Raw genomic sequence first — 57,671 nt, 5'->3', positions numbered from 1 at the left:
AGATACAAAAACGTCACCATTAATCACCAGAAAAGGTTCTTGATCGTTACTACCATTTGTCAGCAAAGGTAACGCTTTGATTATGCCGCCCGCGGTTTCCAACGCCCCTGCTGATTCATCACTGTAATGTATAGTTAAACCATAACGGTCTCCATTACCTAAATGCGCAGGAATTTGCTCGCCAAGCCAGGCATGGTTGATCACTACCTCGGTAATTCCAAGCTTGGCTAAACGTTCTAAATGATATTCAATTAGACATTTATCTGCCACTTTCAATAACGGCTTCGGGGTTTGGTCAGTAAGTGGTCGCATACGTTTACCACGACCAGCAGCGAGGATCATAGCCTTCATGGTGTATTCTCTTCTCGCTTTTCTAAGGCTGGCAATACTCTGGTCTTTACAAAGTTAGCAAGGAAATGTAATTCAGGATATGTTGATGCCACATCTACGATATAACTTAAGGTAAGCGGGATATCTTTAATGTAGTTTGGTTTATTATCTCGCAATAATAAACGCGCAAAAATGCCGCTAGCCTTAATATGTCGTTGTAAGCCAGTTAAATCAAACCATCGTTGCCAAACACTCATCGGGTAATCTAGTGCTAAATGGTTTTGCATTTTCTCAACAAATTGTTCAAATAGGGGTGAAACTAGCGCTGTCGGCCATTTAACATAACAATCTTTTAGCAGCGAAACCGCATCGTAAGTCACAGGGCCAATTACTGCATCTTGAAAATCAATCACACCAATCGAGTTATCAGCCAACACCATTAAATTACGACTATGAAAGTCGCGATGCATAAATACCTGCGGTTGTGCCAAACAGTTTTCCACTAATAAATTAAAGCAGTCAGTAAGTTGCTTACTCTCATCATTTGATAGCGTTAGCCCTAAATAATTTGTCACTAACCACTCAGAAAATATCGACAGTTCCATGCGGATAAAATCAGCATCAAATTTGGGTAAATCTAACGCCGAAGTGTTACTAGCAAGATCAGGTAATAACGCGAGTGCTTGGGCATACCAATTAGCCATTGATTGCTCTGTTAGCTGGCTTGATAACAGCGTATCGCCAAAGTCTTCTATGCAAAAGAAACCTTGGTTTAAACAATACGCTTTAATCTTGGGCACTTGAATACCGGCAGCCGATAATGACTGCGCAACCTTAATAAACGCTTGATTATTCGAATACTGCGGCGGTGCATCAACGGCAATTAGCGATTGTGATTGATGACGAAATCGAAAGTAGCGGCGAAAGCTTGCATCACCTGTCATCGGCTGCAAATTAGAGGTGCTAGCCAAGTCATTTTCATTCAACCAATGAACTAATGCACTGGTTCGTTGTTCTAAAGTCAAAAAAAATCCCTGAAAAATATAAAAAAGCCAATATAACCAATTAGCGCACTATTGAAAATTGCGATATTATAGCGGCGTTTGTCGATACAGTAACACTTAGCTACGGACAATGGGTAGCAACTAAAATAATATTCGACGTGGTAAATTTAATCTCGGACGGTAAATGCCTTTTCCCAATTACAAAATAATCTCGGCTTGTGTGTTGTTATTCTCTAGCCAGTTGGCTTTTGCCCAAGTGGAAAATTTAGAGCACGACACTTTGGTTTGTCCGATCCCGTCATTTGATCAAATAGCGACAAACAGCCAAGGCCTTGCACCTGGGATAATTCAAATAACTTCACAAGCCACCAGTATCGAAAAAGATCAGTTCGCGATATTTACTGGCGGCGTAACCTTAGCTAAAGATAATCAAAAAATTTCTGCCGACGAAATAGCGTTTAATCGTTTAAATGCATCATTAAAAGCTAAAGGACAAATTCATTTTCAAAGTGATGGCGTTAATGTTTTTGCCCAACAATTAGAAGCAAAAGAGTCCAACACCTCAACCTCATTATCCGATACCTCATATTATTTGGCGGGGAACCCTGGCCACGGCAGCGCTGGTACACTATTTATATCGGCCAATGGCAATTTATCGCTGATGGATTCTTCATTTACCACCTGTTACGGAGAAGTGCCCGACTGGCAAATTAAAGCGAGTGAAATTTCAATTTCGGTTGAGGAAAACCAAGGACAAGCCTACCATGCGCGATTAGAGTTTTTTGATGTTCCAGTATTGTATGTACCGTACTTTTCTTTCCCCATAACTGACGAACGAAAATCAGGCTTACTAACCCCCAAATTTAAATCATCAAATAAATCTGGGTTGCAAATTGAAACGCCCTATTATTTAAACCTTGCAGAGAATTATGACGCCACTTTAACGCCACGTTATATGTCAAAACGCGGGTTACAACTACTCTCTGAGTTTCGCTATTTAGTCGATGAGCAAAATGGTCAAATTGATTTTGAGTACCTCAATAATGATGACCAAATTAAAACAAATAACGATGCTCGCTATTTATGGCGCGTACAACACATAGGTAACTTCTCTGACAATTTCCGTGCCCATGTCGATTACACTTCAATCAGTGACGATAACTACTTGGTCGACATTGGCAGTTCTCAATATAATTCAAATGATGCTTATTTATATCAAATAGGTGAGCTCGCCTATTTTGGTGAAAATTGGCAAGGCATTATTAAACTGCAAGACTTTGAAGTGTTAGGTAATCATATTCAGAGTTATAAAACGCTCCCTCAAATTGAATTCAGTAATTTTAATGATCTAAATTTTTATAACACTCGCTTTGATATTTATTCAGAATTCTCTCGTTTCGAAACACCCAATGCCGATCTACCTGAAGCTAATCGTCTTCATGTTGAAGCTGGCTTTACGCTGCCGTTTTATCGTCCAAGTTATTTTTTAAATTCAGAAGTAAAATTGCTACAAACCTATTACCAGCAACAAAGAATAAGCGAAAATAGCGAACTTGCGGAAAGTGTCAGCCGTACTATTCCAAAAATACGATTCCATGGTGGTGTTAATTTTGATCGTGACGCGACAATTTTTGGCGATGCCTATACCCAAACGTTAGAGCCGCAAATACAGTACTTATATATTCCAAGCGAAGATCAATCAGAGATTGGTATATACGATACCACTACATTGCAAGACGATTATCAGGGCTTATTCCGCGATAAACGATTTAGCGGATTAGATCGTATTGCCGAAGCCAACCAATATTCTTGGGGTATTACCAGTCGATTTCTCGATCAAACCAATTCAGAGCTGTTTCGCTTAAGTGTTGGACGTATTGTTTACTTAAACGATTCAAATGATAGTAGTGATGAAGATATCGGCATTGTTGCTGGCAAATCAGCATTAGCGGCAGATTTGCTATTTCGTGCAAGTAATCAATGGCAGTTTGGCGGTAATATTCAATACAATACTGATTTAAATACCACCAGCAAAAGCCAACTAAATATTGACTATCGACACAACCGTGACAATATCTTCCAGTTAAACCATCGCTTCTCGCGAAACGTATCAGGCAATACACTAGAGCAACTATCTTTGCTTTCAAGTGTCAAACTGAGCCAAGAGTGGAATTTTGTTGGTCGCTTTACCCAAGATTTAACCCAAAAACGAAGCTTGGAAAGTTATGCTGGTTTGCAGTATGAAAGTTGTTGTTGGGCGCTACGCGTCGCCTATCATCGACATATCAACTCAGATCTTGAAGAAGCTAACTTTGGAAATGAAAACCGCGATGAATTTGATAGTGGATTCGTGGTACAGTTTGTGATCAAAGGATTTGGTAGTTACAAATCTTCGGTTGCAACTGAAGACATGTTTAATACAAGTATATTTGGCTATAAACGCCCTTACTTTCTCAATAATTAAGAAAATAATTTCATGAAGAAAACAATTACTGCATTTACCTTAATGTCAACATTAGTGTTTGGCATGTTCACCACTAATAACGCTAATGCTAAAGAAGTTGCGCTAGACAAAGTAGCCGCAATTGTAAATTCTGGCGTTGTCCTTGAATCAGAGGTGCAAGAGCTATTAACCACCATTAAAAAAGGGGCTGAAAGAAATAATCAAAGCCTCCCATCTGATCGCGCTTTACGTACTCAGGTTATGGATAAATTGATTAACGACAGCTTAATTTTGCAATTGGGCGAGCGTATGGGGGTACAAGTAAGTGATGCACAGCTTGATACGACCATTACTAACCTTGCCAAAGAAAATAACTTAACGCTTGAACAATTCCGTGAAGCACTAGTGACTGATGGTATCGATTATGAAAAATATCGTGAAAGCATCCGCACTGAGCTAATTTCAGGTGAGGTAACTAGAGCAAATGTTCGTCGTCGCATATATATTTCACCGCAAGAAGTGGAAAACTTATTAACTGAAATGAAAGAGCAAACCAATTTAGATGTCGAATACAACTTAGGTCACATCTTAATTGAATTTCCACCTGAGCCAACGCAAGCTGATATGAATGCTGCCAAAGAACGTGCAGAAAAGGTGATTGAGTTGCTCAATAATGGCTCAGACTTTGCGAAAATTGCTATCGCTTCATCGGGCGATTCAAACGCCTTGCAAGGTGGCGAATTAGGCTGGCGAAACATCAATGAGTTGCCAACCTTGTTCTCTGAAATTATTGATGGCAAAGAAAAAGACACAATTTTAGGACCAATTCGTACTGGACTGGGTTTTAGTATTGTTAAAATTCTTGATATCCGAGGCCGTCAAGTCGTTGAAGTAGAAGAAGTGCGTGCCCGCCATATTCTAATAAAACCCTCAATAATTTTAAGTGAAGCCAAAGCCGAAGCTATGCTGCAAGGTTTCCTAGATGATATTGCCGCTGGTAACGCCGACTTTGCCGAGTTAGCCAAAGAGCACTCAGAGGGACCAACTTCAGTTCGTGGTGGTGATTTAGGCTGGGCGGATCCCAACTCATACGACCCTGCATTTAGAGATGCGTTAGCGACACTAGATATTGATGAGTATCATAAACCATTTCGTTCATCATTTGGCTGGCATATTGTTCAGTTAACTGGTCGTCGCATGTTAGATGCGACTAAACAAATGAACGAGAACAAAGCATATCAATTATTGTTTAATCGTAAATTTTCAATGGAAAGTGCGCGCTGGATTAAAGAAATCCGCGATGAAGCTTTTATTGAGATTTTTGAACAAGGTACAAAGTAATGGTAAACCGCATTGCTATCACTCCTGGTGAACCAGCTGGTATTGGCCCAGATTTAATGATTGCCATGGCACAACAAGACTGGCCAGTAGAGCTAATTGTTGTTGCTTGCCCTAAATTAATGCAAGAGCGCGCAAAAGCGTTAGGCTTGTCATTAACATTACAGGAATACAATGCGGAGTTACCTGCCAAGCCTCAAAAAGCTGGCACTTTAACCATTCATCCCATCGCAACAGCAGAGCCGGTAATTCCAGGACAACTAGATCCAGCCAACGGTGCTTATGTTGTTGATACGCTCAGAATTGCCAGTGAATTGAATATGTCTGGCGATGTTGACGCTATTGTTACAGGTCCAGTGCATAAAGGCTTAATAAATAAAGCGGGTATCGCTTTTAGTGGTCATACTGAGTATTTCGCCCATCAGGCCAATTGTTCTGATGTGGTCATGATGTTAGCAACACCGGGGTTACGAGTGGCGTTAGTAACAACTCATATTCCGCTGGCTTATGTATCGAAAGCCATTACTCCGGAACGATTACAAAAAGTCACTCGCATTCTTCATCAAGATTTAAAAACTAAATTTGGTCTTGAATCACCGAAGATTTATGCGTGCGGTATCAATCCACATGCCGGTGAAGACGGTCACTTAGGCCGTGAAGAAATTGAAGTGATGATACCTACCTTTGAGCAACTACGCAGCGAAGGTATTGATATTATTGGCCCATTACCTGCTGATACCATTTTCCAGCAAAAATATTTAGACGATGCTGATGCCATTTTAACCATGTATCACGATCAGGGCTTACCAGTACTGAAATACAAGGGCTTTGGCTCGTCGGTGAATATCACTTTAGGGTTACCGTTTATTCGAACCTCTGTTGATCACGGTACTGCCCTAGAATTAGCTGGAACTGATAAAGCAGATACCGGCAGTATCAAAGAAGCAATAAATACCGCAATTCATTTGGCGCAAAATCAATCATGAGCAAAAACACCCATTTAGGCCATCAGGCGAAAAAGCGCTTTGGCCAAAATTTCCTACATAACGATGCCATTATTAGCCGCATTGTCGATGCCATTAATCCAGAACCGGAAGAAAACCTGATTGAAATTGGCCCAGGCTTAGGCGCACTAACCGAACCAGTTGTCGAAAGAGCGGGTAAGTTATCTGTTGTTGAACTTGATAGAGACTTAGCAGAACGTTTACGCCATCATCCATTTCTAGCGCCACACTTAACCATACATGAAATTGATGCGTTAAAGTTTGATTTTGCCAGTTTAGCGACTGACGATAAGCCATTAAGAATCTTTGGAAATTTACCTTATAACATCTCAACACCGCTTATTTTTCACTTATTGTCATTTAAAGACAAAGTGCAAGATATGCACTTTATGCTGCAAAAAGAGGTGGTTGATCGCATGGCTGCTTCGCCAAATTCGAAAGCCTATGGCCGGTTATCTATTATGGCCCAATACCAATGTCAGGTTATTCCAGTAATGGAAATAGGGCCGGAGGCATTTCAGCCACCACCAAAAGTGGACTCAGCGATTGTTCGGTTAATTCCACATGACACTATTGAAAATCCAGTTAAATGCTTAGCTACATTAAATAACGTGTGTGTCACTGCATTTAACCAGCGCCGTAAAACTATTCGCAACAGCTTTAAAAAATTGCTGTCAGCTGAGCAGTTAACTGAGTTAGGGTTAGATCCAACGCTAAGGCCTGAAAATTTAACCATTGATAATTATATTGCGCTAGCCAATTATATCTACGACAACCCAACAGCAGCTGAATAACATGAGCATCACAGAACAACAAGCACCTGCGATTTCTGTCAAAGTATCTTCGCAATTCTTGGCTGAACAATCAGATATCGACGCCGAGCAATATGTGTTTAGCTATACCATTAATATCACCAATCATGGCTCTCATAGTGCGAAGTTACTTACTCGGCGTTGGGTAATCACCGACGCGAATGGTGATGAGTCTATTGTCGAGGGTGAGGGCGTTATTGGCAAACAGCCAACAATTGCGCCCGGTAAAACCTTTACCTATACGAGTGGCTCGGTATTTAAAACGCCTGTAGGTACTATGCATGGCAACTATCAAATGATTGATGAGCAACAGCAGCGCTTTTGGGTAGATATTCCTGTATTTCGACTGGCGTTACCTAATATTTTAAATTAATTATGGCATTGTATTTAGTCGGTGATATTCAAGGATGTTTTGACGAATTAGATGCTTTGTTATCGAAAGTCGATTTTAATCCTCAATCGGATCAACTATGGCTTGCAGGTGACTTAGTTGCCCGAGGGCCTAAATCGCTGGAAACCTTAGAATTTGTCAAATCATTAGGTAACAGCGCCAAGACAGTACTTGGTAATCACGACCTACATTTGCTTGCCATAGAGGCAGGATTAAAAAAGCCTAAAAAGTCTGATTTACTTTCGCCACTTCTTAGCGCACCGAATCTTCACGATTTAACGAACTGGTTAGCGCAGCAACCTCTGCTCTTAAAGCTACCAAAAACCAAAGCCTATATGTCACACGCAGGCCTTTCGCCACAATGGACGATTGAATTAGCTAAAGAAAACGCTAAATTTGCGCAAAACAAAATAGCTGGTAAAAAGCGCGAAAAGTGGCTCAACATCATGTACGGCGAACGTCCAAACAATTGGCATATGGTAAAAACTAAAATTCACAGATTTCGTTATACCATTAATGCTTTTACACGAATGCGGTATTGTTACAGCGATGGCAGCCTAGACTTTGATTGTAAAGATTCACCAAGTTATGCCCCTAAAACATTATTACCCTGGTTTAAACTAGCTAACTTAGCCAATACTAGCTGGATTTTTGGTCACTGGGCAGCGTTAATGGGGCATTGTAACGTCGCCAATGTTTATGCTTTAGACACAGGATGTGTTTGGGGCAACCACTTAACAATGCTACGTTGGCACGACAAACAAATTTTTACCCAAGAAAAGTTATATTAATGTCACAAATTCATTGTTTAAATGTTAAGCTGCATTTCTTTTGTCTTTTCTTTTGGTGAAAAAGATATTTCACTTGTTATAATGACCAAAGTGTCTAAATTTATATCAGCTCTTGTCGATATTAAAAATAAAGCGTGACAAATATATTAAAGTAATCAATATTTCAGTTTTTTGGTTACCAATTAAACCCTTATTACGTTAACTCCAAATGGTGGTGTCTATGAATTTAACCGTTGCAGTTAAGATTATTGGCGGTTTTACAATCATTGCAATTATGCTTGTAATTACCAGTATATCTTCATTGTTAAATCTCAATAATATTCACAATTCAACAAAGAAAGTAAGCGACTTGGCTATTCCAATGCTTGCCGGTAGTAACGATTTAACCATCGAGCTTACCGAAATGTTTAATAATACATTACGTGCTTACTACCAAACTGAATTGACGCCATTGGCAGAGAATAAAGAAGCTTATAGCCAGAACAAAGTGGTATTTGATCAAGCATATAAGAAACTAAAATTAGTCGCACAATCAGAACAAAAGTTGATCAGCAACTTAAACAAGTTAGACGGCGTTTATGAGCTTATTGGACAAAATATTGAATCGGTAATTGCCAATCGCCAAACCAGTATTGAACAACTTGCCGCATTAAGTGACAATGTTGACACTTTAGAAGAAGTCGCGGATGACTCTGCAACCTTATTACTTGACCTCTATGATCACGACCTAGCTGATACTAAGCTAGCCGATGCATTAAAACAAAGTAGCAGCATTGAAACGTCGTTAAACTCAATTGTAAGCTCGGCATTCGAGTACAGAGATTCGATTAATCCACAAACGGTTGAATTTGTTACTACCGACTTACTTAACCAAGCTGGTCAGTTATCAACAAACATCCAAAATGTTATCGCTGAATTAAACAAGGCGGGTGTTGACGACGAAGCTGAACAACTAACCGAAGCATTGGATACCATTAGCTCGTTAATTGCCGAAAATGGTAGCATTATGCTGGCAAAAGCAGCGCAATTAGACGCAATTGCCAAAGCAACTGCTGCTCTTGATAGTACTAAAAATGAAATTGCTAATGCCAATGTCATTTTAGGTCAACAGCAAAAATTAGCGGATGAGGCTACAGTAGAAGCCAAGCAAATGGTACAAGATTCAGTAAATAGTGGTAATACTCAAACGATTATTATCATGATTATTTCGATCATTGCAGCCATCGTAATCACTCGCATCACATTGATCAGCATTATTCGTCCATTGAATCGCGTCAACGACATGCTAAATATCGTTGCGTCTGGCGATTTATCTCATAAGCTTGATGAAAGTGGTAAAGATGAGTTTGCTACATTAGCTCGCAACTGTAACTTGCTAATTGATAGCCTACGTAACCTTATTCAGAGTATTGTTAGCCGCTCTACGCAGCTAGCTGCTGCCGCAGAAGAAACTTCGGCAGTTACCGCACAAAGTACCACAGCAATTGAAGAACAACGTAATCAGGTTGAACAAGCCGCTTCAGCAACAACTGAAATGAGCAGCACCTCACAAAGTGTTCTTTCAAGTGCTAATGACGCCTTAGGTGAAATTAAGCAAGCCGATGATGAAGCTGAGCGAGTTAAAGCGATTTCAGGCAAAAACCGTGAAACTATTCAACTATTGGCTCAGGAAGTTGAGTCAGCTTCACAAGTTATCAATAAACTTCAACAAGACAGTGCGTCTATCGGTGGCATTCTTGATGTTATCCGTGGCATTGCAGAGCAAACTAACTTACTTGCACTAAACGCGGCAATTGAAGCAGCGCGTGCAGGTGAACAAGGTCGTGGCTTCGCTGTTGTTGCCGATGAAGTTAGAACCTTAGCAAGCCGCACCCAAGAATCAACACAAGAAATTCAAAACATGATTGAAGTGTTGCAAACTGGTGCTTCGAAAGCAGTATCTGTGATGGATACAGGTAAGCAACAAGCAGCAAACTGTGTTGAGCAAAGTGAAAATGCCGATAAAGCTCTTGAAACCATAACACACGCAGTTCATGAAGCATTTGACCGTAGCTCGCAAATTGCCACAGCTGCAGAAGAGCAAAGTGTTGTTGCCCATGAAATTAGCGAAAACTTAGAATCAATTGTAACGATTGCCGAACAAACAACCGCTGGTGCGCAACAAACCGCTGCATCAAGTAGCGAAGTTGCTCGTTTAGCCGAAGAGTTACAGCAGTCTGTACAAGAATTTAAGTTATAAACTTAAATTCTTGATTTAACATTTAAAAGCCGTGCCCATAAAGCACGGCTTTTTTAATGGATAATTGTTGATATCTGTTGATGAATATATTGATTATCACGCTCGTTAATTGTTGCACCAAGACACAATCAGCTAAGCTCAGACTATTCGTTGTCAACAATTGGGCTTAAACGCTACTACTCGCATGACAGATAAAAATTACGACCTATTGCCGGATCTTTGCGATCTTTACCCAGAAGACGTTTCAGTATTAGAACAACAATTTAATCATTACGGTCAGCACATGGTGTTTTATGGGCAAGCGGTAACAGTTAAATGTTTTGAAGATAATTCGGTAGTGAAAAAGTTAGTCGACCTACCTGGTAACGGGAAAGTCATTGTTGTTGATGGCGGCGGCTCAATGCGTCGCGCTTTATTAGGTGATATGCTGGCCGAGAAAGCGGTAACCAATGGTTGGTCAGGTTTAGTAATAAATGGCTGTATCAGAGATGTCACTACGATTAATAGCCTCGCTATTGGAGTAAAAGCCTTAGGTGTTTCGCCAATTAAAACGGACAAACGTGATATAGGTGATCAAGATATCGAAATCCGCTTTGCCGGCACCACCATAGCATCAGGTGATTGGATTTACGCTGATGCTAATGGTGTACTAATTGCTAAAACAGCGCTTAATATTCCCAGTTAACGGCGCTGGTAAACACAAAAATCAAGGTCGTAGCTGTTATTTTCATCTGCAACATAATGCTCACTACTAATTTGCTGCCAATCCTTTTCGAGATCATATGAAGGGAACTGAGTATCCCCCTCAATTTCTGCGTTAATATGAGTAATATACAATTTGTCAGCAGCAGGTAAGCAATGCGCATAAATAGCACCACCGCCAATTACCATAATTTCTTCCACATCTTTAACCAAAGCTAACGCTTGCTCAATTGATGGAACAACATCAACCCCTTCAGCTTTATAATCAGGGTTTCGGGTAATCACGATATTCTTTCGGCCTGGCAACGGTCGTCCTATTGACTCAAAAGTTTTACGTCCCATTACAACCGGCTTACCTAAGGTCGTACGTTTGAAATAAGCCAGATCAGCTGGCAAATGCCAAGGCATGTCATTATCTTTGCCAATAATGCGATTGTTTGCATGAGCGACAATCATCGAAAGGGTCGTCATAATATGTAGTTTTCTCGTGATATTCTGCTATTAGTTGGCGATTATACAAAGAGTCGGTATCAGTGTCTTGGGATAATCTACTAAAAGCAAATTCTGCTAGCTTATTGTTAATTTTTACTGTCTTTCAGTTCTATAAAGGTTTCAAACCTTAGGCAGATAAAATGATTAATACGCCGATTTCCTATTTAATCTGACTGCTCCAAATCGAAGATCAACACGTCATTAGTGTCGATTTTTTTTACAATACTTTAACATTTTAAAAGTGAATTTTTAGCGAACAAATGTAACTTAATGAATTCTCGTTTAAATTAATATGCGGCGCAGTTTATGCTTATTTTACGATACAGAAATAACTGCGGAGTACAGTAAAATGAAGTATCTCGTTAAGTTAATTTTGGTATGCATATTTACGCTATGTATGTTCATTCCACCTAGCCAAGCGGGTGTGATGGTGCCAAATCCAGATTGTGGATTTACAGGCGGCAGTAATTGCCTAGTCTTTGATGACTTCACTGTATTTTCCATGTCATTTCTCCAGTTCAATGAAACTGGTTCTCTTAAACCTGTATCGGGTGACACGTATTATATAGATTCAAGTCCAGGGAAAATTGATGATGATATTGTTATCGCATCGTCTCCTGCTTCGGCAACAAACAATTCAGATATCTCTGCAACAGGTATTGATGATGCTTTTAATACCCCCAATGCTGGTGCTTCAGATTTGTTTGCTATGCTTGCGGTAAATGAGCCATCACCAGTATTAACTAACGACAATATTCAAGGTGGCAACGCGTTAATGCCAAACCCCGATAGCTTAAATATCGACGATGATAATGCCGGTACTGCTGATTTTGATTTGTCTTTGTGGGATATCGAGATTGACGTATTAAAGACATTCTTAAACGGTGAAGATATGATGTTTTTCTTCAACTTGAATGAAACTGGTGCGCAAGATCAATTAGATTCGGGACAAGATATGCTTGGCTGGTTAAGAGTCTACCTAACTGACTCTGCCACTGGTGACTCAATTGAATTTACCTTGTCAGGTAATGGCACCTTACCTTTTGTTCAAAGTCAGCCGCAGACAGCCGCTGGTGGTTCTATTATGCCTGATAATATTCTACCTACCCCAGAAGATGAGTGGGCCTATATTCATGGGGAAATATGTGTTTCATCTATTGATGGTTCGGTATTAGGTTTAGGCTCATGTAATGTCAATGGAAACCCTGCCGATGGCGTTACCGTCGATCAAAACCTTGGCGCTAATTCAGCAGCATTCGGCTTGTGGAATGAAGATCTTAACAGTCTAATCTATAGTGGCAAATACGATATGATGTCAGTAGACCTAAGAATGGCGCATATTGAAAACGGTTATGAGCAATTATTTATCCGTGCTGCTGAAGTTGGTGAGCCGCCACGCGATATACCAGAGCCGAAAACAATTCTATTATTGGCGTTCAGTTTACTTGTATTATCAAAGTTAGTTGCCAATCGAAATCACAAATAAATTAATAAAAGAATTAAAAAAGCGAGCATTAGCTCGCTTTTTACTTTAAATAAACTTTAGATGATTGAACTACTCTTTGGTATAAACGACGTTTTCATCCCAATAATCATCATCGTCATCATCCCAATCATCGTCGTCATCATCATCAATGTCATCCATAGCATCTTGATGATAACTATCCCATTTAAATTCAACCGCTTTCTCTTCAACCGTTTCTTCTTGCTCTGCTGGCAATGTTTCAATGAAGCTCATTAAATCAGCACATAACTGCTCTGTACCCATTTTATTGAAAGCTGAAATTGAATAAGTTTTACCTTGCCAACCTAATGCTTCAATAATTTCTTGTTTAATTTCTTCTGCTTCTTCATCAAGCAATAAATCAAGTTTATTAAGCACTAACCAACGTGGCTTATCAGCTAACTTATCTGAGTGACGCTCAAGCTCAGAAATAATCGTTTTAGCATTTTCAATAGGATCTGAGCCATCTACAGGCATAACATCAATAACATGAAGCAAGACACGACAACGCTCTAAATGCTTCAAAAATGTGGTACCAAGACCTGCGCCTTCTGCAGCTCCTTCAATTAAACCAGGAATATCAGCGATAACGAAACTACGCTGAGCATCTAAACGCACGACCCCTAAATTAGGCACTAAGGTGGTAAATGGATAGTCTGCTACTTTCGGTTTAGCTGCGGATACACTGCGGATTAACGTTGATTTACCTGCATTTGGTAAGCCTAGTAAGCCAACATCAGCAAGCAATAACAATTCAAGTTTTAGGTTACGTATTTCGCCCGGCGTACCATTGGTTTTTTGTCGTGGTGCACGGTTGGTACTGCTTTTAAAACGGTTATTACCTAAACCGTGCCAGCCACCTTTAGCTACCATCAGCTTTTGCTCATGGCGAGTTAAATCTCCAATTTGCTCACCGGTGTCAACATCAACCGCGCGAGTACCTACTGGCACTTTAAGAAATAAATCCTTACCGCCCTTTCCTGTACAGTTACGAGACATACCATTTTGGCCACGTTCTGCACGATGGAAACGCTCAAAGCGATAATCAATTAGCGTATTTAAGTTCTCATCAGCGATTAAAAATACATCACCGCCATCGCCACCATCGCCGCCGTCTGGACCACCAAACTCTACGTATTTCTCGCGTCGAAAACTAACACAACCATTACCGCCATCACCCGCTTCTGCGCGAATTTCGACTTCATCAACGAATTTCATAAGATTTTCGTATTCTCCGAAATGAATTTATTTCTTAACATGCCGCTTAATTGTTAAGCGATTTAACATTATAAGCGATTTTGCCGATAAGCCCAATCAGCTATCGCGCAAAAAAAAGCCCCGCTACCAAGTAGCAGGGCTTTTCGATAGGTTAACCTGTAAATTATTCAGCTACGATGCTAACGAATTTACGGTTCTTAGGACCTTTAACTTCGAACTGAACTTTACCGTCAGCTAAAGCGAATAACGTGTGGTCTTTACCGATACCCATGTTGCTACCAGCGTGGAACTTAGTACCACGTTGACGAACAATGATGTTACCAGCTAAAACTGATTCACCACCGAAACGCTTAACACCTAAACGTTTACTTTCTGAATCACGACCGTTTTTGGTACTACCTGCTGCCTTCTTATGTGCCATCTTTAAATGCTCCTAAAATTAGCCGTTAATACCAGTAATCTTCACTTCAGTGAACCATTGGCGATGGCCCATTTGCTTGCGTGAATGCTTACGACGTTTGAACTTAACGATTTTAACTTTATCGCCACGACCTTGAGAAACAACTTCAGCTGTTACTTTGCCGCCATCTACTAAAGGCGCACCAACTTTGATGTCTTCGCCGTTAGCGATCATTAAAACATTATCGAATTCAACTGTAGCGCCAACTTCTAGCTCAAGCTTTTCTAAGCGAACTGTTTGACCTTCAGTTACACGGTGTTGTTTACCACCGCTTTGGAATACCGCGTACATAGCTACTCCGTACCGCACCGGGTTTATTTTGGTGCTTAAATTTAAAAATATAGGGCGCGAATTCTACTCGAAGCATTAAATGATCGCAAGGTAAAAATCACTTTAATTATAGAATTATTTTAACTTTTTTATCTTCGCTTCATTCTGTTAAAAATTAGTGTAAACTTGTGACCCATAAATATTCGTAAACCCCTTGTATAACAACGTATGAAACTTGATAAAATTCAGTCACTTGCCAGTCAGGACATGACCGAAGTTAATGATTTAATCTACAGCCAACTTAACTCAGATGTCGCACTTATTAATCAATTAGGTATCTATATTGTAAATGCAGGGGGTAAAAGAATGCGCCCTATGCTCAGCGTATTGGCGGCTCGAGCAATCAATTATCAGGGCAAGGATCATATTGCGATCGCGGCGATCGTCGAGTTTATTCACACAGCAACTTTACTGCATGATGACGTAGTCGACGAGTCCAATATGCGCCGAGGTCGAGAAACCGCCAATGCTTTATTTGGCAATAGTGCCAGCGTATTAGTCGGTGATTTTCTTTACACTCGTTCATTCCAAATGATGGTAAAACTACAACAGATGAAGATCATGGAGATCTTATCTGATACCACTAATGTCGTCGCCGAAGGTGAAGTGCTGCAACTAATGAACTGTAATGACCCTAACACTACTGAAGATAGTTACATGCAGGTGATTTACTGTAAAACCGCAAGGCTTTTTGAAGCCGCTACACAACTTGCCGCAGTGATCGCAGGATCCGATCCTCAAATTGAACAAGCATTAGCAACTTACGGTAAACACCTAGGAACAGCATTCCAATTAGTTGACGACATTATGGACTATACCGCCGATGCTAAAGAAATGGGCAAGAATGTTGGTGACGACTTAGCGGAAGGCAAACCGACACTACCGTTACTTTACGCCATGGCTAACGGCAATGAGCAGCAACGCCAATTAATTAGCGATGCCATTGAGCATTGCAACGGCATGGAGCATTTAGATGAGATCCTCGATGCTATGCGTGCAACAGGCTCATTAACTTATACCCAACAAAAAGCCGAGCAGGAAGCAGATAAAGCCATCACCGCGTTAAGCCCGCTGCCTGATAATGAATATAAAGATGCATTAGTTGCATTGGCTCATATTGCAGCCAACCGCAGCGCTTAGACTTTTATATAATTATTATACACAGTTACTGAACCGCTAAAGCTAACATTAATTGGTGAGCTTTAGTTTGGTTTTTTACGTGATACCCTATGTATTGCGGCTCTTCGTGGATCACATCAGGTAGCACTTTAACCTCAAAGCCATATTGTTGAATAATCATTTCAGCCCAAGTTTTATCAATCAGCATGGCGTCAACCCTACGTGAAGTAACAATTTCGAATAACCGTTTAACTTCATCCGCCGTACTAGTACTGTACGAGGCAGTTAAAATATCTAAATTTTTACGCTTAAGTAACTTTCGAACAGGTTCTGGATAAATATAATTTCTACCGATCAATAACTTACTTTTAGCTCGTTGGATAATCTCATTCGTTGATATTGAACTACTTTTAGGGACAACGAAGGTTAATGTCCAGTTAGCAATGGGCCTACCTATCATTTGCAAACCATCACTTTCATCAACATATAAGACAAAATCGACTAGCTGATTATTCACCATTTCAATACAGCGATGGTATGGCCGTTCAATAAAGCGAGCTTTGTAACCTTGCTTGGCTAACGCTTTTTCAATTTGATTTACTGAACTGCCAGTCGCCTTGCCACTTTCATCAGTAAATGCATAAGGCGTCCATTCTTCAAAGCAAAAACTTAACGTGGTGGGTAACTGTTCAGCACGAGCAATGCACAAAGCCAATAACAACCAACTTACTATTATCGCTAGCCAATGTTTCAAGTTTTACTCACTTATTTTTACAAGGGTACATGAGCGTGCCATTACCCTCTAACTATAGCTCAATATCATTTATCACACGTAATTCGCGAACATTCACACTAAAGTACCATTGTGAGCCAGAGGTAATTAATTCAAACTTATTGAACTGTCAGCATTAAGAGATGAGACAATAAGCATGAGACATAATAAGGTTAACTATTGGTTTAAAATTTCAGCACTTCTTACATTATTATTGTCGTTTTCAAGCCTTGCTTCATTTAAAGCACTAGACAAATTTGGTCAGAACCCAGGCGAGCTTACCGCTAGTTATTTTTTACCCAGTTCAAGTTCAACTAGTCTACCTCTAGTTGTCCTATTACATGGTTGTACCCAAAACGGTGAAACTCTCGCTGTAGATTCAGGCTTAATTGGCTTAGCAAAGCAACATGAATTTGCGGTATTAGTTCCTCAACAATCATCCAACAATAATATCACTTCATGTTTTAACTGGTTTTCACAGCAAGATAACCAGCGCGATAGCGGGGAAACTTTATCTATTAAAAATATGGTGTCCCATTTCCAGCAACAAATTAACACCAACAGTGTCTATATCGTCGGTTTGTCAGCCGGCGGAGCAATGTCAGCTTCACTATTAATACACTATCCGAATCTTTTTGATGCAGGTGCCGTGGTTGCAGGTATTCCTTATCCTTGTGCAGATAACTTAATTACCGCTATTTCATGCATGCGCAATGGTCCAAGCCCTGAAAATAAACTCGCGGAAAAAGTTAAAACTATGTATCCAGACGTTGCCAAATGGCCGCGCCTTTCGATCTGGACTGGTGCTAAAGACAACATAGTTCACCCAGAAAATGCTTTAGTTTTAGCAAAGCAATGGCAAAGCCTAAATCAATTATCAATGCAACCTTCAGTCAGCCAGGCACAAGGTTATAGACAAAGTCTATGGGAGGCAGATCAGAAAACGTTTTTGCAACTGGTCACTATTGATAATTTAACTCATGGCATTGCAGTTAACCCTGCACAACTTAATGGCGGAACACCAAGCGACTATTTACTTGAATCACCGATTGCTGCCATGCCCGCAATTATCGACTTTTTCCTATCGAAAAATAGCAAACCTTAGCATTTAACCAATAAAAACAATGTGTTAGCCAATGCTACTATAGTGCTAATTATTTTATCTCAGCATTGGTATACAGTTTAATCACTATAAAAATTTACAATAAAAATATAACAGGCAAGGGGAATTTCATGACAAAGCACATGCGAAATAAAAGTTGCATTGCGCTTGCGATAACGGCAGCACTCGGTTGTCACACCGCAATCGCAGAAGAAGCCGCAAATACCGAAGCAAAAGCAGCCGGCACACTAGAGGTAATCGAAGTTACCGCTCGTAAATCAATTGAAAGTTTACAGCGTGTACCTGTGGCAGTAACGTCAATTGGTAATGCTGAGCTTACTGAAAATGGCATTACCGTACTTACTGAAATCCAACGCTTTTCTCCTAATACCACTTTACAAACCAGTCGTGGTACCAATTCAACCCTTACCGCATTTATTCGTGGTGTTGGTCAGCAAGATCCATTGTGGGGCTATGAACCAGGTGTCGGTATTTATATTGATGATGTCTATATGGCACGTCCACAAGGCGCTGTACTTGATTTGCTTGATGTCTCTCGAGTGGAAATTTTACGTGGCCCACAAGGTACGCTTTACGGTAAAAACACCATAGGTGGTGCGATTAAGTACGTGACTAAACCAATGTCTGGTGATTTGGAGTTTAATATTGAAGGCACTGTTGGCAGTTACAAGCAACGAGACATTAAAGTAACAGGCCAAATTCCAATTGTAGAAGACAAATTATTTCTAGGCTTTGGTCATGCTGACTTAAGCCGTGATGGCTTTGGTGAATTTAAAGTATCGGCATTGTCAGGCCAAGACAAAGAAAACTACAATAAAGACCTTTCCGCTTCTCGCCTTACATTAGAGTATCACGCCACTGATGATTTATTTATGCGTTTAGCATGGGATAGAACCAAAGATGACTCAAACGCCAAAGGCGGTTACCGCTTATTACCGAGTTTGCTAACCAATGCACCTACTCCTAGCAGTGTATTTGATTCCTACACCAGCATGCCAACATGGAACACTGTTGAAATAGAAGGTTTTAGTTTCGTCGCAGATTGGCAAGCAACAGATAACTTAGCATTAAAATATGTCGGTTCTTCTCGTGAAAGTAATTCCGATACTAATATCGACTTTGACAATACACCGCTAGATATTTTCGATGTACCTGCATTTTATGACGATGAAAACACCAGTCATGAATTGCAAGCCAATTTCACTGGCGAAAGCTTCAGCATCGTCGGCGGCCTTTATTACTACGATGGTGAGTCTTGTGGTCATTTTGATGCAGTATTAGGTTTCTTAGGCCGTGCAGCCTTTGGCACACCAGGTTTAACTCGTGAAGTTACCGGTTGTAATAACAGTAATAGTAAGGCAGCTTATGTACAAAGTAGCATTGACCTTACCGAACAATTGTCATTGACTGTTGGCGCTCGCTACACCAAAGAAGAAAAAGAAGCCCATGTAAACAATGGCTTAGCCTTCTTTAATGTCTACCCAGAAGATGGCTGGGTCCCTGGCTTTGAACGCGGTGATGTGACATTCCCACAAGTTTTAGGCACAGATAAAAACGGTGATGGTATTTTAGATAGTCCGAAAACCAAAGATTGGTCACGCTTTACGCCACGTGTCGGTTTGGAATATCAATGGGATGACACAACCATGATTTTCGCCAGCTATGCTCAAGGGTTTAAATCAGGTACTTTTAACCCTAGAGCCACACTCAATGAATCAGCTGCAAACCCTGAAATTGTAGATTCATATGAACTTGGCATGAAAAAAGATTGGAATGAAACGCTGCGAACTAATATTACTTTGTTCTCTCTTGATCATACCGACCGCCAATACATTACCGTGACGCCAGATCCTGACGACTTTACGGTATTAAACCAAAACTTAGGCAATATCAAAGGCTCAACGGTTAAAGGTATTGAAGCAGAAGTTACTTGGGTTGCCAGCGAAAATCTAACCTTTGATTTAGCTTACGGTTATCTTGATGGCAAAATCGAAAAAGACGACTCAGTGGCGGTGCCATTAGTTGGCTTATCCAATACACCAGACAATACATTATCACTTACTGCAAACTATACCTTAGATACCGACATTGGCTATTTTGTTTTTAATACCGGCTACTATTACCGTAGTGATTACTTATTGTTCGAAGACAGTGAAGACTTAAAACAAGATGGCTACGGCGCGTTAAATGCTAGTATCACTTGGGAAGGCATTGATGGTAAATGGTACGCTGGCCTTCATGGCAAAAACCTAACTGATGAAGAGTATATGGTTGGCGGCTATAACTTTGTTGGTCGCGATGAAAATGGCGATTTCACTCCTGGCTTAGGTGGTGATACAACTCTGATTGCTTACTATGGTGACCCTCGTACCGTTCATTTAACGGTCGGTTATAGATTCTAAACAATCTATAATTAACGGAATAAAAGAGCTGGTATCAATCAGCTCTTTTTTTCATAATAACCTTTGTAAAGTCGATGGAGAATAGCTATGTCTGATGCCAAAGTAATTATTGCCGATGATCACCCGTTGTTTAGAGCAGCACTGAAACAGGCCGTGACAGAATGCTTGCCAGATACCAAGATTATTGAAGCAGAAAACTTTGGTGAGCTACTCCAAAATATCAGTACTACGCCCAGCCTAGAAATTGTCTTTCTTGATTTGCATATGCCCGGTAATGATGGCTTTACGGGGTTAGCGCAATTGCAAAATAATCATTCTGATCTAGTCGTTATTATGGTCTCGTCTGATGAACGCCCAGAAGTTATGCGTAAAGCAATCAACTTTGGTGCCGCAGCATTCATTCCAAAATCGGTTGATCTTGATACCATTGCACAAGCGGTAACTTGTGTGCTTAATGGCGATATTTGGTTACCGGAAGATATTGAACACGGCAATGATGAGTCAACTAATGTAAAACACCAACAATTAGCCAAGCAACTCGCTCAGCTTACACCTCAGCAATATAATGTCTTAGCGCTAATTGCCGATGGCCAACTAAACAAGCAAATTGCGGGCATTCTCAATATTAAGGAAAATACCGTTAAAAAACATGTCTCGGCAATATTGCTACAACTCGGTGTTAATAATCGAACTATGGCTGGTTTGGCTTATCAACAACTCTCACTGACTCCACCTCAACATGAAGTTATTTAACAAACGGTTATTAATTAATTAAAATTCGATTATAGTTAACAGATAAACCATGCAATTTATCGATTTATATGGGAAAGCTGCTACTCATCATTTTGGCTTCATGCGCTTTATATTTTTTAGACTTAGCGCAAAGTGTTGCTCAAAGTAAAACGACAATTAACCTATATAGCTACCATCTAAAACCTCCTTTAGTTATTGATCAAGATCAGCAAAGCGGTATTTATTATGATTTAACTCGCTGGCTAAATGACACCAGTGAGCAATATCACTACGAATTAATGTTCCTTCCACGTAAGCGCATCGATAAAATGTTGATAGAGCAGAAGCTTAACGGTGTGCTTATCGGTGTTAATCCGGTATGGTTTGACGACAGAGCAGAAAATAAATACCTGTGGACTGGCAAGATATTTACCGACCAAGATGAAATAGTGTCACTGCAAGCAAACCAAGTGAATTATCTTGGGGCTAATTCACTTATTGGTAAGGTTTTTGGCGGCGTTCGTGGGTTTTACTACTTCGGTATTAATGAGCTAGTTGAGCAAGAACAGATTATTCGCATTAATACTGTTAAAGAAACTGATTTATTTTCAATGTTGTTAAATCAACGCGTTGATTTTGCTGTTATTACTGGTTCAACATTTCACTATATAATTAACCATTCAAACTGGCAGGATAAATTTTTCGTCTCCCCTCGGCCTCATGATGTTTACGATCGACGGCTGTTAGTCCCACCCGCATTAGCTGAAGTTTATACAGAGCTTGCCCCGCAAATTAAGTTACTTAGCAATGATGAACAGTGGCACAAATTATTGCATTCTTATCGCGGTATTATTGACAACTAAGGTGTTTTTGCTTACGACAAAAGTTGCTTTATCGCTTTTTTCAATGCCAACGACTTAATAGGTTTGCGCATAAAGCTAAAATTCGATTGACTGGTGTGCTGTCGAATCGGTTCTGACGGATCAGCCGAGCAGATAATACATGGTGCCTGCCAGTGGAATTGCTGAATAAGTTCATTAACTAAATCAACACCATTTTCACCATCGTCCAAATGATAATCCGCAATAATAATGGCTGGCTGAAAATCACCGTCAGCCATTTGCTCAATAACCGATTGTTGATTGGTCGCAGCTAGTACCTGGCAACCCCATTCAGTTAATTGAGCGCTAAGTGCGGTTAATAATAACGCCTCATTATCTACCACCAACACATTCAATCCAGCAAAATCGCCACTAGCTTTATCTAAGGCCTGCGGAGCTAATACTGATTGTTTATTTGTAACCAAGCGAGTACGAGGGAGCATTAAACTAAACACCGCGCCTTTACCTGCGATTGAGCGCACACCAAGTGTTAAATTTAATAAATTAGCGATGCGCTCTGAAATTGCTAATCCTAAGCCTAAACCAGGCTTATTTTCAGTTTGCTTTAACCGCTCAAATTCTTTAAAAATCAGTTGCTGTTTATCTTGCGGAATACCAATACCGTTATCCCACACTTCAATCACTACGTTATTTCCTTGGTTTCGAACACCAAGTAATACTTTCCCTTGTGGCGCATAGCGAAAAGCATTTGATAAAAAGTTTTGAATAACTCGCCGCACCATGCGTTTATCTGTTTCCACCTGATAGCTGGAGATAAAATAGCGGAAATCTATGTTTTGCTGCGTAGACAGCGCTTTAAATTCATTAATTAGTGGCGCCAGCAACTCACTTAATGGAAATTGGCTAATTTCTACTTTCGGGGCACTGCTTTCTAACTTAGAAATTTCGATAAGATCCGATAACAAACCTTCCACCGCCGACAATGAATGCTGAATATTACCCGCCAATTCTTTTAGCTCTGGCGTCTCTACTCGCTTTTGCAACATGGTGGTAAAGAGTGTCAATGCATTAAATGGCTGCATTAGATCGTGGCTGGCTGCCGCTAGAAATCGAGTTTTACTACTGTTAGCCGCTTCCGCTTCCGCCTTGGCAGAAATTAGCTCCGCCGTGCGCTCTGTCACTCGCTTTTCCAGCGTTTCATTAATTTGTTGTAAGGTTTTTTCGGTTTCAATATAAGCGGTGATATCTGAAAAAGTGCTAACAAAGCCACCGCCTGGCATGGCTTGACCGCGAATTTCAAGCACTACACCATTAGGCATTATGCGCTGAAAGTGGTGACTGGTGCCTTTGCGCATATATTCAATACGACGAGCAATTAACTGTTCAATATCATCACCATCAATAATGCCCCGTTCAGCATTAAACCTCAGTAGCTCTTCTGCGGGCTTACCGGCAACAACAAAGCCTTCTGGATAATCTAGCAACTCAATATAGCGCTTATTCCAAGCAACAATGCGCATATCAGCATCAACCACGCTAATGCCTTGCTCGATATTTTCGACACCCGCTTGTAAAAGCTCGCGATTAAACTGAAATATTTTGCTAGCTTCATCAACAATATTGACGACATCCGCCAACGGCATTTTTTGTTCAATTGCCGCGTTCATGACCATGCGCGTAGATGCAGAACCAAGTACGCCAGATAACTGTAAACGAGTATATTCCAACAAGGTATCTTGAGACTTGTCGTTATTTTTCTCGGCTTGAACCAGCCGATGTAATTCGTCAACGGCCGTATCACCAACGAACCGACGTAACAAATGCGCAAGATCAGGGATAGTTAATTGTGGGTAATGACTGCGCTGCGGCTTGTGAATATAAAGCTCGGCTTGCAGTTTTTCACCTAAGGTTCGTTTACTGGTTAGCGAGACACCAACAAAACAGCCGCAATTGATCAGCAAACTAAACAACAAGCCGTTACTGATATCATCCAAGCCAGTTACACTTGCCAGATAAGTTGGCGCCGTCCAATGCCAGCCAAATAGCCCTTGCGATATCCAGTTAGCATCGGCGAACAATACGGGCAACAATAATAAATACAGCCACACTAAACTGCCAGATAATAAACCGACCATAGCGCCTTTAGTGGTGGCTTGCCGCCAATAGAGCGCTGCAACAACTAAAGGGGCAAGTTGCGAAAGCAATACAAAGGACAGTAACCCTATAGTTGCTAAGTGGTTTTGTGGCCCAATAATACGTTCAAATGCAAAAGCCAATAGCAATAGAATTGCAATGGTAATACGGCGTAAATTCAAAATAAGGCCGGAGAGCTGTGGGCGATCTTTGGTTAATCGACTTTGTCGTTTTAATAACAGCGGGTTAATTATTTCTGTCGACAACATGGTACTTAGTACAATGGTGGCAACAATCACCATACTGGTGGCTGCGGCAAGCCCACCAATATAAACCAGTAACACTAACCAAGATTGTTTGAAAAATAGCGGTAACGTAATAACAAAAGTGTCGGCATCAACACTGCCCCCAGGGAACGTAATTAATCCGGCAATAGCAATCGGTAAAATAAACAAATTGATGGCGATTAAATACAGTGGGTAAAGCCAGCGCGCGGTTTTCAACTCTTGCTCATGATGGTTTTCGATCATGGTCATATGATATTGCTGAGGCAAAACCACAATCGTAATAATACCCAATAATGCCTGAGAAATGGCGAAATAGATGGTGCTGTTCGAAGTGGCTTCGATTGCTGGAGTTACCCGCTCAATGTGATTAAGTAAATCGTTAACGCCGTCAAAAATGAAGAAAGTTGCAAACAGGCCAATACAGGTTAAGGCAAATAACTTCACTATCGAACTAAAGGCAATGGCCAGCACTAAACCACGATTTTGTTGACTCACTGCAAGTTGCCTTGCGCCAAATAAAATGCTGAATACAATCAGCACTAGCGTCACCATAAAGGTCGTGCCGATGCCCGATTGATAAGTCCCAGTAAGCAAGTCGTAACTGGTACTAACTGCCCGTAATTGCAATGCGATATAAGGAATAGTACCAAGCAGTGCAACACAGGTTACTAACGCGGCAATTTTAGGTGAACGATCGTAACGACAGGCAATAAAATCGGCAATTGAGGTAATATTTTGCTGCTTGCTGATCTTTAGCATTCGCAGCAACATTGGCCAAATAAGCACGAAGCAACCAATAGTGCCAATGTAAATAGGCGCCAACCATTGTCCGGTTGTTGCCGCTTGACCAACCGTGCCATAAAACGCCCAAGAGGTACAGCTAACCCCTAGTGAAATACCATAAACCCACGGACGACTACGCCATTTCTCTTGCGCCTGCTTTTCACCGCGATAGGCCACACCAAATAGAACGAAAAAATACGCGATTGAAAGTAAGCTGATAAGCCAAGAATCAAACGACTGCCAAACTAACACATTACAACCATTGATATTTTTTTAATGAATAGCTCAGCATACCATGGCAATTTCGAATTGGCAGTACACTAAGGTAGTACTTATTTTTTAATTAAGATGCGCTAAGGTGAGGAATAACTAGAATAATTTCAAAAAGATTTATGAAAATAACCAACAAATACCTTGTCGAGTTTATCGTTTTTTTTAGCTATGTATTATTTGCGATGGCATGGGTTGGTGGTACCGCCAGCATGAATCAAATCATGCAATCAATGCAGGTTGAATCATTAGCTTCCGCCAGCTTTATTAGTGGTGCGGTGACCTTAGCTAAAATTGTTGGTACCTTTGGCGCCGCTTGGTTATCGATTAAATTTGGCATTAAATATGCGTTTTTTATCGCTGCCTTACTAATTGCCATCGGGGCTTTTACGCCAATTGCGCCAAATTATGAAATCTTGCTGGTCAGCCGATTTTTAATGGGGCTAGGTGGCGCCTTTATGATTGTTTATTTTAATCCCATCGTAATGCACTGGTTCAGTGCTGAACAACGTCCAACGATTAACGGCCTTAATGCGGTAGCTTTTAATGTTGGTACCGCCGTTATTTTATGGTCGATGGTCGGGATCAATCAGATTACCGGCAGTTGGCAAAACAGTTTGTTACTGTTCTCTATCGCCAGCTTATTAATGGCCTTTGCTTGGTTACTAGTGAAGTTTGAAAATTCAGCGCCTAGTTCACGACAAAATTCAGAACAAAGTTCAGGGCAAAGTTCAGGGCAAAGTGCGGAAAAAAGCCCAACACAATCAATCTCAGAAAGCGCCGCGCCAGTTCCCGAGCCAGAGCACTACCACTATCGTGAAGGCTTAAAAGATAAATTCAACTGGGTATATGCCCTAACCTACTCAGGATTATTAGCTTTCTATATTTGTTTATTTACTTTTTATCCCAAAGCCGGCATTAGCCAAAGTAAATGGGTGATTGGTTTTGGGATTATCGGTACGTTAGCGGGTATTATCTACAGCAAGAAGTTCCCCAAACGTGTGCCTGTTATTCGTTGGTCTGGGCTGGTTATGGTGATAACCATTTTGGGCTTATCTTTTAGCCCTAGCTTAGAAATTCAAACATTATCGGCTATGGTGTTGGGTTTTTTCATCTTTTTCCCGATTACCGCCTTAGTTTCAATTCCTCATGAACTTCCCAACATGAGTGGCCAACGAATTACGATTATCTTTAGCTTGTTTTATTCGATCAGTTACTTATTTTCTACCGTGGTTTTGTGGGTCTTTGGCAAACTGGTTGATATCAATCAAGGTGACTATACTGCCTCTTTACTCCTTATCTCATTAATTAGCTGTACATTTTTTATTGGAAGTTTCTATTTACCAGAAACAGCTAAATCACAGGAGCACGTATAATGCGCGGTACCGTTTCAAAACAACTTGATGAGTTTTTAGCTCAAGTCAATTTGGCGCAAGCACAAGCCAAAGCTGATGGCATTCAATATACCCCTGAATTAGTAAGGGCTAACTTAAACAAACTTGCGGCACTATTACCTGACGTTGCCGCTCCTGCTTTTATTGAAGATAGGGCCTTTCAGTTAACTGATCGCACCATTCCTGTTCGGGTTTATAGTCCAGCGCCGGAACAAGCACTGCCGGTAGTCATGCATTTTCATGGCGGCGGCCATATGTGTGGCAGTGTTGATTTGTATGATCCCATCAGCCGAATGGTGGCTAACCTCGGCCAATGCGTTGTAATTTGCGTAGACTATCTCTTGGCGCCAGAACATCCTTACCCTAACGGTATTGACGATTGTCAGCATGCTTTAATTCACTATCAAAGTGTACTTAAGGGGGTTAATTACAATCAGCAGATTTATATTTTAGGCGACAGTGCTGGCGGCGCAATTTGCACGACATTAGCAATGCGTAGCCTAGAAAATCCGGCAATTAAAATAGATAAGCAAATGCTGGTCTACCCCAGTGTTGATTACACCATGCAGATGCCATCGATTGAGGAAAATGGCGAAGGATTCTTATTAGAAAAAGCGCGGGTGAAATGGTATTTCGAGCAATATTTTCAATCGCTTTTTATCGATAATGTGCTAGTGACAGCGGCATCGCCATTACATGGTTCGTTTAGTGATAAATTACCGCCAACCTTAGTACTAACTGCTGGTTGTGATCCATTGCGTGATGAAGGTATCGCTTATGCGCAAAAGCTCGCTGATCATGGTGTTGATGTTGAGCATCATCAATTTGAAGGCATGATTCACGCCTATATGTTGCTGCATAACCTAGTGCCAGAGGCGTGCCAACAAAGTTATCACTATATTGCTGATTTTATTAAACGCTGATTGCGAAATGATTATAAGTACATTTTTGAGCTAAACCATAAGCTAAAAAACGGCGATATTTCGCCGTTTTTTTTATAGTTATTTATAGGCTAGCGTATTAACAAACCAGAACACTTATTGCGCCGTCCAGGCACCATCAATGGGTAATGCCGCCCCCGTTATCGTGCGAGCGGTATCGCTACATAAAAATAAGACAAATTCACCAATTTGTCTTGGATCCATCATTTCCGGTAAGGATTGCTTTTGCATTACGGTATTACGTTTAGCAGTAGCGAAATCAAGACCTTCGCGCTCCGCAGTTTGCTGAATTTGCTCAACAATTAATGGAGTATCAACAAAGCCCGGACAAATCGCATTCGAGGTAATGCCAAATTCGGCATTTTCCATCGCTACCACTTTCGTCAAACCTACAATGCCATGTTTGGCGGCACAATAGGCCGATTTATTAAGTGAGGCAACTAAACCATGCACCGAGGCAATATTAATAATGCGTCCCCACCCGTTTGTCTTCATGCCAGCTAATACTTTTTGCGTGGTGTGAAAAGCCGAGGTTAAATTTATTGCGATAATGGCATCCCATTTATTCGCTGGAAAAGTTTCAACCCGTTCAGTGTGTTGAATACCGGCATTATTAACCAAAATATCAATCGTTCCCATGGTCGCTAGTGCGTTATCCATCATTTGTGTAATTGCTGCGGCATCCATTAAATTAGCGCTATCAAACAACGCCTCAATACCATATTGCTTGGCAAATTCAGCTGCAAGCGCCTGCCCTTCTTGATCGGACATTAGGCCATGAAGCACTAAATTAATACCTTGCTCTGCTAAGACATGTGCTGTTGCTAAACCAATGCCACTGGTTGAACCGGTAATTAATGCGGTTTTTCCTGCTAACATTTCTATTTCTCTTATCCGTTATAATCTAACGATTAAGAGTAGCGAAAAGCAGCCACCAAATAACTAGTACCTTAGTACCATAATTCATAATTAGTGCCATGATTAGTGCCATGGCTATTGGCATAATTAATAGCTCGGCAAGCAGAATACCGCGATTAATTTGCCAATTAATCGGCTAAAACAACAACTACTAAACTGCAAACACTAAACAACAAATGACGTAGATAGCAGTTTTAAATCATTGGCTAATACCGATTGGCTTTGGCTGGTTTGGGCAATTTGATCAGCGGCTATGGCTGACTCATCCGCAGCTGCGCTAATAAGATTAACGTTTTGACTTATTTCATTAGCCACGGCAACTTGCTCTTCAGTAGCGGCCGCAATTTGCGTAACCATCTGAGTAATGTTGCTGATATTGTCTCGAATATCATGAATGGAGGTAATAACATTTTCAGCTTTCACAACACTGCTATCTGCCGTTTGTTGACAACTGCCAATGACTGAAAATGCTTGATTAGTAGCATCAGTGAATTGATTAATAATTCGTTCTATTTGTTGAGTTGACTCTTGGGTGCGTTGTGCCAAGGTACGAACTTCATCAGCAACAACTGCGAAACCACGCCCTTGTTCACCGGCACGAGCAGCTTCAATCGCAGCGTTTAACGCCAATAAATTCGTTTGCTCTGCAACCGACTTAATTACATCAACAACATTAGTAATTTGCGCACTACTTTCATTTAGCTTAGCAACAATTTCATGTACCTGATTAACATTGGTCGCCACCTCCTGAATTTGTCCAACCGACTAGTTAACCACGGCTTCACTTTGAGCAATTAACTGCTCGGCCTGAGCCGCTGCTTGCGCTGTTTCTTGGGTATTATTTGAGACCTCATTAATCGTTTGGCTCATTTCTTCAATTGCTGTGGCAACTAAATAAGTTTGTTCTTTTTGATCATTAAGTGCCGCGCTGGTTTGGGCAACCGTCACAGTGTTTTGCTCAGATGAAGATGCCAAGGTTTCACTTGAACTGGTAATATTTTGAATAGCTGCCTTAAATGTTTCAAATACTTGATTAAGTGCTCCAGAAATATGGCTAAATTCATCTTTGCCTTTCACCACTAAAGACTTATCAAGCGCATTATTCGCTGAGCAATACTGTAAGGTATCGACTAACTCCCTAACCTGCCAATTAATACCGCGCATAATTAGAAAACCTAAAGCGATACATATCCCACAGAGAACAACTGCTGTCGAGATATACAATGTATTAGCAAACATTGCCGATTTTTTTTGTTCTGCGGCTAGATCAATTACATAAGTGGCAATGTTATCTTCTACTTGCTTGAGCATATTAATGCGTTCAGTAGCGCTATTAAACCATTTGGCCGCATCAACATTAAACTGACCTAAGATTGTTAGTGGTGACCTGATTTCGGTATTGCTCTACTTGTTTTACCGCGTCGATATTCGATTTATTTTGATAATCACGTTTTAATGCTGGATCCGCTAAACTTTCAAATTCATTGAAATAAGTTTCCTGCAATAAAACCAGCTGATTAATTTTAAATAGGCCGCTAAATCCATAGTATTTTTAGCAAAAGTATTACTTAAAATCGCCCGTTCAATACCTGCGCGCTCTTTGCCTTGTTCAAAATTATAATAAGCCAAGCCTTGTTGTTTCACTTCTGGACTTTTAGCAAGAGACGCTATATTAGCAACCACACTTAGCAGTGAAGCATTAGTTTGAGTATAAAATTCTATGGCTTGTTGGGCAGAAATTGACTGCGCATCAACTTGGCGACGAATTTGTTCAAGCTGAGTAAGCAACTGCTGGTTTTTATTGATAATTTCAACAAGGTTAAGTTGCTCCATTGTTGCCATTAATGCTTTATTAACACTGAGCTTATCAGCTCTTTTACCGTTGCTTAGTTTGCGTTGCTGCTCAAGTTTCGAACGAAACGAAGGGCTAGCATTTGAACCATAAAATGCCGCAGTCAAACCTCGCTCTTTTTGTAATTCATGTACTATTTGAGAAATAGCAACGGCGAGCATCATCACCTCACTAACAGTATTGGCATCATTAACTTCTTTACTCGCCTGCCAAATAAGTACCATGGCAAAGATAAAAGCCGCTAACAACGGAATCCCAGTAAGAATAAGAAGTTTCTGTTTGAGTGTCAGATGATTAAGCATAGTAACAGTCCTATGCTTGTTGAAAGTATAATAAAACCGAAATGAGTATAATTCACAACGACTAATTTTTCACTATTACGAGATAGTTATTCAAAAGCAAAAATAATCATTTAAATTTCAGTCAGGTAACTGTACATACAATGCAAACAACAGCGAATAGTTATTCCTTTAAAATCAACATATCTGTTAACGTTTATCGATACCTTATTTAGGACGGGTAACGGCCAATAAAAAAGCCGCTTTAATAGCGGCTTTTTTGAGTTAATTTTTAGCGTTAATTCAAAAAATTAACCATTCATGAAATCAACACCTTCTTGGATGTCTTTGTTAAGCGTTTCAAGCATATCTTCTTTTGCTTTTTGCTCGAATGCACTTAATTCGCCGTAAGATAAAATTTCTTCAACACCGTTTTTACCTAAACGTACTGGGTGTGCAAAGTACTCTGCATCACCATTTTCAACAGCAACGTAAGCGTAATCGACAACTTCTTCACCTTGTAAACCTTTCACTAAAGACATACAAAAACGTGCTGCCGCAGCGCCCATTGATAAAGTTGCAGAACCGCCACCTGCTTTAGCATTAACAACTTCTGTACCTGCGTTTTGGATACGTGGCGTTAATGAAGCTACTTCTTCATCAGTAAATGTTACACCTTCAACTTGTGAAAGAAGTGGTAAAATTGTTGTACCTGAGTGACCACCAATTACTGGCACTTTCACAGAAGCAACATCAACACCTTTTAATTCAGCAATGAAAGCTTCAGAGCGAATTACGTCTAGCGTTGTTACACCGAATACGCGGTTTGCTTCATAAGTACCCGCTTTTTTGAATACTTCAGCAACAATTGGCACTGTACCGTTTACTGGGTTAGTAATAATACCTACTAACGCTTTAGGGCAGTTAGCAACAATACCTTCTGCTAATGTTTTGATAATGCCAGCGTTTACTGCAAATAAATCCGCACGGTCCATACCTGGCTTACGAGGCATACCAGCTGGAATAATAACGATGTCTGCACCTGATAATGCTGGCGCTAAATCATCTGCACCGTAACCTTTAACATTAACAGCCGTCGGGATGTGGCTTAAGTCAACTGCAACACCAGGAACTACTGGCGCTACATCATATAATGCTAAGTCAGAACCTGCTGGTAATTGTGTTTTTAATAATAAAGATAATGCTTGGCCGATACCGCCAGCTGCGCCTAAAACAGCTACTTTCATTGGAATTCTCCAGAATTGAGTAATTACTTAAATTTTTGTCGCCCAAAAGATATAGTATTAGTGCACAAAAAACAAATGATTAATCGGAACATTACTGTTGTTCAATCAGATAAAAAGCAACTTTCCTTTACAGGTTTGTCAGCGTGACACCACAAAAATACCGATTAATACTAGCCAACAACGTTGTTTAGTGACACTTGCTATTTAAATTCAGCATATTTACCCATATCTTGGTATAGTAGAGGATAGACTAAAAACGCTTTTATGGAATCCGACTTAAGTCGTAATTCAAATAAAACCAATAAAAATTTAACGAGTTAACTTAATTAACTACATTAACTAAACAAACAGCAAGCCTATGACCGCACAAATGAAACAAGAAGCCTTAGTTCAGGCGTTTAAAGAGTTATTAAAACAGGAACAATTTGGTTCGCAAGGCGAAATTGTTGATGCATTAAAAGGGCAAGGTTTCAATAATATCAGCCAGTCAAAAGTATCTCGCATGTTGAGTAAGTTTGGCGCGGTGCGTACTCGTAATGCTCGCCAAGAAATGGTTTATTGCTTACCAGCAGAGCTTGGTGTACCAACAGCAAAAAGCCCGCTGAAACAATTGGTACTTGATATTGAACATAATGAAGTGATGATCATTATTCGTACAAGCCCAGGGGCCGCTCAATTAATTGCAAGGTTATTAGATAGCGTCAGTAAAAGTGATGGTGTACTGGGGACTATTGCTGGTGACGACACCATATTTATTGCGCCAACCGATGTTAAGCAAATTCCGCAAACTATTGCCAAACTAGAAGATTTATTCCAAAAGAATTTAGGTTAATTTTTTAATCGAAATAAACTAAAAAGCCACGCTATATACAGCGTGGCTTTTTTATTTTGGTGGTTAGTATGTATTAACGTAGTAATTAGAAACTACCACGAATACCTACTGAGATATTACGTCCTGGCAATGGCGCATCATTTTTCAAGAATGATGAATGTACCCGCGCTTCTTCATTAGTAATATTATTGGCCTTAATAAACAAGGTGGTATCAGCGCCTGCTGTTGGCAAATAATAATTAAAGTTCGCATCTAACATGTTATAGCCATCGGTATTGGTTTCATATGCCGCGGTATTATCTTGGTCAAAATAACGAGAATAAGACAGCTCTGCTGAATAATCGTTAGCCTGATAATTTAGCTGAGCGCCAAAGCGTAATGGTGGTATACGAGGTAAATTCCCCCCGTCAGCAAGCTTAGCGCGCGTGTAATCAGAAAATACCGTGGCTTTTAACGGCGATGAAATCTGGTACACAAACTCAGCTTCTACGCCATATAAATTCACATCATCTTGGCGATAAACAAATATAGGTAATCCTTCACCATGACCATGCTCTTCATCAAGTGCCGCTTCCTCTTCATGGTCATGTACCGCATCACTTAAATAACCAGTATCTTGCTGGTAGTAAAAGTCATTTACGTGGTTATAGAAAGCACTCACAATAAAACCAAAATCCCCTTCAAACTTACGCCAAGTTAGATCTAGATTATAGGAAGTTTCCAAGGCAACATCTTGATCGCCAATTTCGATATGCAGCTCATCGCCTTCTTGATGAAGTTCGTATAACGCACCTAACTCAAACGTATTGGTGCCAATATGCGGGCCATTAGAAAACAACTCAGCTGAAGACGGTGCACGTTGTGAAAACGACGCTGAAATGCCTAGGTTGTAGCCTTTAGCATAATCCCACACTAAGCCTAACGAAGCGCTGACTGGGGTAAATGATTGCTTTGTTAATTCAGCATCTTCGTGATCTTCTGCTAATTCATGGTCATGTAAATCAACCATGTTCGGGGTTAATTCAACGTGTTCTACACGTACGCCAGTTTGTAGTAGCCAGTCACCGAAATGTTTTTCTTCTAGCCAGCCCAGTGCAATAGATGCAGTTTCTGATGGTGGCGTAAATGCTTCTTCACCTAAGGCTTCAAAATCACTGTGTTTGTAGTGCAATGTCCACGCACCATTCCAACCATTCCACTCCTGATGATATAAATCAACGCGCGCTTCTAAGCTGTCATTTTTAAAGGTAGTACCAACAGCGCCATCCTCAATTTCTTGGTGTTGATAATCTGTATAAGCAAACTTAGTTGCTAAACGGCTTAAAAACTGATCTTCAAAATTCAAATCACTGATCATTTGGTAGCGATTTTGTTTTAGCCTTGCATAAACTTGATGCTCGTCTTCTTCCTCGCCAGCAAGCGCTTCATCTTCATGTTCATGTTCTTCATCATGAGCACCGTGGCCTGGTACACCGTATTCACGATCTAAACGGCCATAAGAAAAGCCAATATAACCGTTATCCAGCAAGTAGCTTGTGCCTAGCGTATAACCAGAAGATTTCGCAGCACTATTAGCAATTTTACCTTTTTCGCCTTCATGTTCTTCGTGATCGTGGTCATCTTCTTCGTGCTCTTCTTCAGTTTCAAGGCTAGCGTATCCTGGAATACGCGTATCATTGGACTCTCGCCAAAAACCATCTAAATGTAAGGCAAACTGACCGCTGCCGGTATTTAACGCAAATGAGCCTTCATTTTCATCTGACACCGAATTGTGCTGCGCCTGATAATCAAAGGTCGTATCACTGTAGGTTGGCACACGGTTATCCACCACATTCACTACACCGCCAATTGCACCGCTGCCGTAAAATAGTGTTGCTGGACCACGAAGTACTTCAATTTGTGTTGCCGTTGTCGTTTCACTTGAAACCACATGATCACCACCAACACGTGAGGCATCACCAACATCTAAACCATTTTGGCTAATTAATACCCGAGGACCGTCTAAACCACGAATAATTGGGCTACTAGATACAGGCCCATAATAAGTTGAGTGAACACCTACTTCATTTTTTAGTGTTTCACCTAAAGTTGAGGCTTGTTTCATTCGTAAATCATCAGCAGATAATACATTTACCGGCTGAGCAGATTCTATTGTCGACGAATGCAAGGGTGTGGCGTGTACATCAATAATCTCCATAACCGATGAGGTTAAGGTGACCGTCAGACCGCTAAGGTCTTGCTCGGTAATGGTAATTTTTTGATTGTAATGATTAAACTTATCAGCACTAACATGTAATTCTGCAATGCCTTTATTGACATTATTGATGACAAACCGACCTTGGCTGTCAGTCTTCACATGAGTTTTTTCTTTATCAATATGCACTTCAGCATTCACAATTGGTAAACCAAGTGCATCGACTACTTGACCAGAAATGTTTTGTGCAAAAACAGTTGTTGAAGAACTAGCAGCGATCGCTAACGCTATCATGCCTTTTTTAAATTTCATGAATAAACCTTTAATAAATAACACTAACTAATAAACGCGGTTAAAGCGTCAAAATTTTTGTTGGCTAAAAGCCTGGTAAGTCAATGATTTGTAAAGGTGGGGCTCGTAGCAATGGGCGAATATATTCATTGCTAACAACAAGTGCTTCAAACGAGGTAAGTCTTGGTAACCAACCACTTTGAACAACAATAGCAACGCAGGCGTCAATATCATCTAGCTTATCTAGGGTGCCATGACACAGATGACACTCTATAAAGGTGTCTGCTTGAGATATTATTTCACTATGAGAGCTATGTGCATAAAGCGCAAAAAGCCATGCAGCGATTAAAATAGCGCTACACTTTTTAAAAAAACGACTTTTCACTGCTAAGTTGATATTCATAACCTAGTGATAATATAACACTAATAGTTTGGGTTCAACGCTGAAAGTATGACACTTTGTTGACTGCTTATTTATCAAACAATGAGTTTACGTTAGGCTAGCAATTTGAATACAGTCAATAACAATAAGAACTAAAGCAGGTAACCTATGAATTTCTACCCACTATATATTCCGTTAGCCGGCATGATGGTCTTAACCATGCTGGTGTGGTGTTATATGTACTTTACTCGACTGCGTTATGTATTAGCTAAAAACATTAATGCCGAACGATTAAAAACCCCAGGCAAAGTTTCTGAGCTTTTACCTGATGCCATTAACGCTCCTTCAAATAATTTAAAAAATTTATTTGAAATGCCAGTGCTGTTTTACATTACCATCATTGTTGCCAGCCAAATTCCCGATCACTCTATTGTCAGTAACCTAGCGGCATGGAGCTTTTTATTTTTTCGGGTATTACACTCAGCTATTCATTGTTTAAATGGTAAAGTCATGGCGCGCTTTATTTGTTATATGCTTGCCACTATTGCGCTGTTTGTATTGATAATTAATGTCTTTAGTCATTTGTTTAGCGCTTAATTGTTAATGCATAGTTATTCACGACTTAATTCATTAGCAAAAATTACCAGCAAAAAATAAGCCCATACTTTTTAAGAAAAATATGGGCTTAGATCACACGCGAGCAAGTTTTAGCGACAAATAATTAAAGTTCAAAAAACTCAGTAAATACTTTATATAATTCAGTGCCTTGGTTCACACTGGCTGAGGCAAAATGCAAAATAGGGATCACTTCCTTATCAAGGCTAATATAATGTAGTGCATCGCCATCCCCGTAATGATCCATACGAAGGATACGTGCTAGCGGCTTACCAGCAGGTAACGGCTTACCAAACTCAGCAAGGTAATCGACCATACCGCCCATTGGCGAATAAAACGCTTTGTAATGTTTTAAATAGCAGGCATAGCGTGTCATGCTATCTGGTTGATAACTATCGCCGGCAATTACCCCTTTATATTGCAGATAACAAAGTATGCTTTGAGCATCAACTAAAGCTACATCAAGATCAATTTGCTCTTGCGATCCCAACTCGACCGTAAAGCTTTCTTTATCAAAATTTACTGTACGACCTTTTTCAGCAAACGCTTCAGTTAACGACCACCAAGGGCAAAACGTAGCTTCATCAAGCGCGCCATCAAAGACATTAGGGATCAATAACGTATGCTCAATATTGAAATAACTGGCGCTGGCTTTGGCATATTCTGGGCAGTACAAGTGCTTACTGGAAATTGGCCCAGTGTGAAGATCTAAAACAAAATCGGCTTGATGGGCTAATTTTTGCAATTGATAGGCAATGCGCTGACCGGTAGTTAAGCCATAAATATTATGTTCAAGCTGTTGGGTGATATCGTTAAGTAATGCTTGTTTAAATACAGAAGCTATTTCGGCTTCACTGGCATCTAAATAATCATTCACTATGGTTGATACCAATGCCGGATTATTGTGATACATCCGGTTCCAATTAACGCCGGTGATCGGGTCAAAACGACCAAGGGTGTATTCACCATTTTTATGATTACAGCCAACAGGGTTAGCGTAAGGCACTAAGGTAATATCACCCAAAATTTTTAGCTGCCTTAATTGCTCAAGCAACTGGTAAATAACCGCATTGCCTTGTACTTCTGCGCCATGCATATTCGCTTGAATATAAACACTAGGCGCATCACTTTCCCCTTTAAATCGGTAAACTGGCACAGTTAACTTAGCACCACTGGCCATTTCGCCAACATGCATCACTTCTTTGGTTAATTGATAATCTGCCATATTCATAACATCTAAATCCTAAACTACCTTAAATACCAAGTGGCGGGCTCAGCCGCACGAACTTGGGTTAACTGCCCCTGACTAAACACATATTCAGCGGCAATTTCATGACATAAGAAAAACGGCATACTTTCGGTAAAACCATAAGCGCCGGCATAGCTAAAAATTAGCTCGTCACCAATATCAATATCTGCTGGCAACGGCATTACACCAAGGCAGTCCATACTCGTGCATAAAGGCCCATGCAGATAAAAGCTTTCACTGTTAGCACTAGATGCGCGCAATAAAGCTGCTGGAAATGGCTGGTCGGTAATGGCAGGTCTTAGCAAGTGGTTGATGCCTGCCGATAACACTAGCTGCTGCTCGCCAAAATTAGACTTTTTATCAACTACTTTCGTCAAATAGTAACCGCATTCAGCAACCGCGTAGCGCCCTAATTCTAACCACAATTCAGCAACATTAGCTTGTGCTTTGATTTTGGCTAAATCTGCCATGGCTTGTTGCCAATTTATCCCTTGACCGCTGCCAAGATAATCAACGCCAAGGCCGCCACCTAAGTCGAGAATTTGTAATTCAAAGCCAACTTGTTCAGCTAGTGCAGTTAATGGCGGCACCATTTGCAACCATAAGTCATACATCTTCTCATTACTGAGCATATTGCCCCATTGGAAAATATGTAAGCCACAAAGATTAATCGACGGATAATCGTACGCCTGAACATTTGCCCATTCCTCTACACCTAAGCCAAATGGCGTTAAGCTATTGCCGCCTAATGGGTTTTTTTCACCAACTGGCCAGCGTAATTGCACGCGAAGCAATGCATCAGGACGCTTGTTTTGTTCAAAACTTGCCTCAGCTAACCATTTAAGTTGATTAATACTTTCCAGCACGAAGGTATTCACACCATTTTGCAAAAACTCACTAATTTGCGCTTTTGATTTTGCCGGACCAGTATTAAGGATGCGTTCTGCACTAATGCCCTGATTTAATACTTGAGTTAATTCCCCTTTGCTTGCCACATCAAAATTCACACCTTGTTCGGCAATGGTTGAAATGACTTTAGATAAAGGATTTGCTTTTACTGCAAACCACAACTTCACCACATCTTGTTGCTGCAGCGTTGCAATGTGTTGCTGTAATCTGTCCAAGTCATAAACAAAATAGCCTTGTTCGTTTGCATCATTTGGCGCACTTGAATGTGCCAATAATGCTTGATGTAACTGCTTAGAAGGGGAATAAAAAGCCATTAGCGTAATACCGACTCAAGTTCTAGTGATGCGTTACTTTGCTCATCACGATATTTAACAATTAACGCACAAGCCATATTAAGCCCTTGCTCACGCCCCCAGTCAGAATCGACTGGGCGAGTACCAGGAATGACCACGGCATATTCAGGGATAGGCTCGCCTTTTTCTAAACGGCGATTATTCACTAAATCAAATACCGGCACTGACGCAGATAATGAAACACCCGGTGCTAATACTGCGCCTTTTTTGATGACAATACCTTCAACTACAACAACACCTGCACCTAAAAAGGCATCATCTTCAATAATTACCGGGCTGGCACCCACTGGCTCTAAGACACCACCAATTTGTACCGCAGCCGATAAATGAACGTTTTCACCAATTTGCGCACACGAACCAACCAAGGCATGGCTATCAACCATAGTACCTTTACCAACATAAGCGCCTACATTAATGTATGCCGGAGGCATGATAATGACGCCAGCAGAAACATAAGCCCCCGCCCGCACTGACGAACCCCCCGGAACCAGACGAACACCATCATCACGAGTGAATTGACGCGCAGGTAAGTTATGCTTATCAACAAAACCTTGGTATGCACCGGTAAATTCAGTATTTTCACCGGCTTTAAATGCCGCCAAAATCGCTTGTTTTGCATCAACATTTGCTAACCAATTGCCATTTTCATCTTGCGTTGCTGCTCTTACTTCGCCAGTTTCTAACTGCTGTAACGTTTCTTGCCAGTTCATTGTATTACCTTTTTTCTATAAATTTGTTCAATTTGAAAGTTTGTATGTGCCTGCCAAATTGCAGGCAAAGTCGATTTAAGCGCGTCGCTTCTTTGAATCACCATTCGAGCCCGATACTTCCGACCAATACCATGCTTGGATATCATCATTGGCTTTAATTAATGCCTGCTTACTGGTTAACTCAAAATGCGTTAATGGCGGCAATAATGCGGGGGTGTCGATATCGCCATTTTCATGCATCAAAACTTTGACAGGAATTGGATTGGCAACGACAAATAATGCTGATATAGCGTGTTGCCACACAGGATAATGCGATGGCGTCTTTGATGATAAGCATTGGCGTGCATAACGTTGCGTTTGCTCAGGCCAGGCATTTGCTGCAACGGAAACTAAGCCTTTGGCACCTGCAGTTGCAAGCTTAGGCATTAATGCATCTTCGCCACTATAAACAGCAAGTTCGCTACATACTGTGTGATACGCCATAAATTGGCCAATATCACCGCTGGCTTCTTTTAGTGCCCAGCAATGTTGATGATGTTGAAGTTTAGCCAGCACCTCAGCAGAGAGCTGAACACCACTGCGTGACGGTACGTTATAAAGCATACAAGGCTTAGTGCTGGCATTAAGTAATGCAGTAAACCACTGCTCTTGCCCGACCGGCCCCGGTTTAGCGTAAAGCGGTGCACCGAGTAGATAAGCGTCTACCGCCAATTGATTACAGATTTCTATCCACTTAATTTGCTCACTTAATTGGTAACCAGCAACCCCGACCATAATCGGCACATTAAGCTTTAGCGCAGTTACATGTTGAACAATAGCTAATTGTTGCTCTTTGCTTAAGGCAAGTGCTTCGCCGGTACTGCCTAAGAGCAATAAAGCGTTGCCTGCTGCAGCCTGTTGACGAGCAATACGAACCAGACTGGCAAAGTCGATTCCACCACTTTCGGTAAATGGCGTAACCAGTGCAGTCCACAATGGATAATCTGATAAATTATAAGAAGATTCTGGATTCATTTCTCTCGAACTCACTTCGTTCGGAGAACTTATAGGCATTTGTCGAGCGGCCAGCGAATCTGGCACTCGAACAAAGGCCAGAAGCTCTCCACCTAATTAGGGTGACAGTTGTCAGGATTCAGCCTGAGCAACCGATAAACACATTGATCAAATTGGTGTTTATCTCGGCGCTAATCCCCCTCATTAATGATCACTGGAGTTTGATCTCCTCCCATTAACTACCTGGTTAACGCTCCTCTTCTGGCCCTTTTCAGCTAAATGACCCAGCAAGTTTGCTGTAGCATCACTTAGCAGGAATAAGGACGGGCGGTATTACATCGAATAATTGCTCTAAAGTCAATATATCTATCTGCAATCATCGCTATACCTAAAATATAGAATCAAGTAAACTAGCGCATTATCCGCCTTAATACATGTAATTCGCTTTCTCTCTTTATTGGCAACATAAACTGGCAACATAAACTGGCTACATAAAATTAGAAACATCAATCGGAAAACCAATGTCACTAAGCAACCTTTCCCAAGTTTTAACTCGCAACCTTGATCTGCTTAACTGCCAGCATGCGGTGTTAATTAATTTTCCGGTTGATGGTTTATATCACGAATGGCTAGCAGCTCACCCAAAAGCGCAATTACATTATTTCACAAATAACCAACAAGCTTTCGAGCATTTACAACAAGTAAAACACTCGGCAATTTCCTCAAGCTTTGGCAGTTACTTTAACCAAGCGCTTACTATTGATTTGGCGGTAATTGCATTTCCGAAAAGCAAAGCCGAACTCGCGTATTCGCTGGCGATGATTGCACCTTTTATGCAAGCGAATGCTCGGGTCATTTTTGTTGGGGAAAATAAAGGTGGTATCAAATCAGCGGCTAAACTAAGCCAGCAATACCTTGAGCATTGCGAGAAAATAGACTCTGCTCGCCATTGCAGCCTGTATGAAGGTAGCTTTATCGATGATGAATATCAATTCAATATAAATGATTGGTATCACACCTACCCACTATCCATTGCCGATACCAGTATCAATATAGCTGCGCTGCCGGGTGTATTTAGCCAACAAGGCTTAGATAAAGGCACAAAAGTCCTATTAGAAAATTTACCGACCAGCTATCAGGGAGCTGTACTGGATTTTGGCTGTGGTGCAGGTGTAATTAGCGCATACATTGCTAAAAAATTTCCAGACAGCCAGCTAGCTGCGTTAGATGTTAGCGCACTGGCGGTAGCTTCAACCCAACAAACTTTTGCCTTAAATCATATTGACGGTCAGGTTTTTACTTCTGATGGCTTAGCTCATGCTACCCAAAAATATGACCATATAATTTCCAACCCACCTTTTCACCAAGGTACCAAAACACACTATGCTGACACGGAAAAATTTTTGGCTGAATGTAAACACTTTCTGAAGACCAAAGGGCAGCTAACTATCGTCGCTAATAGCTTTTTGAAATACCAACCTATTCTAGATAAACATTTCAATTACAAGTTATGCCACACGCAAAATGGCTTTAATGTTTACCATTGTTTGAAAAAGTAATGATAAATGTAGCTTTTTTATTGAATTCTTTTTCATATTACATAATGATTGATTAAGTACTACAAGATGGAAATATAGTGTAGAAATGAGTGCTACCCAGCAGGTCACAACCCTCAGTAAAAAATACCAGCTCGCCATAGCAAGCCTTATCACATTGGTTTTCACCTGCGCTTATATCATTATTTCTAGCCAAATTTTCACCTATATTGAGTCTGAGCTAAAACACGATATCAAAGATAGAGCGCTACTTGTCGCTAAGCGTGCCACTAACTATATTACTGATGGCAATTTCAATGACTTCAAATCAGTATTAGAACAACTTAGCAGTCTCCCTAGATTTAACTATGTTCATGTTTATCACTTCGACGGCGACAATCTCGATTTTTTCAGTAGCTATAACAAGCAAGGCTTCCCGGCTATTCCTGATAAACGCGCAGTGATTGAAAACTATCAAGAGCCAAGAATTAGCAACAATATCATCGAGTATATCCACCCAATTATCTTAGATAACAATTTATTAGGTTATACCTATTTGCAATTGGACATAGATGGCTACTATCAGTTAAAAAACAATACCTTAATAATGGCGCTTAGTAGTTATCTAATATTTATTATTTTAGGTTACCTAACCGCGCGTTTTCTGCATAAATCGTTATTGCGACCGCTCAATAAAATCATCTTAATGGCTCGTGAAATATCGCATAAACGAGATTACACCCAACGCTTTGCCTCATTAAACACGCTGGAATTTGAAGTGTTAGCGAAAAACCTCAATATCATGTTAAACCGCACTGAAAAATATATTGAAAAACAAGGCAATGCTGAGCAAGAAATTCTAAAGCTAAACCAAGAGCTTGAAAGCAAGGTAAATCAGCGCACCGAAGCATTAAAAGAATCAAACCAAGAGCTGCTCTCGACATTAGAAAAGTTACATCAATTCCAAGGTCAGTTAGTAGAAAATGAAAAAATGGCTTCTTTAGGTGACATGGTCGCCGGTGTCGCACATGAAGTTAATACGCCAATCGGCCTTGGTGTTACTGCTTCAACCTTACTAGAAGATAGATTAAATGAAATAAAACTAGCCTTTGAAGACAAAACGTTACGCTCAAGCCAGCTCAAGCGCTTTCTTTCTGAAGGCCAAGAGAACGTCAGCATTATCCACCGTAATTTAGTGCGAGCAGCAGATCTGATTTCAAGCTTTAAAAAAGTAGCGGTTGATCAGTCTACAGAAGAAGATAGAGCATTTTATGTCAATGAGTTACTCGATGAAGTATTAATTACATTAGCGCCACAGTTGAAGTTAAAAACCATTCATATGGATATTAGCTGCCCTGAGCATTTACACGTTATCAGTAAACCTGGGCCAATTAATCAAATTTTAATTAATTTGATTGTAAACTCGATTATTCATGGTTTTGAAAATCGCCAAGAAGGTGTCATAACTATTAGTGTGATTTCCTTGAGCGGCCAGCTTCATTTAAATTATCAGGACAATGGTAAAGGGGTTGAAAAGTCCCTTAAGAATAAAATATTTGATCCTTTCATCACGACTAAGCGTGGAGAAGGTGGTAGCGGTCTTGGTTTACACTTAGTTTACAACTTGGTGACCCAAGCCTTAGGTGGACATATCCAGTTTACTAGCGAGCTTGATCAAGGTGTTCAATTTGAAATAAATTTTCCCGTAATAATGGAAGAAGGTCCAGAACAGAGTTTAGTTGAGCAAGAAAGTTGATGATTAATTGACGTAAAATCAGCGGCTTTTGAAGTAGGGCTCAAAACTTGCAGGGCTATTAACATTGTTAACAATCCAGTTAACAGTTAATATAAAGAGATATTTAATATAGACAAACGTACGTAAATGACTACAAAGGCGCTAGTCACAACGAAATAACGGATTGATAATGCAAAAAGCCCATATATTGATAGTTGAAGACGAAGATGTAACTCGCTTCAATTTACGTAACCTATTCGAAGCAGAAGGTTACGAGGTATCTGAAGCTATCGACGGTGATAGTATGGAACAGTGCTTAAGTAATAGTGCTGTTAATCTAGTCATTATGGATATTAATTTACCAGGTAAAAATGGTTTATTACTCGCTAGGGAACTAACGAATAACCGCGATATGGGGTTAATATTTTTAACTGGTAGAGATAGCGACATTGATAAAATTCTTGGTTTAGAAATTGGTGCAGATGATTACCTGACCAAGCCATTTAACCCAAGAGAGTTAACCATCCGTGCGCGTAATATTTTAAGTCGTATTAGTGTCAGTAAAACTGAACCTGATACTTCAGTGATTAAATTTAACGGTTGGTCACTAGATGCTAACTCAAGAAAAATGACATCACCTGAAGGAAATATCATTCCTATTCCACGTGGTGAGTTTCGTGCCCTTAAATTATTAATTGAAAATACCGGCCAGATAGTCACACGCCATCAATTAATTAAGGAAATGACTGGTAGAGAGTTACGAGAAAACGATCGTACTGTTGACGTTACTATCCGCAGACTACGTAAACATTTTGAATCAGATGCTAATACCCCAGAGCTAATTAACACCATCCATGGTGAAGGTTATCGCTTCGTTGGTACGGTTGAGTAGTAAATTAATTTATTAAGACTGACCTAACCACTGACGAAAGCTATCAATTGCTTGGTCATTAAGTAATCTTAAGCGGGCTAAATGCTCGCTTTTTTGTTGGCCGCTTTCTTCTGAGCGCTCAATTGCAACTAAGTGTTTATGTACGGATAACAAGCCAACACTGCCAGCAGCACCCTTCATTTTGTGGCAGCGCTCATGCCAAAGCTGCTGAGAGCCCTGGTCTAGAGCATCATCAATATCATTTAAATAAATAATTGATTGCTGCTGATACAATTCAAGCATCTGCATGACTACATCCGCCCCTAAGTTTTCCAAGTAACCTTGCAGCAATGTCGTATCTATCAAGTGATTATCTGTCATGTATTCGCCTAAATTATTGTTATTTCAACGCTAAGCCTAGCCTAAACACTTACTTTTTCAATGTAAATTAGAAATCACAAAATACTCAGTTAGCCATTTGGTAAATCAGCCCGTAACCACTGACAAATATTGCTTTTAGGTGGATTTTCGTTCAGAATAGCCGCCCTTTTTAGCCTGTGTCGTGCTGACTAAAGATCAAAGTAGTCATTAACCAGCTAAAACATTAATATTTTAACGTTATCGTATTACTTAAGTAGCGACTGATATAGCTAATTTTAGCGTAGTAGCAAAGAATTTCGCGGAGCACAAATGCCAACATCGATGCCAGATATTGCCAATCACACCACAGCACAGACTGAGGGTAAGTTAGATTGGGTGGGGATGAGCAATATAGAAATGCCTATTATGGTATCTGCTAAAGATCAGCCTGAAAAAATGGTATCTGCACATATCGATGCATTTGTGAATCTAAAAGAGCCAGAAGCGAAGGGCATTCATATGTCTCGCCTTTACTTACTTTTAGACGACTTATCAAATAATCAATCACTAGATTATGCGAATTTAGCCAACTTGCTCGATAGCTTTATTTCATCTCATCAAGAACTTAGCGACCATGCCAAGGTTCAGTTTAAATTTGATTATCATTTAAGACGCAAGTCATTGATCAGTGGTAAGCAAGGTTGGAAAGCTTACCCGATAACACTAACTGGCGAGCTAACCAATGGCGAACTTAATGTAGAGTTAGCTCTTGAAGTCAGATATTCATCAACCTGTCCATGTTCGGCAGCACTAGCTAGACAATTAATTCAGCGTGAATTTTTAAACAAGTTTAACGATAGTGCTTCAATTGATAAAAATGTGATGCACGAATGGTTAGGTACTACTGAAGGCATAGTTGCAACACCGCACAGTCAGCGTTCAATCGCTCAAGTTAAAGTAAAATTAGACAACACAATTAACACCTTCCCTATTGAAGAGCTGGTTAATACGTTAGAAGATACGTTACAAACACCGGTGCAGGCGGCGGTCAAACGTGAAGACGAGCAAGAATTTGCACGATTAAATGGCCAAAACTTGATGTTTTGTGAAGATGCTGCCAGAAAACTACAACATGCCTTGAATCAAACCAGCGCATTCAAAGACTTCTGGTTAAAAGTGAATCACTTAGAATCACTGCATGCTCATGATGCAGTAAGTATTACCACTAAAGGAATTGCTGGTGGCTATCAGCCATAAGTAAGAAACTTAGATTCCGAATTAAAGCCCGTTTATACGGGCTTTTTTGTTTTTTAATTACATCAATAACACTGAATAATATCATTATTAATAAAACAGCCTTTTTACAAAACTAAAACTTTCAGTTTTGTAGATGTTTTGTAATTTTATTTCATAAAATATTTTTTGTTAATGCAACTTGCGCCAAAACTGACCATCTACTCAACTTTTGACCTCGCAACTTACCACTTTAGTGCATCTATTTATAAAAAAGCAGGCTTTTATGTAAATTAATTACGAGCAAATACTCTATAAATGTTGACGTAATAAAAATTTGTGTTTAGTGTTAATGGTTCGCCTCTTGGCGATCTCGGGTATATTTATTCAAATTTTCTACGTTTTTATGCGAACCCGACGCTTTATATCTGCGAATTACAATACTGTGGAGAACAACAATGCAGCTATATGATCCTAACACGCAAAAAGATAATTGTGGTTTTGGTTTAATTGCGCACCAAAAAGGTGAAGCGAGTCATAAATTAATTAAAACTGCCATTAGTGCGCTTGATCGTATGCAACATCGCGGCGGTATTGCTGCTGACGGAAAAACTGGCGACGGTTGTGGTTTGTTATTGCAAAAACCTGACACTTTTTTCCGCTCAATTGCCGAAGAAAATGGTTGGCAGCTAGGCCGCAAGTACGGCGTTGGTATGATTTTCCTCAACCCCGATCCCGTTATAGCTGCAGAAGCAAAAAAAATCTTTGAAGAAGAGCTTTCTAAAGAAACGTTAACTATTGTTGGTTGGCGTGTTGTTCCTACTGATAAAACAATTTTAGGCCCAATTGCCGCCAGTAATTTACCGGCAATTGAACAAATATTTGTTGATGCCCCTCCAGGTTGGCGAAATCGTGATCTAGAGCGTCGCTTATATATGGCACGTCGCCGTGCTGAAAAACGCATTACTGATGAACGTTTCTATGTTGCCAGTCTTTCTTGCTTAGTCACCATCTATAAAGGCTTAATGATGCCGGTAGATCTGCCTAACTTTTATTTAGATTTGGCTGATATCCGCATGCAATCGGCAATATGTGTATTCCATCAACGTTTCTCAACCAATACCTCGCCACAATGGCATTTGGCACAGCCGTTTAGATATTTAGCTCACAACGGTGAAATCAACACTATTAAAGGTAACCGTCAATGGGCGCGGGCACGTACATACCGTTTTCAATCACCACTATTACCTGATTTACAAGATGCTGCACCATTTGTAAACGAAAGTGGCTCTGATTCATCTTCACTCGATAATATGCTGGAACTATTCCTAGCAGGTGGCATGGATTTATACCGTGCTATGCGCTTACTTGTGCCGCCAGCATGGCAAAATAACCCAATGCTAGATGATGATTTAAAAGCGTTTTATGAATTTAACTCTATGCATATGGAGCCTTGGGATGGCCCAGCGGGCATAGTAATGACCAATGGTCGCCATGTTGCATGTAACTTAGATCGCAATGGTTTGCGCCCTGCCCGTTATGTTATTACCCGTAACGGCTTCATTACCTTAGCTTCTGAAGTAGGCATCTGGGATTATGGCGAAGATGAAGTGCTAGAAAAAGGTCGTGTAGGTCCGGGTGAAATGCTGGCTATTGATACTTATACTGGCACCATATTTAACTCGCACGATATCGATAATGAACTGAAAGTTCGCCATCCATATCGCGACTGGCTAAACAAAAACATTCGCCGTTTAGTGCCTTTTTCTGAGCTCGAGGCGAATTTAATAGGTTCTCGAGTATTTAACGACTCTGAAATGTCGCAATACCACAAACTGTTTAATTACAGCTATGAAGAAATTCATCAAGTAGTTAAAGTGCTTGCGGAAAATGGCCAAGAAGCAACTGGGTCAATGGGTGATGATACGCCAATGGCCGTACTTTCTAGCCAGCCTCGTACCTTATACGATTATTTCCGTCAGCAATTTGCTCAGGTAACAAACCCGCCAATTGACCCGTTACGCGAACGCTATGTAATGTCTTTGGCGACTTGTATTGGCCGCGAGCATAACGTGTTTAACGAAACTACCGGCCATGCTGATCGCATTATTTTTGAAACGCCAGTATTAATGTACACCGGCTTAAAGCAACTACGTGAGTTGGATCAAGAGCATTACCGCTCTGATACCTTAACGCTAAATTATGATCCTGATGAAGGTTTAGAAGCGGCAATTAATCGCCTTTGCCTAGAAGCTGAAGACTTAATTCGTAATAAGAATACGGTTATTTTAGTGTTATCTGATCGCCAAATTTACCCTGGCTTATTACCTATTCCGGCGGCAATGGCAGTGGGTGCTGTTCAACAGCATTTAGTTAAACAACAGCTACGTTGTGATTCGAATATTATTGTTGAAACCGCATCAGTGCGTGATTCACATCAGTTTGCCGTGCTATTAGGGCTTGGTGCTACAGCAATTTATCCGTTCTTAGCGTTTGAAACCGTTGAGCAAATGGTTGATAAAGGCCAAATTAATTTACCAGCGCGTGAAGCAATTATTAACTACCGTAACGGTATCAATAAAGGCTTGTTAAAAATCCTCTCTAAAATGGGTATTTCAACTATCGCTAGTTATCGCTGTGCCGGCTTATTTGAAGCAATAGGTTTAAGCAGCAAGATAATGGATACTTGTTTCCCTGATATCCCTAGCCGCATTGAAGGTGCGTGTTTTACTGATATTGAACAGGATAATATTAACCTTGCTCGTCGCGCATTTTTACCACATCAAAAAATGAGCCACGGCGGCTTATTAAAATATGTCCACGGTGGTGAATATCACGCCTTTAACCCAAATGTTGTAAGTTACCTACAACATGCCGTTAAAACCGGCGAATATAGCGATTATCGCAAATATGCTGACGAAGTGAATAACCGCCCAGTAGCAACACTTCGCGACTTAATTGGCTTAAAAGAAGACACCCAACCAATTGATATCAGCAAAGTTGAGGCAGATAGCGACTTATTTACCCGCTTCGATAGTGCCGCCATGTCAATTGGTGCACTAAGCCCGGAAGCCCATGAAGCACTAGCCATTGCTATGAACCGTTTAGGCGGCTTTTCAAACTCAGGTGAAGGTGGTGAAGACGAGCGTCGTTTTGGCACAGTTAAAAACTCTCGCATTAAGCAAATTGCTTCGGGGCGATTCGGTGTTACTCCGCACTATTTAGTTAATGCTGATGTGCTGCAAATTAAAGTAGCACAAGGGGCAAAACCGGGTGAAGGTGGGCAATTACCAGGTGATAAAGTTACGCCGTTAATCGCCAAATTACGCTTCTCAGTGCCGGGGGTAACCTTAATTTCACCGCCGCCACATCATGATATTTATTCAATTGAAGATTTAGCCCAGCTAATTTTCGATTTAAAACAGGTTAATCCAAAGGCGGTTATCTCGGTTAAATTAGTATCAGGCCCTGGCGTAGGCACTATTGCCTCAGGTGTTGCTAAAGCGTATGCCGATTTTATTACCATTTCTGGTTACGACGGCGGTACCGGTGCTAGTCCATTAACGTCAGTAAAATATGCAGGTTGCCCTTGGGAGCTTGGCCTAGCAGAAGCACATCAATCGTTAGTCGATAATGGCCTTCGTCACAAAGTAAGATTACAAGTTGATGGTGGCTTAAAAACTGGTCTAGATATTGTTAAAGCCGCAATTTTAGGTGCCGAAAGCTTTGGTTTTGGTACTGCCCCTATGGTGACATTAGGCTGTAAATTCCTACGAATTTGTCATTTAAATAACTGTGCAACGGGTGTTGCAACGCAAGATGAAAAACTGCGTGAAGAGTTCTTTAAAGGTTTGCCAGAACAAGTAATGAACTACTTCAAGTTTATCGCACAAGATGTGCGCGAAATTTTGGCAAAATTAGGCGTGGAAAGTTTAACCGCTATTATTGGCCGCACAGATTTATTAGTTCCACTAAAAGGTATTAGCGCCAAGCAACAAAAACTTGATTTATCACCGATTATTGCTCCTGTGATTGCCGGTAAACATACCGCATTACATCAAACGGAAGCCAATACGCCGTTTGATGAAGGTAAGCTAAATCAACAATTAGTGGCAGCAGCTAGTGATGCTGTTGCTCATAGTACTGGCGGTGAATATAGATTTAATATCAATAACACTGATCGCTCTGTAGGCGCTGCACTTTCAGGTGAAATTGCTAAACAACACGGCGACCAAGGCATGGCGGCTAACCCGGTTAAAATTCACTTAACAGGTACCGCCGGCCAAAGCTTTGGTGTGTGGAATGCTGGCGGTTTGGAAATGACATTAACTGGTGATGCCAATGACTATGTTGGTAAAGGTATGACTGGCGGTAAGTTAACCATCAAACCACCAAAAGGTGTTGAATACTTAAGCCATGAAACCATGATCATGGGTAACACTTGTTTATATGGTGCAACGGGCGGTCGTTTATATGGCTGTGGTCGAGCTGGTGAGCGTTTCGCAGTTCGTAACTCGGGCGCTCATGCAGTTATTGAAGGTACGGGTGATCACACCTGTGAATACATGACTGGTGGTATCGTTACTGTTTTAGGCCAAGTCGGCTTAAACTTTGGCGCAGGTATGACCGGTGGCTTTGCTTATGTGTTAGATGAAGCTGACGATTTAGCGATTCGCTTAAATAATGAGTCTATCGAAATGTTAGCAATAGAAGATCTTGTTATTCATCAAGAACACTTACGTGGCATTATTAACGAGCACTTCGAGCAAACTGGTAGTCTGCGCGCGCAAGCAATTTTAAAAGAATTTGACGATTTCGCGCCGAAATTTAAATTAATAAAACCTAAAGCAACGGACGTTAATGCCTTACTTGGTCATCAAACCCGTTCTTCAGCTGAACTTCGTGTTCAAGCACAATAATCAGGTAGATTTACGATTATGAGCAAAAATGTTTATCAATTTATCGACGTTAAACGCATTGATCCGCCAAAGAAAGCGATAGAAGAGCGTAAAATTGACTTTGTTGAGATATATCACCCATTAAGTAGCGACCAAAGTAAAGGGCAAGCTGATCGTTGTTTAGACTGTGGTAATCCGTATTGCGAATGGAAGTGTCCGGTACACAACTATATTCCCCAGTGGTTAGAACTGGTAACCGAAGGCAAAATTTTTGAAGCGGCTGATCTTTGTCATCAAACCAACAGCTTGCCAGAAATGTGTGGCCGCGTTTGCCCACAAGATCGCTTGTGTGAGTCGGCTTGTACACTAAATGACGAATTTGGTGCCGTGACAATCGGTAATATTGAAAAATTCATCACCGACACTGCATTTGAACAAGGCTGGACGCCAGATTTATCACAAGTCATTAAAACCGGTAAAAAAGTTGCGATTGTTGGTGCTGGCCCAGCTGGTTTGGCTTGTGCTGATGTGTTAACTCGAAACGGCGTAGATTGTGTGGTGTTTGATAAGCACGCCGAAATTGGCGGTTTATTAACTTTCGGTATTCCTTCATTTAAGTTAGAAAAAGAAGTTATCGCGCGCCGTAGAAAAATCTTTGAAGGTATGGGTATTGAATTCCGTTTAAATACTCATGTCGGTCAAGACATTGCTTTTGACAGCTTGTGCAATGACTATGACGCCGTATTCTTGGGTTTAGGCACTTATACCGATATGACCGGTGGTTTTGACAATGAGCAAGCCAGTGGCGTATTTAATGCCTTAGATTTCTTAATTGGCAATACACAGCACATCATGGGTCTTACGGAAAACACTAAGCCGTATGTTAACTTTAAAGGTAAGCGCGTAGTGGTTTTAGGTGGTGGTGATACCGCAATGGACTGTGTACGGACATCGATTCGCCAAGGTGCTACTGAAGTAACTTGTGCTTACCGCCGTGATGAAGCCAATATGCCAGGCTCACCTCGCGAAGTACAAAACGCTAAAGAAGAAGGCGTTAACTTTGCGTTTAATATTCAGCCACTAGACATCGCTGTAAATGAGCAAGGTCAAGCGGTTGGCGTTAAGTTTGTAAAAACTCAATTAGGTGCGCCAGATGCCAACGGCAGAAGAAGCCCTGAGCCAATTGCAGGTTCAGAGTTTATTATGCCAGCTGATGCGGTAGTAATTGCCTTTGGTTTCTTACCTAGCCCACCACAGTGGATGAAAGATGCTGGCGTAGAAATTGACGCGAAAGGTCGCGTACTTGCTAAAGACTCAAGCCAATATGCCCTACAAACCTCAGCGCAAAATATTTTTGCCGGTGGTGATATGGTACTAGGCTCAGACTTAGTAGTTACAGCCATCGACCAAGGCCGCAAAGCAGCTTTAGGTATTATGGATTACTTGTATAGTGAGCAAGTAATCGCAGTTTAAACTAGGTTTCATTAGCTTTGAGCAAGGATTATCACTAAATAAATTTAATAAAATGAATAGGCTACCAACTAGGTAGCCTTTTTTATGTCAGATTATTGATAAAAATTCGTTAGATAAATGTAAACAAACAAAACTGGTGATATAATAACCAACTTCCTCTGGTTTAAATTAGTGGGTGGTTACTGTGCAACCAGTAAAAAACCCTAAAATAACTGCAACTTTGCTGCTCTTTTTCTTTCTAGGGCTAGTGGTTATTGCGGTCTTTATTGCCCTTCAAAAAATTCAAACATCCACTAAAGAGCAAATTAAAGAAAACCTGCAAACCTTATTGCTTACTGTACAAGAAGCTCATCATGTCTTGGTTGATCAACGACGCTTTGCCTTAGAAAGTATCACTGAAAATGCGCAAGTTATTGGATTAACTAAAGCGTTATTGCAAGACTATCAAACGCAAAAGCCACTAAAAGAAAGCGAAGCATTACTTAGATTCAGGCAATTTATTGCTCCAATATTAGAAAACTTTCGCGATCAGGGCTTTTTTATTATCGCACCAGATAATGTCAGTATTGGCTCAATGCGCGATATTAATTTAGGAACAATTAATTTAATTGCTGAACAAAAACCTGAATTATTAGCCCAGGTTTTTAAAGGTCAACCTGTGTTTATTCCGCCCATTCGCAGTGATGTCACTGTCAACACCGCAACATTAAACCGTATCAATACTAACGCTACTATGTTCATCGTTTCGCCAATATTTGATGAACAACAACAAGTTATTGCAGCAATGGCTTTGCGCATTAACCCCATGACTTATTTTTCAACGGTGACTGAGCTTGGCCGCTTTGGCGAAACAGGTGAAACCTATGCCTTTGATGAACACGGTATGTTACTTACCGAAAGTCGATTTGTTGCTCAACTGCGAAAAATGAACATTTTAAAGCATTCAGAAACCAGTAAATTTAACATCTATATTAAAGACCCGGGCGTTGATCTGACCAAAAATTTCAAGCCAAACCAAGATTATGACCAGCTACCATTGACCTTAATGGCACAACAAGCCACGCAAGGAATTAACGGCTTAAATGTTGAAGGTTACCGTGACTATCGTGGTGTAAAAGTAATGGGAGCGTGGATTTGGAACAGCAACTATCAATTTGGCATTGCCACTGAAATTGACGTAGAAGAAGCGTTAAAACCCTATATAGAAACCCGCAACACCATCATATTAGTTGTATTGGTAACCGCATTACTTGCCATATTTATGTTGAAGCTGCTGTTTAATATGCAGCGTATTCATCAACTTCAAATAATGCAAACCAATGCGGAATTAGAAGAACGCGTACGCAATAGAACCTTAGAGCTTGAACAAGCAACTGCCGCGCTTGGGCAACTAAATAATGAATTATCCTTGCTTGCGATTACTGATGAACTCACTGGCCTGTATAATCGTAGACATTTTGATGAAATGCTTGAGTTTGAATGGCAACGTTGCAAGCGAGACAAAAAGACCATCGCCGTTTTACTACTCGATATCGACTATTTTAAACAATATAACGACTTTTACGGCCACCAAGCTGGTGATATGTGCTTAAAAAAAGTTGGCAATATGTTCAATAAAATCAGTATTGCTAAACGACCTGGCGATATTATTGCTAGGTATGGTGGCGAAGAAATTGTCGTGATATTAAGCGACACTACTGCTGAATATTGTCAAAAAACTGCCAATGATATATGCCAAAGTATTCGCGATTTAGCCATTCCTCATGAGAAGTCTATGGTACGGCAATGTAAAGTTGTCACCGGCAGTATCGGTTTTGCTATTACCGATGACTTAACCACCATGCGAGCTCATCAACTGGTACTGCAAGCCGATAAAGCGCTTTACAGCGCTAAACATTCTGGCCGCAATAGAGCATTCCAGTATTTTGATGATGGTACCGATAATGTCACCAACATTAGTGATCACCGCCCTACTTAACCTCAGGTAAGAATAGGGTAAGTTTTATTTTATATGGCTTAACACTACTGCTTATACAACCTGAGTTACTTAACTCATTTTTCTGATCACAGAGTCTGGCGCAACTCTTAAAAACCAATGCAATATAGCCCATGGATAACTCGGTACAAAGGCATTCGCTCGCTCTTTTTCAATGGCTTTAACCATCGCATTACAACCGGTTTCAGTATCAACGATAAACGGCACCTTTTTAACTTTTTCATTAATCTCACTGCGAATAAACCCGGGATGCAAGCAGGTCACCTTAATTGGGGTATTCAACACATCTAAACGGATACCTTCAGAAAGGCTAGTTAACGCTGCTTTGGTTGCCGCATAAACCGTCATTGCTCGTCTAAAGCCACGAACAGCACTGATTGATGAAATCGTTACTAAATGGCCAGCATTTTGCGCACGAAAAATTTCCATAGCCGCCTCACATTGCGCAATGGCTGCAACAAAATTAGTTTCGGCGGTTTGTTTGTTTGCATAAAAGTAACCCGTACCAATTGAAGCGCCTTTGCCCATACCAGCATTAACAATGATTCTATCCAATTGACTAAGTTCTGCTTTAAATTCCTTAAATACATTAAACACTTGCTCATGCTCATTGACATCAAGCTCTTTAATAACAACCTTAATATCAGGATTTATCGTTAATAGTTCTGCTTTTAATGCTTCCAAGCGATCGACACGGCGTGCACAAAGTGCAAGATTACGTCCCTTTTGAGCGAATGCTTTTGCCATGCCTTCGCCAAGCCCTGAGCTGGCACCGGTAATTAGAATGTTTTGTCTGATCATATTAATGCTCTTAGTTATTTTTATTTGCGCTAAATAGCAGCTTGGATTGCGCTTTATTCAATAAATTTTGGTTTATTTAAATGTTAGTAAATGGCGATATTTTTCTTTTTCAAAGCAGCTGAAATCGTTCATCACCTGTAACATAGGCCCTAACTTAGTAACCTTTAATTTAGTTACACCGCAATTTGCCATATTCATATTCAATTTCAAAAACTGCTGTTCAGGAATGGCTAACAATAACATGACCACCACGCTGATCACGCCACCAGAGGTAAACACCAAACTTGTCTCGCCTTTAGCGGTGTTGGCTACCACATGCGCAAGTCCCTGTTGAACTCGTTGGATAAACTGTTGCCAAGACTCTGTATACCCTTGCTGAGTCTCTCCCTGTATCCATTGGTTGAGGGCTTTTTGAAATACAGTGATAAATTCGGCGTTTGGATTCGCTGCTTTACTGAATATTTGCAACATGCGCGAAGGAGATGCAAATTCAGCATTATAAGCCGCCAGTACTTGCTGATGATCAAACTCATTCCAATTAGGCGACACTTGGCTAGCAAGGTGGTTAGCTCCTAACGCCTGCAAGCAATTTAATTGTGTTTGCTGGTGTCGCAGCATGTTTCCAGCATAAATATGACTGGGAACAACGCCTTTATCAGCAAAACTTTCGCCTAGTAACCTTGCTTGGTCATGGCCAAGCGCCGAAAGTTGATCATAGTTCTCTTGGCCAAAACTAGCCTGCCCATGGCGAACCAAATAAATTGATGCCATTACCGCTTTCCTTTGCCGTTAATGGCTTTTTTACAACGCCACAACAAGTAATGAGAAAATAACCAAAAATTCTTAAAAGCGGGATTATTGGTTTGTTTGTGGTGATAGCGATAATAAATTTGCTGAACAATACCGGCTAAACGAAATAAACCAAAAACTTCATAAAACGTAAAGTCATCAACATCAATAGCCATTTTTTCACAATAATAATCAATAACTTGTTTTCTGGTCATCATGCCAGCAAGGTGTGTTGGTTGGCGTCTAGTCATTTGCGCCATAAAGTCGTCGTCGGCCTCAACCCAATAGGCCAAGGTATTGCCCAAATCCATTAGCGGATCGCCAAGTGTGGCTAACTCCCAATCTAATACGCCAATCACTTTGGTTGGCTCAGTTGCATCTAGCACAACATTATCAAAGCGAAAATCATTATGGGTTAAACAAATACGCTCTTTTTCCGGCATATTCGCTTGCAGCCATTTAATCACTTTTTTACCAGATGGCACATTCCATGTTTTTGCCTGAGTATATCGCTTACTCCAACCATCTACCTGACGTTGAATATAGCCCTGACCTTTACCCAAATGCGATAACCCTGCTTGTTCAACATCTACTTGATGTAACTCAATCAAGCAATCGAGGACATTTTGACACAATTGCGCCGTTTGCTTAGCGCTAAGGGTGAGCGCTTTAGGCATATTTTTACGAGGAATAATGCCATCTAGCTTTTCCATGACATAAAAATCGCTATCGAGTACTGCGCTATCATCACAAAACACTAGCATTTCTGGAACATAACGATATACCTGCTTTAGCGCTTTTTGCAGATTGAATTCTCGCGCCATATCGTGAGCACCTTTGGCTTTAGTGCCTCGTGGCGCTCGACGCAAAATTAATGACTTATCAGGATAACTTAAGCAATATGTCCAGTTCGATGCACCACCAGAATATTGGGTGACATCAGGTAAAGGCTGCAATTGAATTTGCGCGGGCAACATCGCATGTAACCAAGTATGGACTTCAGTAACTGGCAATTCTTCCCCCGCTCTAACTTGGCGTGATTGATCTAATAATTGCGGGTTAGGTGAATTGGTCATTAACAACTCCGGTAAAATTTTCGTTCAAGTTTATTAGGGTCTGTTGATCTTTCAGTTTATAACTCTGTTGTTTTTGAAAAAGCGTTTTAACATTTGTTTAATCTAAGAAACTAGCGTCAAGTGCCAGCATTTGTTGGTACATAGGTTGATAATTTCCCCATTGCACTAATTCCGAGGCATTGATGTTCTTGGTTTGCTGAGCAACCTCATCGCAAATTGGCTGCA

The 57,671-nt window shown here is 40.6% G+C and carries 49 protein-coding genes and 1 riboswitch (2 of these 50 running past the window's edge); of the genes, 25 read left to right on the top strand and 24 right to left on the bottom strand.

Translation table 11 applies throughout. The features are described from left to right. Together murU and ACOB82_RS04955 are read right to left on the bottom strand one after the other, a co-directional pair. Positions 1–351: the 5' end (the start) of an N-acetylmuramate alpha-1-phosphate uridylyltransferase MurU gene (murU, locus tag ACOB82_RS04960; RefSeq protein WP_448211833.1), read on the bottom strand. 369 nt of this gene lie to the left of the window's left edge; only the first 351 of its 720 coding nucleotides appear in the window; it begins with the start codon at positions 349–351; its stop codon lies beyond the left edge, outside the window. Continuing rightward, positions 348–1,355 (bottom strand): aminoglycoside phosphotransferase family protein, encoded by a 1,008-nt coding sequence (locus tag ACOB82_RS04955; protein ID WP_448211832.1) that lies wholly within the window; start codon positions 1,353–1,355, stop codon positions 348–350. The genes murU and ACOB82_RS04955 overlap by 4 nt, the downstream gene beginning before the upstream one ends. Positions 1,356–1,518: 163 nt before the next feature. On the opposite strand from ACOB82_RS04955, the gene ACOB82_RS04950 reads away from it, so the two are divergent. The 8 genes from ACOB82_RS04950 (at position 1,519) to ACOB82_RS04915 (ending at position 11,037) form a co-directional block, all read left to right on the top strand. After that, positions 1,519–3,798: an LPS-assembly protein LptD gene (locus tag ACOB82_RS04950; protein ID WP_448211831.1), complete on the top strand. Its 2,280-nt coding sequence runs from the start codon at positions 1,519–1,521 to the stop codon at positions 3,796–3,798. 12 nt (positions 3,799–3,810) lie between these two features. Next, positions 3,811–5,118, top strand: coding sequence for a peptidylprolyl isomerase SurA (surA, locus tag ACOB82_RS04945; RefSeq protein ID WP_448211830.1), 1,308 nt, complete (start codon positions 3,811–3,813; stop codon positions 5,116–5,118). Then, positions 5,118–6,101, top strand: a complete 984-nt coding sequence (pdxA, locus tag ACOB82_RS04940; protein WP_448211829.1) for a 4-hydroxythreonine-4-phosphate dehydrogenase PdxA — start codon at positions 5,118–5,120, stop codon at positions 6,099–6,101. Before surA ends, pdxA begins: the two co-directional genes overlap by 1 nt. After that, positions 6,098–6,913, top strand: coding sequence for a 16S rRNA (adenine(1518)-N(6)/adenine(1519)-N(6))-dimethyltransferase RsmA (gene rsmA / locus ACOB82_RS04935; protein WP_448211828.1), 816 nt, complete (start codon positions 6,098–6,100; stop codon positions 6,911–6,913). The genes pdxA and rsmA overlap by 4 nt, the downstream gene beginning before the upstream one ends. A 1-nt stretch (position 6,914) precedes the next feature. Then, positions 6,915–7,304 (top strand): Co2+/Mg2+ efflux protein ApaG, encoded by a 390-nt coding sequence (gene apaG / locus ACOB82_RS04930; protein ID WP_448211827.1) that lies wholly within the window; start codon positions 6,915–6,917, stop codon positions 7,302–7,304. A 2-nt stretch (positions 7,305–7,306) separates the two neighbouring features. After that, positions 7,307–8,113 carry a symmetrical bis(5'-nucleosyl)-tetraphosphatase gene (locus ACOB82_RS04925; protein ID WP_448211826.1) on the top strand — a complete coding sequence of 269 codons (807 nt, stop codon included), beginning with the start codon at positions 7,307–7,309 and terminating at the stop codon, positions 8,111–8,113. A 220-nt stretch (positions 8,114–8,333) separates the two neighbouring features. Beyond that, positions 8,334–10,352, top strand: a complete 2,019-nt coding sequence (locus ACOB82_RS04920) for a HAMP domain-containing methyl-accepting chemotaxis protein (protein ID WP_448211825.1) — start codon at positions 8,334–8,336, stop codon at positions 10,350–10,352. A gap of 184 nt (positions 10,353–10,536) precedes the next feature. Continuing rightward, positions 10,537–11,037 (top strand): putative 4-hydroxy-4-methyl-2-oxoglutarate aldolase, encoded by a 501-nt coding sequence (locus tag ACOB82_RS04915; RefSeq protein WP_448211824.1) that lies wholly within the window; start codon positions 10,537–10,539, stop codon positions 11,035–11,037. Here ACOB82_RS04915 and folA read toward each other — a convergent pair. Beyond that, positions 11,034–11,525, bottom strand: a complete 492-nt coding sequence (gene folA, locus ACOB82_RS04910; protein WP_448211823.1) for a type 3 dihydrofolate reductase — start codon at positions 11,523–11,525, stop codon at positions 11,034–11,036. The genes ACOB82_RS04915 and folA overlap by 4 nt on opposite strands. Positions 11,526–11,895: 370 nt before the next feature. Here folA and ACOB82_RS04905 point away from each other — a divergent pair, with 370 nt between their 5' ends. Further along, a complete protein-coding gene (locus tag ACOB82_RS04905) occupies positions 11,896–13,032 on the top strand; it encodes a hypothetical protein (protein ID WP_448211822.1) in 1,137 nt (378 codons plus the stop codon). 69 nt (positions 13,033–13,101) lie between these two features. Here ACOB82_RS04905 and cgtA read toward each other — a convergent pair whose 3' ends face one another. From cgtA to rplU, 3 genes are all read right to left on the bottom strand, one after another. Then, entirely contained in the window at positions 13,102–14,268 is a 1,167-nt protein-coding gene (gene cgtA, locus ACOB82_RS04900; protein WP_448211821.1) for an Obg family GTPase CgtA, read from the bottom strand. Positions 14,269–14,431: 163 nt separating this feature from the next. Next, positions 14,432–14,689 carry a 50S ribosomal protein L27 gene (rpmA, locus tag ACOB82_RS04895; RefSeq protein ID WP_448211820.1) on the bottom strand — a complete coding sequence of 86 codons (258 nt, stop codon included), beginning with the start codon at positions 14,687–14,689 and terminating at the stop codon, positions 14,432–14,434. A gap of 18 nt (positions 14,690–14,707) precedes the next feature. Continuing rightward, on the bottom strand, positions 14,708–15,019 hold the full coding sequence (gene rplU, locus ACOB82_RS04890; protein ID WP_448211819.1) for a 50S ribosomal protein L21: 312 nt from the start codon (positions 15,017–15,019) through the stop codon (positions 14,708–14,710). Between the two features lie 207 nt (positions 15,020–15,226). Here rplU and ispB point away from each other — a divergent pair, with 207 nt between their 5' ends. Further along, positions 15,227–16,198, top strand: a complete 972-nt coding sequence (ispB, locus tag ACOB82_RS04885; RefSeq protein WP_448211818.1) for an octaprenyl diphosphate synthase — start codon at positions 15,227–15,229, stop codon at positions 16,196–16,198. 25 nt (positions 16,199–16,223) lie between these two features. Here the strand turns inward: ispB and ACOB82_RS04880 are convergent, their stop codons facing one another. Continuing rightward, a complete protein-coding gene (locus ACOB82_RS04880) occupies positions 16,224–16,931 on the bottom strand; it encodes a substrate-binding periplasmic protein (protein WP_448211817.1) in 708 nt (235 codons plus the stop codon). A gap of 175 nt (positions 16,932–17,106) precedes the next feature. Here ACOB82_RS04880 and ACOB82_RS04875 point away from each other — a divergent pair, with 175 nt between their 5' ends. From ACOB82_RS04875 to ACOB82_RS04860, 4 genes are all read left to right on the top strand, one after another. Then, a complete protein-coding gene (locus ACOB82_RS04875) occupies positions 17,107–18,054 on the top strand; it encodes an extracellular catalytic domain type 1 short-chain-length polyhydroxyalkanoate depolymerase (RefSeq protein WP_448211816.1) in 948 nt (315 codons plus the stop codon). Positions 18,055–18,182: 128 nt separating this feature from the next. After that, the gene (locus ACOB82_RS04870; protein WP_448211815.1) at positions 18,183–20,474 is read left to right on the top strand and encodes a TonB-dependent receptor; all 2,292 of its coding nucleotides are present in this window, start codon (positions 18,183–18,185) and stop codon (positions 20,472–20,474) included. Between the two features lie 87 nt (positions 20,475–20,561). Continuing rightward, positions 20,562–21,227 carry a response regulator gene (locus tag ACOB82_RS04865; protein ID WP_448211814.1) on the top strand — a complete coding sequence of 222 codons (666 nt, stop codon included), beginning with the start codon at positions 20,562–20,564 and terminating at the stop codon, positions 21,225–21,227. 68 nt (positions 21,228–21,295) lie between these two features. Then, positions 21,296–22,069 (top strand): hypothetical protein, encoded by a 774-nt coding sequence (locus ACOB82_RS04860; protein WP_448211813.1) that lies wholly within the window; start codon positions 21,296–21,298, stop codon positions 22,067–22,069. Positions 22,070–22,080: 11 nt separating this feature from the next. On the opposite strand, the gene ACOB82_RS04855 is transcribed toward ACOB82_RS04860, so the two are convergent. Beyond that, positions 22,081–25,503 carry a hybrid sensor histidine kinase/response regulator gene (locus ACOB82_RS04855; RefSeq protein WP_448211812.1) on the bottom strand — a complete coding sequence of 1,141 codons (3,423 nt, stop codon included), beginning with the start codon at positions 25,501–25,503 and terminating at the stop codon, positions 22,081–22,083. 140 nt (positions 25,504–25,643) lie between these two features. Here ACOB82_RS04855 and ACOB82_RS04850 point away from each other — a divergent pair, with 140 nt between their 5' ends. Further along, the gene (locus ACOB82_RS04850; RefSeq protein WP_448211811.1) at positions 25,644–26,897 is read left to right on the top strand and encodes an MFS transporter; all 1,254 of its coding nucleotides are present in this window, start codon (positions 25,644–25,646) and stop codon (positions 26,895–26,897) included. Further along, positions 26,897–27,838, top strand: a complete 942-nt coding sequence (locus ACOB82_RS04845; RefSeq protein ID WP_448211810.1) for an alpha/beta hydrolase — start codon at positions 26,897–26,899, stop codon at positions 27,836–27,838. The genes ACOB82_RS04850 and ACOB82_RS04845 overlap by 1 nt, the downstream gene beginning before the upstream one ends. A gap of 114 nt (positions 27,839–27,952) precedes the next feature. On the opposite strand, the gene ACOB82_RS04840 is transcribed toward ACOB82_RS04845, so the two are convergent. The 5 genes from ACOB82_RS04840 to mdh all read right to left on the bottom strand — a co-directional run bounded on the left by ACOB82_RS04840 (position 27,953) and on the right by mdh (position 32,151). Then, positions 27,953–28,735 carry a 3-hydroxybutyrate dehydrogenase gene (locus ACOB82_RS04840; protein ID WP_448211809.1) on the bottom strand — a complete coding sequence of 261 codons (783 nt, stop codon included), beginning with the start codon at positions 28,733–28,735 and terminating at the stop codon, positions 27,953–27,955. 204 nt (positions 28,736–28,939) lie between these two features. Then, on the bottom strand, positions 28,940–29,518 hold the full coding sequence (locus ACOB82_RS04835) for a methyl-accepting chemotaxis protein (protein ID WP_448211808.1): 579 nt from the start codon (positions 29,516–29,518) through the stop codon (positions 28,940–28,942). A gap of 21 nt (positions 29,519–29,539) precedes the next feature. Beyond that, positions 29,540–30,085 carry a hypothetical protein gene (locus ACOB82_RS04830; RefSeq protein WP_448211807.1) on the bottom strand — a complete coding sequence of 182 codons (546 nt, stop codon included), beginning with the start codon at positions 30,083–30,085 and terminating at the stop codon, positions 29,540–29,542. Positions 30,086–30,241: 156 nt separating this feature from the next. Then, positions 30,242–30,928 (bottom strand): nitrate- and nitrite sensing domain-containing protein, encoded by a 687-nt coding sequence (locus ACOB82_RS04825; RefSeq protein WP_448211806.1) that lies wholly within the window; start codon positions 30,926–30,928, stop codon positions 30,242–30,244. A 287-nt stretch (positions 30,929–31,215) separates the two neighbouring features. Continuing rightward, on the bottom strand, positions 31,216–32,151 hold the full coding sequence (mdh, locus tag ACOB82_RS04820; RefSeq protein WP_448211805.1) for a malate dehydrogenase: 936 nt from the start codon (positions 32,149–32,151) through the stop codon (positions 31,216–31,218). Between the two features lie 358 nt (positions 32,152–32,509). On the opposite strand from mdh, the gene argR reads away from it, so the two are divergent. Beyond that, complete coding sequence (gene argR, locus ACOB82_RS04815) at positions 32,510–32,983, top strand: transcriptional regulator ArgR (RefSeq protein ID WP_448211804.1); 474 nt, start codon at positions 32,510–32,512, stop codon at positions 32,981–32,983. Positions 32,984–33,068: 85 nt separating this feature from the next. On the opposite strand, the gene ACOB82_RS04810 is transcribed toward argR, so the two are convergent. Next, a complete protein-coding gene (locus ACOB82_RS04810; RefSeq protein ID WP_448211803.1) occupies positions 33,069–35,489 on the bottom strand; it encodes a TonB-dependent receptor in 2,421 nt (806 codons plus the stop codon). 64 nt (positions 35,490–35,553) lie between these two features. Continuing rightward, positions 35,554–35,871, bottom strand: a complete 318-nt coding sequence (locus ACOB82_RS04805; RefSeq protein WP_448211802.1) for a hypothetical protein — start codon at positions 35,869–35,871, stop codon at positions 35,554–35,556. 147 nt (positions 35,872–36,018) lie between these two features. Between ACOB82_RS04805 and ACOB82_RS04800 the strand changes: the two genes are divergently transcribed. Next, positions 36,019–36,447 (top strand): MAPEG family protein, encoded by a 429-nt coding sequence (locus ACOB82_RS04800; RefSeq protein WP_448211801.1) that lies wholly within the window; start codon positions 36,019–36,021, stop codon positions 36,445–36,447. Between the two features lie 124 nt (positions 36,448–36,571). Here ACOB82_RS04800 and ACOB82_RS04795 read toward each other — a convergent pair whose 3' ends face one another. From ACOB82_RS04795 to dapA, 4 genes are all read right to left on the bottom strand, one after another. After that, positions 36,572–37,690, bottom strand: a complete 1,119-nt coding sequence (locus tag ACOB82_RS04795) for a succinylglutamate desuccinylase/aspartoacylase family protein (RefSeq protein ID WP_448211931.1) — start codon at positions 37,688–37,690, stop codon at positions 36,572–36,574. 23 nt (positions 37,691–37,713) lie between these two features. Next, positions 37,714–38,937 carry a PLP-dependent decarboxylase gene (locus tag ACOB82_RS04790; protein ID WP_448211800.1) on the bottom strand — a complete coding sequence of 408 codons (1,224 nt, stop codon included), beginning with the start codon at positions 38,935–38,937 and terminating at the stop codon, positions 37,714–37,716. Further along, the gene (locus tag ACOB82_RS04785; protein ID WP_448211799.1) at positions 38,937–39,686 is read right to left on the bottom strand and encodes a 2,3,4,5-tetrahydropyridine-2,6-dicarboxylate N-succinyltransferase; all 750 of its coding nucleotides are present in this window, start codon (positions 39,684–39,686) and stop codon (positions 38,937–38,939) included. The genes ACOB82_RS04790 and ACOB82_RS04785 overlap by 1 nt, the downstream gene beginning before the upstream one ends. 75 nt (positions 39,687–39,761) lie before the next feature. After that, entirely contained in the window at positions 39,762–40,700 is a 939-nt protein-coding gene (gene dapA / locus ACOB82_RS04780; protein ID WP_448211798.1) for a 4-hydroxy-tetrahydrodipicolinate synthase, read from the bottom strand. 73 nt (positions 40,701–40,773) lie between these two features. Continuing rightward, positions 40,774–40,948, bottom strand: a riboswitch (Lysine riboswitch). Between the two features lie 252 nt (positions 40,949–41,200). Between dapA and ACOB82_RS04775 the strand changes: the two genes are divergently transcribed. The 3 genes from ACOB82_RS04775 (at position 41,201) to arcA (ending at position 44,841) form a co-directional block, all read left to right on the top strand. Continuing rightward, entirely contained in the window at positions 41,201–42,238 is a 1,038-nt protein-coding gene (locus ACOB82_RS04775) for a methyltransferase (RefSeq protein WP_448211797.1), read from the top strand. 85 nt (positions 42,239–42,323) lie between these two features. Then, positions 42,324–43,970: a sensor histidine kinase gene (locus ACOB82_RS04770; protein WP_448211796.1), complete on the top strand. Its 1,647-nt coding sequence runs from the start codon at positions 42,324–42,326 to the stop codon at positions 43,968–43,970. A 169-nt stretch (positions 43,971–44,139) separates the two neighbouring features. Next, entirely contained in the window at positions 44,140–44,841 is a 702-nt protein-coding gene (arcA, locus tag ACOB82_RS04765; RefSeq protein ID WP_448211795.1) for a two-component system response regulator ArcA, read from the top strand. Between the two features lie 12 nt (positions 44,842–44,853). Here arcA and ACOB82_RS04760 read toward each other — a convergent pair whose 3' ends face one another. Then, a complete protein-coding gene (locus ACOB82_RS04760) occupies positions 44,854–45,201 on the bottom strand; it encodes an Hpt domain-containing protein (RefSeq protein ID WP_448211794.1) in 348 nt (115 codons plus the stop codon). Positions 45,202–45,510: 309 nt separating this feature from the next. Here ACOB82_RS04760 and folE2 point away from each other — a divergent pair, with 309 nt between their 5' ends. The 4 genes from folE2 (at position 45,511) to ACOB82_RS04740 (ending at position 54,762) form a co-directional block, all read left to right on the top strand. Further along, positions 45,511–46,437 carry a GTP cyclohydrolase FolE2 gene (gene folE2 / locus ACOB82_RS04755; protein ID WP_448211793.1) on the top strand — a complete coding sequence of 309 codons (927 nt, stop codon included), beginning with the start codon at positions 45,511–45,513 and terminating at the stop codon, positions 46,435–46,437. Between the two features lie 434 nt (positions 46,438–46,871). After that, entirely contained in the window at positions 46,872–51,332 is a 4,461-nt protein-coding gene (gene gltB, locus ACOB82_RS04750; RefSeq protein ID WP_448211792.1) for a glutamate synthase large subunit, read from the top strand. Positions 51,333–51,350: 18 nt separating this feature from the next. Continuing rightward, on the top strand, positions 51,351–52,784 hold the full coding sequence (locus ACOB82_RS04745) for an FAD-dependent oxidoreductase (RefSeq protein ID WP_448211791.1): 1,434 nt from the start codon (positions 51,351–51,353) through the stop codon (positions 52,782–52,784). 184 nt (positions 52,785–52,968) lie between these two features. After that, on the top strand, positions 52,969–54,762 hold the full coding sequence (locus ACOB82_RS04740) for a sensor domain-containing diguanylate cyclase (protein WP_448211790.1): 1,794 nt from the start codon (positions 52,969–52,971) through the stop codon (positions 54,760–54,762). Between the two features lie 69 nt (positions 54,763–54,831). Here the strand turns inward: ACOB82_RS04740 and ACOB82_RS04735 are convergent, their stop codons facing one another. The 4 genes from ACOB82_RS04735 to ACOB82_RS04720 all read right to left on the bottom strand — a co-directional run. Next, a complete protein-coding gene (locus ACOB82_RS04735) occupies positions 54,832–55,581 on the bottom strand; it encodes an SDR family oxidoreductase (protein WP_448211789.1) in 750 nt (249 codons plus the stop codon). Positions 55,582–55,653: 72 nt separating this feature from the next. Beyond that, positions 55,654–56,352, bottom strand: a complete 699-nt coding sequence (locus tag ACOB82_RS04730) for a histidine phosphatase family protein (RefSeq protein ID WP_448211788.1) — start codon at positions 56,350–56,352, stop codon at positions 55,654–55,656. After that, the gene (locus ACOB82_RS04725) at positions 56,352–57,446 is read right to left on the bottom strand and encodes a phosphotransferase family protein (RefSeq protein WP_448211787.1); all 1,095 of its coding nucleotides are present in this window, start codon (positions 57,444–57,446) and stop codon (positions 56,352–56,354) included. Before ACOB82_RS04725 ends, ACOB82_RS04730 begins: the two co-directional genes overlap by 1 nt. A gap of 97 nt (positions 57,447–57,543) precedes the next feature. Then, positions 57,544–57,671, bottom strand: partial view of a class II aldolase/adducin family protein gene (locus ACOB82_RS04720; RefSeq protein ID WP_448211786.1) — the final stretch only. 688 nt of this gene lie beyond the right edge of the window; the window shows 128 of its 816 coding nt (coding positions 689–816); its start codon lies off the right edge, out of view — the gene reads right to left on this strand; it ends in the stop codon at positions 57,544–57,546.

This window comes from Colwellia sp. MEBiC06753 (genome assembly GCF_053470325.1).
This window is presented reverse-complemented; position numbering and strand designations above follow the sequence as displayed.

Excerpts from the sequence above, each read along its gene's own strand:
- ACOB82_RS04950 (WP_448211831.1), top strand. The coding sequence starts at position 1,519 with ATGCCTTTTCCCAATTACAAAATAATCTCGGCTTGTGTGTTGTTATTC.
- surA (WP_448211830.1), top strand. The coding sequence starts at position 3,811 with ATGAAGAAAACAATTACTGCATTTACCTTAATGTCAACATTAGTGTTT.
- pdxA (WP_448211829.1), top strand. The coding sequence starts at position 5,118 with ATGGTAAACCGCATTGCTATCACTCCTGGTGAACCAGCTGGTATTGGC.
- rsmA (WP_448211828.1), top strand. The coding sequence starts at position 6,098 with ATGAGCAAAAACACCCATTTAGGCCATCAGGCGAAAAAGCGCTTTGGC.
- apaG (WP_448211827.1), top strand. The coding sequence starts at position 6,915 with ATGAGCATCACAGAACAACAAGCACCTGCGATTTCTGTCAAAGTATCT.
- ACOB82_RS04925 (WP_448211826.1), top strand. The coding sequence starts at position 7,307 with ATGGCATTGTATTTAGTCGGTGATATTCAAGGATGTTTTGACGAATTA.
- ACOB82_RS04920 (WP_448211825.1), top strand. The coding sequence starts at position 8,334 with ATGAATTTAACCGTTGCAGTTAAGATTATTGGCGGTTTTACAATCATT.
- ACOB82_RS04915 (WP_448211824.1), top strand. The coding sequence starts at position 10,537 with ATGACAGATAAAAATTACGACCTATTGCCGGATCTTTGCGATCTTTAC.
- folA (WP_448211823.1), bottom strand. The coding sequence starts at position 11,525 with ATGACGACCCTTTCGATGATTGTCGCTCATGCAAACAATCGCATTATT.
- ACOB82_RS04905 (WP_448211822.1), top strand. The coding sequence starts at position 11,896 with ATGAAGTATCTCGTTAAGTTAATTTTGGTATGCATATTTACGCTATGT.
- cgtA (WP_448211821.1), bottom strand. The coding sequence starts at position 14,268 with ATGAAATTCGTTGATGAAGTCGAAATTCGCGCAGAAGCGGGTGATGGC.
- rpmA (WP_448211820.1), bottom strand. The coding sequence starts at position 14,689 with ATGGCACATAAGAAGGCAGCAGGTAGTACCAAAAACGGTCGTGATTCA.
- rplU (WP_448211819.1), bottom strand. The coding sequence starts at position 15,019 with ATGTACGCGGTATTCCAAAGCGGTGGTAAACAACACCGTGTAACTGAA.
- ispB (WP_448211818.1), top strand. The coding sequence starts at position 15,227 with ATGAAACTTGATAAAATTCAGTCACTTGCCAGTCAGGACATGACCGAA.
- ACOB82_RS04875 (WP_448211816.1), top strand. The coding sequence starts at position 17,107 with ATGAGACATAATAAGGTTAACTATTGGTTTAAAATTTCAGCACTTCTT.
- ACOB82_RS04870 (WP_448211815.1), top strand. The coding sequence starts at position 18,183 with ATGACAAAGCACATGCGAAATAAAAGTTGCATTGCGCTTGCGATAACG.
- ACOB82_RS04865 (WP_448211814.1), top strand. The coding sequence starts at position 20,562 with ATGTCTGATGCCAAAGTAATTATTGCCGATGATCACCCGTTGTTTAGA.
- ACOB82_RS04860 (WP_448211813.1), top strand. The coding sequence starts at position 21,296 with ATGGGAAAGCTGCTACTCATCATTTTGGCTTCATGCGCTTTATATTTT.
- ACOB82_RS04850 (WP_448211811.1), top strand. The coding sequence starts at position 25,644 with ATGAAAATAACCAACAAATACCTTGTCGAGTTTATCGTTTTTTTTAGC.
- ACOB82_RS04845 (WP_448211810.1), top strand. The coding sequence starts at position 26,897 with ATGCGCGGTACCGTTTCAAAACAACTTGATGAGTTTTTAGCTCAAGTC.
- ACOB82_RS04840 (WP_448211809.1), bottom strand. The coding sequence starts at position 28,735 with ATGTTAGCAGGAAAAACCGCATTAATTACCGGTTCAACCAGTGGCATT.
- ACOB82_RS04830 (WP_448211807.1), bottom strand. The coding sequence starts at position 30,085 with ATGCTCAAGCAAGTAGAAGATAACATTGCCACTTATGTAATTGATCTA.
- ACOB82_RS04825 (WP_448211806.1), bottom strand. The coding sequence starts at position 30,928 with ATGCTTAATCATCTGACACTCAAACAGAAACTTCTTATTCTTACTGGG.
- mdh (WP_448211805.1), bottom strand. The coding sequence starts at position 32,151 with ATGAAAGTAGCTGTTTTAGGCGCAGCTGGCGGTATCGGCCAAGCATTA.
- argR (WP_448211804.1), top strand. The coding sequence starts at position 32,510 with ATGACCGCACAAATGAAACAAGAAGCCTTAGTTCAGGCGTTTAAAGAG.
- ACOB82_RS04810 (WP_448211803.1), bottom strand. The coding sequence starts at position 35,489 with ATGAAATTTAAAAAAGGCATGATAGCGTTAGCGATCGCTGCTAGTTCT.
- ACOB82_RS04805 (WP_448211802.1), bottom strand. The coding sequence starts at position 35,871 with ATGAATATCAACTTAGCAGTGAAAAGTCGTTTTTTTAAAAAGTGTAGC.
- ACOB82_RS04800 (WP_448211801.1), top strand. The coding sequence starts at position 36,019 with ATGAATTTCTACCCACTATATATTCCGTTAGCCGGCATGATGGTCTTA.
- ACOB82_RS04795 (WP_448211931.1), bottom strand. The coding sequence starts at position 37,690 with ATGGCAGATTATCAATTAACCAAAGAAGTGATGCATGTTGGCGAAATG.
- ACOB82_RS04790 (WP_448211800.1), bottom strand. The coding sequence starts at position 38,937 with ATGGCTTTTTATTCCCCTTCTAAGCAGTTACATCAAGCATTATTGGCA.
- ACOB82_RS04785 (WP_448211799.1), bottom strand. The coding sequence starts at position 39,686 with ATGAACTGGCAAGAAACGTTACAGCAGTTAGAAACTGGCGAAGTAAGA.
- dapA (WP_448211798.1), bottom strand. The coding sequence starts at position 40,700 with ATGAATCCAGAATCTTCTTATAATTTATCAGATTATCCATTGTGGACT.
- ACOB82_RS04775 (WP_448211797.1), top strand. The coding sequence starts at position 41,201 with ATGTCACTAAGCAACCTTTCCCAAGTTTTAACTCGCAACCTTGATCTG.
- ACOB82_RS04770 (WP_448211796.1), top strand. The coding sequence starts at position 42,324 with ATGAGTGCTACCCAGCAGGTCACAACCCTCAGTAAAAAATACCAGCTC.
- arcA (WP_448211795.1), top strand. The coding sequence starts at position 44,140 with ATGCAAAAAGCCCATATATTGATAGTTGAAGACGAAGATGTAACTCGC.
- ACOB82_RS04760 (WP_448211794.1), bottom strand. The coding sequence starts at position 45,201 with ATGACAGATAATCACTTGATAGATACGACATTGCTGCAAGGTTACTTG.
- folE2 (WP_448211793.1), top strand. The coding sequence starts at position 45,511 with ATGCCAACATCGATGCCAGATATTGCCAATCACACCACAGCACAGACT.
- gltB (WP_448211792.1), top strand. The coding sequence starts at position 46,872 with ATGCAGCTATATGATCCTAACACGCAAAAAGATAATTGTGGTTTTGGT.
- ACOB82_RS04745 (WP_448211791.1), top strand. The coding sequence starts at position 51,351 with ATGAGCAAAAATGTTTATCAATTTATCGACGTTAAACGCATTGATCCG.
- ACOB82_RS04735 (WP_448211789.1), bottom strand. The coding sequence starts at position 55,581 with ATGATCAGACAAAACATTCTAATTACCGGTGCCAGCTCAGGGCTTGGC.
- ACOB82_RS04730 (WP_448211788.1), bottom strand. The coding sequence starts at position 56,352 with ATGGCATCAATTTATTTGGTTCGCCATGGGCAGGCTAGTTTTGGCCAA.
- ACOB82_RS04725 (WP_448211787.1), bottom strand. The coding sequence starts at position 57,446 with ATGACCAATTCACCTAACCCGCAATTATTAGATCAATCACGCCAAGTT.